Genomic DNA, 56347 nt, shown 5'->3' on the forward strand with positions numbered 1-56347 from the left:
TTGTTCAGACGGCCCTCGGAAGCCTTGATGATGTCGTCGTTGATGTCGCGGACGGTAACATCAAAATCCTTCTTGGCGAAGACCTGAGCGATGTCCAGGCCCATAGTGCCGCCGCCGATGACAACAATCTTTTTCATGACAAAAAACCTCTTTTCAATCTGTTTTTAATTTTAAAGAAAGGATGTATCGAACTGAAACAGAGGATGCTTCCTTACTTGTTCTGGAAATGCTTCTCAGCGCGCTTCTCCAGGAAGGCGCCCATGCCCCCGCCCCACCCGGTGCTGCACACCGTGCGGGACCCCCATGATTTCACTCAAATCGCCGGAAATGAATTCCGCCGATTTCAAGGTTTTGGCCACAGGCCAAAACGCTTGACGGCGCAAGCGCCGGGGACTCAGCCATGGGCCAGGTAAGTACTCACTTCCGGATAGTTTACTTGTTCTGGAAGTGCTTCTCAGCGCGCTTCTCCAGGAAGGCGCCCATGCCCTCGTCCTTGTCGGCAGTACCGCAGCAGACACCGAAAGCCTCGGCCTCGAACGCGGAGCCGGTGGCGATGTCGGTCTGCATACCCATACGGATGCAGCGCTTGGACTCCTGCACGGCGATCTGAGCGTTGGCACAGATGGCGTTGGCCAGCTCCATGGCCTTGTCCATCAGCTCCTCGGCGGGATAGACCTCGCTGACCAAGCCGATGGCCTTGGCCTCATCGGCCTTGATGGTCTTGGCGGTGAGGATCAGCTCCATGGCCTTGGAGATGCCCACGATGCGGGGCAGCCGCTGAGTGCCGGCGAAACCGGGGGTGATGCCCAGGCCCACCTCGGGCTGACCGAACCGGGCCTTCTCACTGGCCAGGCGGATGTCGCAGGCCATGCTCAGCTCGCAGCCGCCGCCCAGAGCGAACCCGTTGATGGCGGCGATGACCGGCTTGGCCATATTCTCCAGCTTCAGGAACACGCTGTTGCCGTGCACGCCAAACTTCTTGCCGTCGATGGAAGAGAAGTTCTTCATCTCGCCGATGTCAGCGCCCGCCACAAAGGAACGGCCCGCGCCGGTGAGGATCATCACATAGATCTCGTCGTCGGCAGCCACCTGATCAATGACCGCGTCCAGATCGCTCAGAACCTGGCTGTTCAGCGCGTTCAGCGCCTCCTGCCGGTCAATGGTGACCACGCCCACGTGGCCCTGCTTTTCCAGCTTCACAAAACCCATTATGTTCTGCCTCCTTGTCCTGTAACCTATCTAGAATTGTTATATTTTTAACAAGTCCTTACCTAATAAGTATAACGCACCGCCGCCCAACAGGCAAGTAAAATGCAAGAGAAATTCGTTATTTTTTTATCAATGATTATAGCCAATATGCACAACTCGGTTTCAGAAAGCCGCCTTAACTCTCGGCCGAATTGGCAAACCACATGGTTTTTGGCCCGGTTTTCCCTTTTTTCGCCCTGTTGGCAAGGCGCCGCATTTATGCAATATGTACAAGTGCCGGGGCGAACGCCCCGGCGGGGCTCACGGCACAAAGCGGATCTGCTGCTCCGTCACCAGGGGGTAGCAAAGCAGCGTTTCTCCCTCCCGCTTTGCCTCGTCCATGGACACCGCGGTGATCTGACTGTTATCATAGGTTTTATAATAATAGGTGCCCGTCCGGCCGTCGATGCAGCAGGAGTAATCCGTGAGGTCCCACTTCCCCTCCGGTGTCCGTACTGCCCCCCGGGGCATGGCTACCGCGTCAAGGATGTGAAAAACCTGGCTGACACTGGAGATCTCGTCCCGCTCACAGGCGCTGTTCCACTTAAGGAAGGCGGCCCGGACAAAGCGGGAGGCGGGTGACCAGTCTCCCGGCAGGCCCAACGTGCCCATTCCCTGACCAAAGGGACACAGCTCCACCCCACCGAAGCGGTTCTCCGGCTGGGCGGCGGACAGGCCCATATACTGGTTCAGGTTGGTCAGGTGGAAATCAAAGGTGGGGTTGTTTGTAAGCACCCCCACCGGGTCCTCAAACAGTCTCAGGCCGTCGGCCATAGGCTCCGCCACCAGGGCCCGCTTTCCGTCGGCCAGGTGCCAATGGAGGGGGGCGTTTGGCATATTGGGGGCAAAGGGGGTATCCAAAATACGGACAGAGCGCAGCTTTTCCTCCGCCTGGTCCACGCTGTCGCAGCTGCCCAGCAGCCAGGGGATCAGCTCATAGGGGGCGGCGGGGGTACCGTCCTCCGAACCGCAAGGATAACAGGCGTTACCCGGGAAGTTGAGGCCTGCCATATAGAGGCCCTTCTCGTTGACCCCCTCAGCATAGAGGGGGTAGCCCTCCGCCACTGTGGCCATGCCGATGATGGCATAGTGCTTCTTCAGGGTGGGCATGGCTTGAAAGGAAAATGGGTAATTACGTGGAGTAATGACCACCTGCTGGCCAAACTGGTATTCCAGATCCAGGTTCCGCCCAAAATAAGTGTGGTCGGTGGTAAAGGTCAGGCTGGTACACATGGCTGACGCCTCCTGTATTCAAATGAAATGCCTTCCGGCGCATCCCTTAGTGTGACTGTCCCCGCTCCAGGTTATCCGGACTCTGTTGCAAAAAGGGCCTGCCGGAGCAGGCCCTTTTCTGTTTTAGCCGCACTTGGAGTAGCCGCAGTCACGGCAAGTGACGCAGCCGCCTTCGTGCTCCAGCTTCGCCCCGCACTCAGGGCAGAACTTGGCCAGCTTGGCCTCGGCAGGAGTCATGCCGGGCCGAGGAATGGGAGCCGCAGCCTTGGTTGCCGCACTGATGGGAGCAGGAGCGGGCTCGTGGGTGCCCTTGGACACCTTAAGCACCTTCTCCAGAGCCTTGGCAATGGCGTCGGGGCAGGAGGTCACCGGTACGCCGGACTGCCGCAGGCAGGAGGGGCAGCGGATACCCTTGAGCTGCTGGATGATCTCCTTGGGGTCCATGCCGGAACGGATGCCCACGCTGACCAGCCGGGCCGTTGCCTCGCTCTGGCTGGGGCAGCCGCCGGCCCGACCGGTGTTGGTAAACACCTCACAGATGCCGTTCTCGTCGTAGTTGACGGTAATATAAAGGTTGCCGCAGCCGATGCGCACCTTCTCGGTGAAGCCGGTGGTCACCGCCGGGCGGGGCCGGGGCTGGATGTGGCCATAGGCCTCCTGAGGCACCTGGCACTCCTCACACACCCGGCCGGTGGGGGCGGGGGCAGCCTCCTTACCGTCGTTGACCTTGCCGATGTTGAGCACCTGCTCGTTGCGGCTGCCGTCCCGGTAGATTGTGGTGCCCTTGCAGCCCAGGGTGTAGGCCAGGCGGTAGACCTCAGCCACCTCGGCCTTGGTGGCGGAGTTGGGGAAGTTCACCGTCTTGCTGACGGCGTTGTCGGTGTACTGCTGGAAGGCGGCCTGCATCTTCACGTGCCAGATGGGGGACACGTCGTGGGCGCACACGAATACCCGCTTGATCTCCTCGGGGATACCGTCCACATGGGCCAGAGAGCCCTGCTCCACGATCTGCTTCATCAGAGTCTCGGAGTAGATCCCCGCCTCCACCAGCTTGTCCTTCAGGATCTGGTTGGTCTCAATGAGGTGGGTATTGTCCATGACATTGCGGATATATGCATAGGCAAACACCGGCTCCACACCGGAGGACACGCCGGCAATGATGGACAGGGTGCCGGTGGGAGCGATGGTGGTAACAGTGGCATTGCGGATGGGCTTGCCGTCCTTGTAGATACTCTGGTCAAAGAGGGGGAAGGCACCCCGGCTCTCGGCCAGCTTCTCGCTCTCCTGGTGGCCGATGGTGTTGATGGTATCCATGATCTCCTGGGCCAGGGCCACACCCTCCTCGCTGTTGTAGGGCACACCCATATAGAGGAGCATATCGGCAAAGCCCATGACGCCCAGGCCGATCTTCCGGGTGGAGCGGGTCATCTTGTCAATCTCGGGCAGGGGGTACTGGTTGACCTCAATGACGTTGTCCAGGAAGTGGACGGCGGTACGGATGGTCTTTTCCAGCTTGGCCCGGTCCAGCACCCAGCCCGCCACGGTCTTGGTGATGTGGTTGACCAGGTTGATAGAGCCCAGATTGCAGCTCTCATAGGGCAGCAGGGGCTGCTCACCGCAGGGGTTGGTGGACTCAATCTCGCCCTGGCTGGGCACCGCGTTGTCCCGGTTGAGCCGGTCCAGGAAGATGATGCCCGGCTCGCCGGTCTGCCAGGCGGAGGTGACGATGGTGTCAAAGACCTCCCGGGCCTTCAGCTGGCCCATCACCCGGCCGGTGGCCGGATCCACCAGATCGTACATCCCGTCCGCACTCACCGCCTCCATAAAGGCCTCGGTGATGCCCACGGAGATGTTGAAGTTGGTGATCTCGGAGGTATCGTTCTTGCAGGTAATAAAGTCCATAATGTCGGGGTGATCCACCCGGAGGATGCCCATGTTGGCCCCCCGGCGGGTGCCGCCCTGCTTCACCGCCTCGGTGGCGGCGTTGAACACCTTCATAAAGGAGATGGGGCCGCTGGCCACACCGCCGGTGGAGTTGACGGTGGAACCCTTGGGACGCAGCCGGGAGAAGGAAAATCCGGTGCCGCCGCCGCTCTTGTGGATGAGAGCTGCGTTCTTAATGGCGTCAAAGATGTCCTCCATGGAGTCGGCCACCGGCAGCACAAAGCAGGCGGACAGCTGCCCCAGAGGGCGGCCGGCGTTCATCAGGGTGGGGGAGTTGGGCAGGAAGTCCAGATTGGTCATCATCTCATAGAATTCCGCCGCCGTGGCCACCACATCGGCCTTGGGGTCAAAATGGCGGTCGCCTTCGGCCACCGCGTTGGCCACACGGTGGAACAGACCGTCCACTGTCTCGGTGGGATTCCCCCGCTCATCCCGGGCCAGATAACGCCGCTCCAGTACAGCCTTGGCGTTTTCAGAAATGGGCATATCGTATCTCTCCTCTGAGTGTATTTCAGTTCTAAGCACAAGATATTGTATCATGAAAAACGCCCATGTCAATATGTCCGATTTCTTGCCCTTTTCACCCGTTCTTGCTATAATGGAGCCCGGAAGCCCTTGTGCCTGAAGCAGGTGCGAATTTCGGGCCGTGCTTTGCCGGTCCGGCTGGGCTCAATTTGGATTTATTTTTGTGCGAGGTGACGGAATGGATCTCCATCAACCGGACCGGGCCCAGCTGCTGCGCCCCCACTGTCAATGGTTCTCCCGGCTGGGATGGGCCCTGTTTGCCCAGATGGCCGCCATGCTGGCGGTCCAGCTGTTGGTGGCCGGCATCGTCCCCAGCGTTTTGAATCACCCCATCTCCCGCTGGTGCCTCTCCGTGGGCTCAGCCTACGGCGCGGGTGTGCCCGCCTTCTGCCTGGTGCTGCGCGGCGTGCCCGCCCCGGGCCCCTCCGCACGCCGCCCCATGGGGCCGCTGAACCTGGGCAAAGCCCTGGTGACCACCCTTGGTCTGGTCTATTTGTCCAATCTGCTCACCCTGCTTCTCACCCAACTGATTGGGATTCTCCGGGGCCAGGCGGTCACCAATCCGGTGGACAGTCTGGCTGGCTACCCTACGGTACTCAACCTTCTGCTGGGCTGCGTCATTGCGCCCCTGTCAGAGGAATATCTCTTCCGCTATTTGCTGCTGAACCGTCTGCGGCCTTACGGGGATAAATTTTCCATCCTGGCCTCCGCCCTGTGCTTCGGCCTGTTTCACGGCAATCTGAATCAGCTGTTCTATGCCTTTGCCGTGGGGGCCCTCTTCGCCTATGTGGTGCTCCGGACCGGCTGCCTGTGGCAGTCCATCCTGCTCCACGCCCTGATCAACTTTACCTCGGTGGGTCTGGTACCCCTGCTGGAGCTGCTGGGCCAGACCGGAGAACTGCTGACCTCCCTGCTGGTGCTGGGGTCCATCGTGGTCGGCATGACCTTTCTGGTCACCAGCTGGCGGGAGATCAAACTGGAATCCGGCCTGGTCCCCTTCTCCGAGGGCATGAAATGGCGGCTCTTCTTTGAAAATCCTGGTGTCATCGCCTTCTGTCTGCTGGCGCTCATCCTGATGGCCAGCTATGTTCTGTAACCTACCTCAAGCGGAAAAGGCGATGCAGCCGCACCCCCTGAGCCTGGAGGGCCGCCAGGTAGAGCACCACACCGAAGAGGGTGCAGGCCCCCACCGCCGTCCACTCCCCTACTCCGCTGTCCAGCAGCACCCGAAAGAGCAGGTTGCCGGTGAGGCCGGTCAGCAGGGCCGCCAGGCCGGGGGCTACCCCCCAGCCAAAGAGCCGCAGCTTCAGTCCGGTAACCCGCCGCACCTGGAACCAGTTCAGGAGCGCTCCCAGGGCGGAGGAGGCCACCACCCCCACCCAGTAGCCGCCGATCCCCACACCGGGGAGTCCCAATAACAGATAGGTGCAGCCCAGCTGCAGCCCGCCGGACAGAATGGAACTGCGGGCTGCAGCTTTTTGTCTGCCCAGGCCGTTGAGGGCGCATCCCAGTACCGCCTGCCAACAGGACAGCAGTACCCCTACCGACAGGGGGAGCAGATATCGACCTACCCCCTCCTCCCGAAAGAGCAGCTGGCCCAGGGTGGGGCCCACCACTACCAGCAGAGCCATGGCAGGAAACATAAGCACCGAGGTGGCCAGCATAGACCGGTCGATCCGCCGCCGGATCAGCGGGGTGTTGCCCAGAGCTGCCCCCTGGGCCAGCTTGGGCATGAGCACCAGCCCCAGGGCGCCGATGAAGGCAGTGGGCAGGCAAAGCATGGGCATGGTCATGCCGCACAGCACACCGAACTCCTCCATGGCCCGGCTCACCTCCGCTCCGGCGGCCACCAGCCGCTGGGGGATGAGCACCGCGTTGGCCGAGCCCATCAGGTTGCCCAGCAGACTGGTGAACCCCACCGGCAGGGCGATGGCCAGGATCTGCCGGTTCATCCGCCGGGAGGCCCCCGGCTCTCCCAGCTTCTCCCCTGCCAGCCTGCGGCGGGCCAGCAGCATCAGCGTGATGGAGGAAAAGAGCTCGCACACGATCATGCCCACCACGATAATGGCCACGGTCCGCTCCGGATTCTGGGGCAGGAAGAGCACCAGCAGCCCGAGAACCGCCGCCGCCCGGATGACCTGCTCGCACAGCTCCACCGCCGCCGGGGGCCGGATGGCGCCGGTACCATAGAAGAAGTGTTTATGGAGGTTCTCCACACCGGTAAGCAGAATACAGGGCAGCAGCAGCAAAAGCCCCATCTGAGTGCGGGCGTCCCCCAGCAGGTACACCGAAATAGGGTCATACAGCAGGGCAGTGACCGTGGCCAGCACTCCAAACAGTCCCAGGAAGCACAGCAGGCACCGGCGGAGCACCTGGGCCGCCGCTCCCCGCTGTCCCCTGGCATAGTATCCGGCAGACAGGTTGGATACCGCTGCCGTCAGCCCCACCGCTGTCAGAGAGAGCAGCACGGAATAGACCGGCATAATGAGCTGGTAGAGGCCCATGATCTCCGCCCCGATGAGGCGGGAAAGTAAAATCCGGTAGACAAAGCCCAAAAACTGCCCGGCAATGCCGGTACCGGTGAGCAGCAGGGTGCCGTAGAGCATGGATGTCCGGTCGAGCTTCAATGGGCCCTCCCCCTTTCAATGGTCCACTTCCACTCTATTCCGCATGGTTGTCCGGCATACATCCAGAAACCTTTTGACAAATGACGGCAAAGGTTTTATCATAGAACCGTATATTTTAGTGAATTGCAGTATAAAAGTGAGGAATCCCTATGATCGCCACCGTCATCAATGTGGTCCTGATCCTGCTGGGCAGCATTCTGGGCCTTCTGTTCAAAAACCGCATCAGCGCCCGGTTTGCCTCGGGTATCACCTTCGCCCTGGGCCTGTGCGTGCTGGGTATTGGCACTACCAGTATGATTGGCACAGCCGACACTTTATGTGTCATCGTGTGTATGGTAATCGGTACCCTGTTGGGAGAGCTCATCAACATTGAGAAACGTATGGACTCGGTGGGAGACGTGCTTCGCCGCAAACTGATCCGCGGAGAGAGCAACAGCCGCTTTGTGGAAGCCTTTGTAAACTGCTCTGTCCTGTACTGCGTGGGGGCAATGGCCATCAACGGCGCCATGGAGGCCGGGATGAACGGCAATTATGATATCATCATCTCCAAGGCGGTGATCGACGGGGTCAGTTCCATTACCTTTGCAGCCGCCATGGGCATCGGGGTGGCCTTCGCTGCCCTGCCCACCTTCCTCTACCAGGGTGCACTCACTATTATTTTCAGCATCGTGGGACAAGGGATAGACCCGGCCATTGTCACCGAGATGAGCGCCGTGGGCGGCACCATCATCGTGGGTATCGGCGTGAATATGCTGGGTCTGCCCAAAGAAAAACTGCGGGTCGGCAATATGCTGCCCGCCATCTTCCTGCCCCTGGCCTACATTCCCATCCGGGACTGGCTGATGGCAACGCTGGGCTGAGCGGCATAAAAGGCAGACACATGGTAGTTTCCCACGTGTCTGCCTTTGTCTTGCCCACTTAACTTTATCAAAGATCTTGCCGTTTCCGCCGCTCGACAGGCCAAATATTTGGATAGGAAAAAGGGCTTCCCAGCGAAAACCATCGCTTGGGAAGCCCCTCTCGTTTTTTACCAAACGGGAACAGATGAAACCTTATTCATCAACAAGTCCTTCGCAAAACCGCATCAGGATCACAGCAACCTCGGCACGGGTAGCATCTCCTTCAGGGCTGAGGGTACGGTCACTGGTACCGTTGATGATTTCAGCGCCCACAGCCCACTGCATGGCGGGAATGGCATATTCGCCCACATCGGCAGCGTCCGTGTAGGAGAGAATGTTGGTGTTCTCTCCGATGCTCACATCGTAACCCTTGTACTGCGCATAGCGGTGGAGCATGGTAGCCATCTGCTCTCGGGTGATAAGATCGTCAGGCCCAAATTTGTTGTTTCCGTATCCGGTAATGATTCCTTCACTGGCGGCCCACCGGACTGCCTCGCCGTACCAGGAATCCAGATCCACATCATCGAACGGCACGGCGTAATCTACCACAGGGCTGCCCTCCAGCCGCCACAGAATGGTGGCAACCATGCTTCGGGTGGTGGTCATATCCGGGCTGAAGGTGATGCTGCTGGTACCGTCCATCAGGCCGTGTCTATAGACGTAATACACGCCGTCCTCATACCAGATATCCGCGGGCACATCCACGAAGGGCAGTTCAATCTGAGTCACCTCAGTAAAGGCGGCTTTCACCGTAACGGCACTGTCCGGCATGGTAAAGGTGTATGTACCATCCTTCTCTTCATCCAGCGTGATGGTTTTTCCATCCTGCTGCGTTACGGTAAGGCTGTCAAGCCGATAGCCGTCGTCCGGGGTGACGGTCAGAGTAACCGTCGTGTCGGCGTTGGCGCTGTTCCGGTCCGCGACGACGGTGCCGTGGTCGCTGTCCTCCACGGTGATCTTGTAGCTGGAGACACCGCCGCCTCCGCCACCGCCACCACCGCCGCTGGACTGCACTTCAAAGGTGGCCGCAACGGTCAAAGCGGTATCGGTTTCCGCAACCGTATAGGTACTGCCGCTGGTAAAGTTCTTGCCGTTCACCGTGAGGGTACTCAGGCGATAGCCGCTGTCGGGCTGTCCGGTAATCACCAGTTTGTCACCGGCAACCACCTTCACGCCGCTCTTCAGGGCAACGCCGTCACGGGTGACCGTCACAGTACCGTTTTCAGCGGTTTCGATGGTCAGAGGAATGCCAGCCAGAATATCCACTGTCAGGCCGATCTCCTCCTGCACATTGGGAATAAAAACGGTCACAGTGCCGTCGCCGTTGGGTGTGATGGTCGCATCCTCCCGGGCCACAGTCACGGTCTTGATGGCGCTGTCCGCAGCAGGCGCCACGGTGAAGGTCACGTCGCCGCCCCGGCGAATCTCATTTTCCGGCGCGCCGGGATAGGTATCTGCAGGGTTCCGCTGATCGATGGTAACGGTATAGCCTTCGCCGCCTGCGGGAACCACAAAGCCCTGGTACGTCTCAAACTCCACGGTAACGGTGGTATTTTCGCCGAGGGAGTCAATGGTCAGGGTGTTGGTGAGGTTGCCTTCCACCACTTCGCCGTTGATGGTCCACGCCTTTACCATGTAGTTGGCATCCGGGGTGGCGGTAATGGTGATGGTCTCACCATAGCGGGCGGGATCGGTAGCCGAGGCGGTGCCGCCGGTGCCGGTTTTCAGGGTCACCTGCTGCTCCATGCCCCAAAGCTCCACAGCCACGGTGCAGTCGTCGGTGGCCGCATAGGTAAAGGTGTTGCCGGTCTCACCGGGCTGCTCCACACCGTTCACTGTCCAGCACTTCACTTCGTAGTGCTCGTCAGGAACCACGGTAAAGGTAACAGGTCCGGACACGGCAGCGCCGCTCTCGATGGAATATTCGCCCATCTTGGCGGTCAGTGTGCCGTGGGCAGGATCGGCAAAGCTCACCTTGGGCAGGCCGGAGGTGTACTGAACCGTCACATTCAGGTCCTGCATCGGGGTAAGGGTAAGTGTGTTGCCGGTTTCCGGCTGTACCACACCGTTGACGATCCACTCCTTCACCCGGTAGCCCTCATCAGGCGCAGCGGTAAAGGTGATGGTGCCGTCCTCATAAACCACGCTGGGCTTGCTGTCATCATACAGCTCCATGCCCTTGCGCTCCGCCGCAGCGGAGATGGTGCCGTGGGTGCCGCTTCCGTCGGTCACTTTCCACTCCTTGAGGGCATAGCCGTCAGCGGGAGCGGCGGTAAAGATGATTTCATCGTCGCTGCCGAAGGTGGCGCCGGTGGAGGGGAATGCCTCCCCATTCACAGTCGCGCTCACGGTGCCATGGTCATCGTTCGCGGTATAAGAGACAATGCTCTCCTCCGCTACCACAGCGGCGGTCACGGTGATGGTGGTGGCCTCCTGGATGGCGAAGTTGAACTGGCCGTCCACCGGGGTAACGGTCTCGGTGCCCTCCTCTGTGGTCAGGGTCACTTCGGTGATGGCATAGCCGGGCTTAGGCACGGAGATGGCAAAACCTGTGCCCTCCTCTGTAGACTCCAGATCGTCCCACGACCATCCGCCCTTGCTCTTGTCATAGATCTCATAAGTATAGGTGATGACCGGGGTGCGCTGGAGCACCACGCTGTCGTAGGCCTTGGTGGCAAAGCTGTCGGTGGTTGAGGTAGTCAGGGTCTCCTCAAAAGTCTCCGTCCAGGTGTTGGAGGAGCCGACCTGCAGTTCCACTGTGACAAAGTTGGTCTCCACCTCTCCGGCAAAGCCCACACCGAAGGAGGTCTCGTCGCCGGTGCCCTTGGTGTATTCGTAGCTCTGGGTGAAAGAATAGGTGGTCTCGCCGGAGTCGCTGCCCAGGTCAATGCCGTCAAAATAAGGGGCCATCTGGAGCACGGCGGCAACCCGGGGATCGGTGTAGGTCCAGTTCTTACCCTTGTAGCGGGCCAGCACGCCGTCGTCATCCCGGTCCATGGAGACCAGCACAAAGTTGGTGTTATAGTTCCAGTTGCCCCCGGCGCCGGCGCCGCCCTGTCCTGTGCTGCCGCCCATGAAGAAGCCGCTGGATTTTTCATAGAACATACTGGTGTCGGTACCGCCGGCGCTGCCCACGCCGCCGCCGTTGCCGTCATAGTTCTTGCCGCCTACGGCGCCCAGACGATAGAAATAGTCGTCGTCTCCGCTCTCCCTATTGCTATAGACAAAGAAGATCTGCTCATAGCCGTAGTCGTTGCCGTCGAAATTGCCCACAGCCACGGAGGGGATGAAGGTCTGGTCGCAGATCGTGCTCTGGACGGAATCATCATTATCCTTGACGAAGGAGACGGTGTAGAGCTCATTGGCACCGCCGGTGGAGAAGTCGATGATCTTGCCGCCCATGAAGACGTATTCCGCGTTGATGCTGCCGTTGAAGGCCACGCAGGCCAGGCTCAGAGGCGAGCGGCCATACTTGCCGCCGGTACCGCCGGCAAACCAACCGGTGGCGTCGATGGAATGGAAGTGGGTCACACTGTCGTCCGTACCGGGGGAGGCAAAGCTGCCATCGGAACGGGCGTTGAAGACGGCAACATTCCAAATATTCCTATCCAAGGCGTAGGCAGTTTCGCAGTCGGCGGAGTTAGCTTTGGAGGTGACGGTATTCTTGGTGCCGCCCACCACGATTTCGTCGGTGCCGTCGCCGTCCACGTCGCCGGTGTCCAGTCCCACGGCAGTCATGGTATAATAGCTTTTCTTTCCACCGCTGATGCCGTTATCCATCGCCAGAAAAACGACCTGGCGGCCGCCGTCTGCCACAGGGCTGGAAGCGTTGCCCCCGTAGGACACGGCCATCATGGGGAGGTAGTATTCGCAATCGAAGTTTTGTTTGTCACCGCCTGCATCCATGAGATAGGAGACCGCCACCAGATCGTCCTTGCCGTCGCCGTCATAGTCGCCAGCAGTGATGGCAAAATAGTTGCCCGCCAGTTTTCCGGGTTACTCTTCTTGATCCAGGATGCATCGGTTGGGAACCAGTAGCCCTGCCAGTTCTCTCCGGTATCCGCGTCCTGGACGTAGAGGATGATTCTTTCATCATTCGGTTCAAAGCCGATGTAGGCGATGTGATCCTTCCGCCCCGAGCCGGCGGGGTCGAAGGCCACAGCCTCCACAAAGGAGAGGGCGTAGGTGGCGAACGGCGGCTCACCATGGATGTTTTGATAGCTGCCATAGTTGGCAAAGCTGCCGTTTACCCCACCCTCGCCGAAGCCGCCGCCGCGGCAGGCAGCGTCATGCCGGGCATCAGGGATACCAGCAGGCACAGGCTGACAAAAGCCGCAAGGATTCGTTTTTTCATTTGCTTTCCTCCTTTGCTTCTGAAGTGGTAGAAGTTTCCGTACCGGAGTGCATTTACCGGATTAACGTTGACTGTCTCAGCCGCTCGTCATCCTCCTTTCCCAAAATGGCGGGCTTTTGACGACACAAAAAGGGCGCGCCACGCCGCGAAAGAAACGCAAGCGCAACGCACTCTTTGGAAAAATCTAAAATTTGGAATTTCATAAAGGGGCAGACCTGTTCCGTCTGTCTGGCCATGGAAGTGGACATCCATTTGTCAAGATATTTGCCGTAACTCTTCACCCCATCGCCTCTCTCTCATTCCGGTAAGCACTGCCGTGTCTCTGCGCATTTCGTAAAATAGCGTATTCACATTATAGCGGAAAGAATCCAGGGTTACCATTACCCATTTTGACCCCTAAAATGGGTGAGGCATATGGGCATACCCCTTGTTGCTTTTCTACCGAAGCATATACTGCTTCAAGTCTTTTCGATTCTCCACGTTGAGCTTTTTCATCGCCTCGGAAATGTGGCTCTTAACGGTATTTATCGAAATATTCAGGTATTCCGCAATTTCCTGATTGGTCCAGCTCCGTGCGGCCAGCATGGCCATGGCAAATTCGGTGGTGGTCAGATCGTCCGCCACATCATGCCCGGTGATAGGGTTGTGAACTCTACGCCAGCCGGAAGAGAACCGATAGGTTATGTCAATAATCCGCTTGAAGTCTTCCGGCCAATTTGGTTTGATGGTCGCCTCCAACATCGCGCCCAAAAGCCCGTGGTGCTCGCCGAAGCCCTCAATGAGATCATCCGGGCGGGCAATCTCCCACGCCGTCAGAAGATGGGCCTGGGCACGATCCGGCTGTTTCATGCTCATGTAGTCCATCACCGCCACCAGATGGAGATAAATGGCGGAGATGGGGTAGGCACTGGCCCCCATGGCAAGGGTGGCCTCCACCACCCCGGCGCTGCGTGCGTATTCCTCTTTTAAATAGAGGTAGTGGGCCTGCACATACAGCGCAAATGCCCGCAGGCCAGGAGGCAGCAGCGGCAGGAATTCCTTCGTGGGCGGCATTTCCGCCGGCAAAGGCAGATGCAGCAGCACCGCCGCCGCAAAGGCCACAAAGACTTCCATGGCGCGGATGGGCGTGGCATTTTCTCCTCCGGCAGCCAGGGTGCTTTTGATTTCATTCAGAGCGTATCGGGCATGATCGATCCGCCCCATGGACAGGCAGGCATAGGCAAAAATCCAGCAGGCAGACAACTTGGTCGCCCCATCCTCCGCATTGAGGTAGGGTTCGGTCTCCTGCATGGCTTTTTCCGCCTGTCCGCTGAAATAGTGATACTCTGCCAGGGCAATGTCCTTTTGGGGTCCTGCTTTCATTTGATCGATGGTTTCCAGGCAATGACCCGGCTCAAAGGCTGTGTTCATCAGAGGCATAAAACCAGGAAAGAGTTCTTGGGGCCGCTGCATCTGGGCGGCTGCGGACTGCCTCTTTTGTTTGCGGGGATCACCTGGTTTTTCAGCGTCTTCCGGGATCGCCCAAGATCCGCCGAATCGTTCCGCACCGGGAATACGGCCTTCCGCACAATATTGATTGACCCGCCGTTCGGATATGCCCCATTTACAGGAAGCTTCTTTAATGGAAAGATACCCGTTCACTTCCGTACCGCCTTTCAAGAAAATCTGCTGTGTCTATGCTGTAATCACGGCAAGAGGGCACTCCTTGTCAAAATCTGGGAGTGCATACGTCTTTTTCAAGTATATTGTATACGAATATCAGTAGATTTTCAAGCAATCAGATCATAATCAACAATAGGAATCATCATATTATGGATGAAAAAAAGAGTGCTGATATTCCATATCAGCACTCTTTTTCTTATGATATTAACATTTCCCGATATTCTGGCTCTTCCGTCTGAACATATTGTTTTCCCTTTATTATAAGGAAAACACATTTTGCTTTTATGCTCAGTTGAACTTATAGATCTTTCGGGCCAGCCGGTACAGCTTCACCGACAGCTTCCGGCCCTGATATCCGGGGATGTTGCCCACAAAGGACAGGGAGCGGTACTTGTACTTGTGATAAAGCCCCACGTCCTTGCTGCGCAGATACTCCCACAGTTCGGTCTTTTTGCCCAGGGCCTCGGGAGAGCCGTCCAGAATGAGGAAGATGGAGGAGATGGTCATCATCATGGACAGGTAGCTGCTCATATACCGGGCCAGCCGGGGCTGCTGAGCGTGGAGTTTGCGGAGATCGTGGCTGTCGATCATGATCTTGTTGACCCGCAGCTGCTGGTCCACCCGGCCCACCATCACCTGCTCGTTGACGCTCTGGTCAGCCCGGCCGATAAAGTAGCGGTACAGATCAATGTCCATGTAATAGATCCGCTTCACATAGGGCAGAGGCTGGTAGACAAAGATGTTGTCCACATAGAAGGTGTGCTTAGGCAGCTCCAGGCCGCAGTCCCGCAACAGCTGGGTGCGGTAGATCACGCTGTGCATCAGCAGGAACTGGGAGGGGCGGAACCGGCCCACCTTGCTCCAAGAAAAGATCTTGTTCTGGGGGAACACATTGGTGTACCGGACCACCTTCTGGGTGTTGTCCTCCACGTGCTCGTAGACGTAGTTGGCCACGAACATATCCACCGGCTTCTCCATTTTGGCAAACTTCCGCAGTTTCTCCAGAGCCTTCTGGAGGGCGGCCTCATCCAGCCAGTCGTCGGAATCCACCACCTTGAAATAAAAACCGGTGGCGTTTCGGATGCCCTGGTTGACGCCCTCACCGTGGCCGCCGTTCTCCTGATGGATGGCCTTCACGATGTTGGGATACTGCGCGGCGTAGCGGTCACAGATGGCGGGGGTGTCATCCTTGGTGGAGCCGTCGTCCACCAGGATGATCTCGATATCCTCACCGCCGGTGAGCAGGGTCTCCACACAGTGCTCCATATAGGCTGCGGAGTTGTAGCAGGGCACTGCGAACGTAATGAGCTTTGACATATGTAGCTTTCCTCACTTCAACAGATCGTCACACAGCGCCAGAGCCCGGGCGGCAATGGCATCCATGTTGTAGTACTTGTACTCCGCCAACCGGCCCAGCAGATGGAACCGGGGGAACTGGTCGGCCTCCGCCTTGTACTTGGCGTAGAGGGCGTTGTTGGCCTCGTTGATGATGGCGTAGTAGGGGATCTCCCCCGCCCCGCCGGTATAGGCGCTGGAGTACTCCTTCATGATGGTGGTCACACCGGGCAGCTCCTGACCGGTGAGATACTTGAACTCGGTGATGCGGGTATAATCCTGGTCCATGGTGTAGTTCACCGTGCCGTGGCTCTGCCAGAAGTCCACGGGGTGGGTCTCAAACTGGAAGGTCAGGGTGCGGTAGGGCAGCCGGCCGTAGCAGCAGCCGAACAGCTCATCTGCCGCGCCGGTGTAGATCACCGTGCCGTCAAAAGGCACGCCGTCCAGCAGCACCTGCCCGTCCGCCAGGGTCAGGCGGGCGGCGGCGTCGGTGTTCAGCTCCACGGTGATATCGGGGTGATCCAGCATCCGCTCAAACATGGGGGTATAGCCCTCCTTGGGCATCCCCTGGTAGAGATCCTGGAAGTAACGGCAGTCCTCGGACAGGAACACCGGCACCCGGGCGGTGGTGTTGGGATCAATCTCCTCCGGGCGCTGTCCCCACTGCTTCATGGTGTAGTAGACAAAGACGTGCTCGTACACATAGTCGGCCAGGGCGGCGATCTCAGGATCGGGATTCTGCCGCAGTTCCAGAATGGTGACCTTCTTCTCCATGCCGTAGGCAGCGATGAGCCGCTTGGCCAGACTGTCGGCCTTCTCCGCTCCGAAGGCCGCCCGCATGGACACCAGATTGAATGGCACCGGCATTTCCATCCGGCCCTCTTCCGCCGGAATGTTGGCCACCACCTGATGCTGATAGTTCAGCCAGGGGGTGAAGCGGGACAGATAGTCAAAGACCCGCTTATCGTTGGTGTGAAAGATATGGGGACCGTACCGGTGGATGAGCACACCGGCCTGGTCAAAGCAGTCGTAGGCGTTGCCGCCCACATGGTCCCGGCGCTCCAGCACCAGCACCTTTTTCCCGCCCCGCTCGGCCAGCTCCCGGGCGCAGATGGCACCCGCCATACCGGCGCCGATGACCAGGCAGTCAAATGGATGACCCATGGTATCCGTCCTCTCTCATTGGAATGATCGCAGCGATTGGATGCGGCCATATGCCCAGTCCAGGCATATAACGGATTCATTTTAACACAGAATCAAAGAAATGGGGGAAAAGAATCCATTAAGTTTTCCTTAACGGTGTTATCGGTCCGAAGCCCGGTGATCCACCCGGGGGGCAGCTCCGCCCAGGAAGCACTCGGCATAGTGATCCATGGCCCGCTGGATGACCTGAATGGCGGCCTGCCGGTCGTTCACGTCGCCGGCCACGGCCTCCTTGCCCTCCAGAGCCTTGTAGACCGTGAAGAAGTGGGCCATCTCATCAAAGATGTGGCCGGGCAGATCCATCAGATCCTGATAGGTATTATAGGTAGGATCGGAGAAGGGGATGGCAATGATCTTTTCGTCGTTCTTGCCGCCGTCCAGCATGGAGATATAGCCCACCGGATAGCAGCGCACCAGAGTCAGGGGGTCCATGGCCTCGGAGCAGAGCACCAGCACGTCCAGGGGGTCGCCGTCATCGCCGTAGGTCCGGGGAATGAACCCGTAGTTGGCGGGATAGTGGGTAGAGGTGTGGAGCACCCGGTCCAGAATGATGAGACCGGTCTCCTTGTCCAGCTCATACTTCTTCTTGCTGCCCTTTGGAATCTCAATGACCGCCACAAAGTCCTCAGGCTGGATGCGGCTGGGGCTGATATCATGCCAAATATTAGACATCTCTGTATCTCCTTTTATTTTATGATCTGCTTATGTCCGTTCTGGATCGTCAGACGGACACAGAATAAGCTGATTCAGTAATCATTATTATATCTTTCCTCCCGAAAGAATACAATACCTTGCCCCGTTCATTTTTCCACGTTTTGTCTTTTTCTGCCCACTGCTCCAAATTGGCCGGTATTCCTTTTGTAAAATGGGACATCCTACAATGTAAAGTCCGGAAACCACTGGGAGAGAGCAGCTTTACTCATTCTTTACAATTCGTTGAAGGACAACTTTACAATGGGCCGTTATACTGTAGCTTGTTCCGAGACACCAAAAGACACCAAGAATACATTGCATGATTGGAGATTGAACACCATGAAAAAGAGAACTCTTGCGCTGATGCTTTCCGCCGCTCTGTGCGTGGGTATGCTGGCCGGCTGCGGCGGCGGCGATGCCGGCAGCGCCAACAGCCCCGCCGGCAACACCAACAGCCCCGCTGTGACTGAGTCCGAGACTCCCGACAACACCACCGAGCTGACCGGCACCGTGGTCACCAACGGCTCCACCTCCATGGAGAGCGTGATGGGCTCCCTGACCGAGGCCTTCCGTGAGGTCCAGCCCGGCATCCAGGTTCAGTACACCGGTTCCGGTTCCGGCGCCGGCATCACCTCCGCTCAGGACGGCACCGCCGACATCGGTCTGGCCAGCCGCGACCTGAAGGATGATGAGACCGGCGTGAAGGCCATCACCGTGGCCAAGGACGGCATCGCCATCATCATCAACCCCGAGAACCCCGTGGCTGACCTGAGCGTGGAGCAGATCGCTCAGCTGGCCACCGGTGAGATCACCAACTGGTCCGAGGTTGGCGGCAACGACGCTCAGGTCGTGTTCATCGGCCGTGAGGCCGGCTCCGGCACCCGCGACGGCTTCGAGTCCATCACCGGCACCGAGGACGCCTGCAAGTACCAGAACGAGCTGACCTCCACCGGCGAAGTGATCGCCAACGTGGCTTCCAACCCCAACGCCATCGGCTACGCCTCCCTGTCCGCTGTGGATGACACCGTGAAGGCCATCACCGTGGGCGGTGTGGCTCCCACCGAGGAGACCGTTCTGGACGGCACCTACGCCATTCAGCGTAACTTCAACTTCATCGTCAGCGACAGCGCCGAGCTCTCCGACGCGGCTCAGGCCTTCATCGAGTGGGCTACCTCCGCTGATGCCGCCGATCTGATCGCCGGCGCCGGCGCGGTGCCCGTGGCCGAGTAAATCCATCCGCCGTTTTGATTGCCCCCTCGGTCACGAGGGGGCAATCTCTATGATTTCAACTTTTTACGAAAGGCCGGTCATCAACCATGAAACAAAAGCTCCGACCGTTGGAAGTGACCATGAACCTGCTGTTCTTCCTCTGCGGTTTCATTGCGGTCGTCTTCGTCCTGTTCATCAGCATCTACCTGATCATCTCCGGCCTGCCCGCCATTAAGGAGATCGGGCTGGTGGAATTTCTGTTCGGGACCAAGTGGGCCTCCACCGCAGCAGAGCCCTCCTTCGGTATCCTTCCTTTTATTCTGACCTCCATCTACGGCACTGCCGGCGCCATTGTGCTGGGCGTTCCGGTGGGCTTTATGACGGCGGTGTTCCTGGCCAAGATCGCCCCGCCCAGAGTCGCCTCCGCCGTGCGCACCGCCGTGGACCTGCTGGCAGGCATTCCCTCGGTAGTCTACGGTCTCATCGGCATGATGGTGCTGGTTCCCGCCGTCCGGGAACTGTTCAACCTGCCTGACGGCGCCAGCCTGTTCTGCGCCATCATCGTGCTGGCCGTCATGATCCTGCCCTCCATCATCTCCGTGTCCGAGACCGCCCTGAAGGCGGTCCCCAAGGAGTATGAGGAGGCCTCCCTGGCCCTGGGCGCCACCCACATTGAGACAGTGTTCCGGGTAAGCGTTCCCGCCGCCTCCAGCGGTATCGCCGCCTCTATCGTGCTGGGCATCGGCCGTGCCATCGGCGAGGCCATGGCCGTCATCATGGTGGCCGGCAACGTGGCCAATATGCCCTCCCTCTTCTCCTCCGTCCGCTTCCTGACCACCGCTGTGGCCAGCGAAATGTCCTACGCCTCCGGCCTCCAGCGTCAGGCTCTGTTTTCCATCGCGCTGGTGCTCTTCCTCTTTATCATGCTTATCAATGTGATCCTCAACACGCTTCTCAAACGGAAGAAGGGGTGATATACTGTGATCGAAATGAAACCTCTTTCCGGAAAGCGGAAGGCCTATGACCGTACCCTCCGTTTCCTGCTCTACTTCTGCGCCGCTCTGACCTGCGCACTGCTGGTGTTCGTCATTGGCTATATTTTTATCAATGGCCTGCCCCACATCTCCTGGGAGTTCCTGACCACGGAGACCAGCTATATTAAAGATACCATCGGCATTCTGCCCAACATCCTCAACACGGTCTATATTGTGGTGGTCACCCTGATCTTTATCCTGCCTCTGGGCGTGGGCGCCGCCATCTACCTCACCGAGTACGCCCGCAACCGGCGGCTGGTAAGCATTCTGGAGTTTGCCACCGAGACCCTCACCGGCATCCCCTCCATTATTTTCGGTCTGGTGGGTATGCTGTTCTTCTGTCAGTTTCTGGGCCTGAAGGCCTCCCTGCTGGCCGGCTCCCTCACCCTGGTCATCATGACCCTGCCCACCATCGTCCGCACCACCCAGGAGGCCCTCAAGACCGTTCCCCAGTCCTACCGGGAGGCCGCCCTGGGCCTGGGCGCCGGCAAGTGGCGGATGATCCGCACGGTGGTGCTTCCCTCCTCGGTGGACGGCATCGTCACCGGCTGCATCCTGTCCATCGGCCGCATTGTGGGCGAGTCCGCCGCCCTGCTCTTTACCGCCGGTATGGGCATGGCGCTCAACGACTTCTTCGGCTCCTTTGACCAGTTTATCCACTCCTCCGGTGCTTCCCTCACCGTGGCTCTGTATGTGTATGCCAAGGAGCGGGCCGAGTTTGACGTGGCCTTTGCCATCGCCGCCATCCTGATGCTGCTCACCCTGGTCATCAACTTGACCGCCAAGCTGGTGGGCAAGAAATTAAAGAAGAAATAAGGAGTTCCAACCATGGATGAAAATACGATTCTGTCTGTAAAGGGGCTGGACCTCTGGTACGGCCAGACCCAGGCCCTGAAGGATGTCAGCGTGGATATTCCCGAAAAGCAGGTCACCGCCCTCATCGGTCCCTCCGGCTGCGGCAAGTCCACCTTCCTGAAAACCCTGGACCGGATGAACGACCTGGTCCCCGGCATCAAGATCACCGGCTCCATCCAGTACCGGGGTCAGGAGATCTATGACTCCAAAGTGGACGTGACCTGGCTGCGCAAGCAGATCGGCATGGTGTTCCAGAAGCCCAATCCCTTCCCCATGTCCATCTACGACAACATCGCCTACGGTCCCCGTACCCACGGCATCAAGAACAAGAGCCGTCTGGACGACATCGTGGAAAAGTCCCTCCAGGGCGCCGCCATCTGGGACGAGGTGAAGGACCGCCTGAAAAAGTCGGCTCTGGGCCTGTCCGGCGGCCAGCAGCAGCGTATCTGCATCGCCCGTGCTCTGGCCGTGGAGCCTGACATTCTGCTGATGGACGAGGCCACCTCCGCTCTGGACCCCATCTCCACCTCCAAGATCGAGGACCTGATCGCCGATCTGAAGAAAGATTACACCATTGTCATCGTCACCCACAATATGCAGCAGGCCACCCGTGTGTCCGACAAATGCGCCTTCTTCCTGCTGGGCCAGCTCATCGAGTTCGGGGATACCACCCAGCTCTTCTCCGTGCCCAAGGATAAGCGCACCGAGGACTACATCACCGGCCGCTTCGGTTAACAGGAGGCTCTCATGAGAAAAACCTTTGACGCCGAGCTCCAGGAGCTCAATTATGAAATGATCGACATGGCCGCCGCCGCTGAGGACGCCATCGACGTGGTGGTGGAGTCTCTGGCCTCCAGCGACGATGCCGCCGCCAAATCCGCGGTGGAAATGACCAAGCACATGGACGAGATGGAGCGGGACATCGAAAACCGCTGCCTGCGTCTCCTCCTCCAGCAGCAGCCCGTGGCCCGGGACCTGCGCACCATCTCCGCCGCCCTGAAGATGGTCACCGACCTGCAGCGCATCGGCGACCAGTGCTCCAACATCGCTGAGATTTCCCTGCTGCTGAAGGAGCAGCAGCAGACCCAGACTCTGGCAGACATCCGCACCATGAGCCAGAAGGCCGGTGTCATGGTGAAGCGGGCCATTTTCGCCTACGTCAACCGGGATACCGATGCGGCCAATGCCGTGGTCAGCCTGGACGACGAGATCGACCAGCTCTTCCGTACCATCAAGAGCGAGCTGGTGGAGCTCATCGTGGAGAACCGGGAGACGGCTGACCAGGCCATCGACCTGATTATCATCGCCAAGTATCTGGAGCGCATCGCGGACCACGCGGTGAACATCGCCCAGTGGGCTATTTTCTGTGTCACCGGAGAGATCCAGCTCCAGGCCTGAGCCCCCAATACGAAATGGAAGGTGATCCCATGTCCAGAGCCATCGTGGTGGTGGAGGACGACGAGAGCATCCGCGAGATGCTCCGGTACTATTTTCAATCCGTAGGTTATACCGTTCGCCCCTATGAATCCGGCGAGGCCATGTTCGAGGGCGAGACGGCCCATAGCCTTCCCGTGCTGTTTATTCTGGACATCATGCTGCCCGGCATGGATGGTCTGGAGATCCTCCGCCGCCTGCGGGAGGGCCGGGACACCGCCGAGGTGCCGGTCATCATGCTCACCGCCCGCAGCGCTGAGATGGACCGGGTATCCGGCCTGGAAAACGGGGCCGACGACTATGTGGTCAAGCCCTTCGGCATCATGGAGCTCCAGGCCCGGGTGAAGGCGGTGCTTCGCCGCACCGAGCGCCGGGGCGACCAGGTGCTGACCTGCGGAGATCTGGAGATCGATCCCGCTGCCCGGGAGGTCCGCAAGGGCGGTAAGCTGGTGGACCTTACCTTCAAGGAGTTTGAGCTGCTCAAGCTGCTGTGTGCCCGCCGGGGCGTGGCCCTCACCCGGGACGAGATCCTCCAGACGGTTTGGGATTACGACTATACCGGCGAGACCCGCACTGTGGATATGCACGTCAAGGCCCTGCGCCAGAAGCTGGGCGACGACGTGGTCACCACGGTCCGGGGCGTGGGCTATAAAATGTCCTGACGGCCTGCCGCCCTGCCGGGGCGGCTGCCGTCACACCACGGGCGGCCTCCATCCGCCCGTTTTCCCATTATCTGCGAGAGGAGCCTATTATGAAGAAACGAATCATCGGCGCAACACTGCTCACCGTGGTGTTCGCCCTGCTGATCTCCAATGTCGTGGGGGTCCTGATGTTCCGCAGCCGGGAGATGGACGCCGCCCGCTCCACCCTGCAGGAGCTGCTGGAGCTGATGGACGCCCAGAGCGCCATCACCGAGCCGGAGGCTTTGATGGAGCAGTTCCATGCCGCCGCCCCCGACAAGCGGCTCACCATCATCGACACCGACGGCACCGTGTTGGCCGATACCGACGCGGACGCCTCCCAGCTGGAGGATCACAACAGCCGTCCCGAGGTGATTGACGCCGAGCGCTCCGGCTGGGGCGAGGCGGCACGCCATTCTGATACCCTTGGAACCTCCATGTTCTATGTTGCCAAGCGCTTTGCCGACGGCATGATCGGCCGTGCTGCCATGCCCCTGTCCTCCATCAACTCTCTGGTGATGAGCGGCGTCTGGGGTTTCCTGATCGCCTCCATTGCCGCCCTGCTGCTGGCCTTCCTGCTGTCCCACCGCACCGCCAACCGTATCATAACCCCTCTCAACTCGGTAGGCGGCGCTCTCCAGGGCGTATTGGACGGCAAAAAGACACCCGGACTGGAGGATCTTCAGGCCGACGACGAGCTGCGTCCCATCCTGCGCTACATTGACAAGCTGATGGATCAGCTGGGCGGCTACATTCAGTCCATTACCGCCGAGCGGGACAAGGTCAGCCTGATCTTGGACTGTATGGACGAGGGCCTGATCCTGCTGGATGAGGAAGGCAAGGTGCTGGCCATCAACCGGGCTGCCCGTACCCTGTTCGGCTTCCCCGAGGGAGAGCAGGAGGACGGCGCTCTGCTGCTCACCCGCAGCCGCCGGCTCCGGGAGGCCATCCATGACTGCCAGGAAAAACATTCCTCCATTATGCTGGATGTGGATGCTCTCACCGAGGATGCCCGCTCCCTGCGGCTCTTCGTCTCCCCCGTCTCCGGCCGCCAGTATGAGGGCCAGCCGGTGGGTACCTCCATCCTGGTGTCCGACGTCACTGAGCTGAAGAAGGCGGAGGGTATCCGCAGTGAATTCACCGCCAACGTGTCCCATGAGTTGAAAACTCCTCTGACCAGCATCAAGGGCTTTACCGATATGCTGTCCAGCGGCATGGTAACCTCTCCCGCCGATCAGAAGCGGTTTATCACCATGATCGGTGTGGAAGTGGACCGGCTCATTGATCTCATCAACGACATTCTCAAGCTGTCCGAGCTGGAGTCGGTGGCCATCGACCAGACCGAGGAGCGCTCCGCGGTGCTGGACGCGGCCCATGACACCGCCTCCCTGCTGGAGCCCTCCGCCAAGGCCGCCGGTGTGACCCTGGCCGTAGAGGGCGAGAGCGTCACCGTAGGCGTCCCCATGAGCCGGCTGAAAGAGCTGCTCTTCAATCTGATGGGCAACGGCATCAAGTACAGCGAAAACGGCGGCACGGTGACCACCCGTGTCCATGTACAGGACGGCAAGGCTGTGATCTCGGTGGAGGACCACGGCATCGGCATCCCCGAGGAGGACCAGAGCCGGGTATTTGAGCGGTTCTATCGGGTGGAAAAGGGCCGGGCCCGCAAGAACGGCGGCACCGGCCTGGGGCTGGCCATCGTCAAGCACATCACCCAGCTTTACGGCGGCACCGTCAGCCTGGAGAGCCAGGTAGGCAAAGGTTCCACCTTCACTGTGATCCTTCCCATTCCCAACAACTAAGACAAATCCCCTGCCGGTTCTCCGGCAGGGGATTTTTTATGCCATAAACGTGCCCGCCCCGGAGCCTTCCGGAGCGGGCACGTTTTGCTTTGTTCGTTTGGAGTTTGCTTGGATTACTGATGGATAGCGGTACCAGTCTTGCCGGCCACGCCGTCCTTGGCCTTCTCCAGCAGGGTGATGAGGGCGGAGCGGCCGGGAGCGCTCTCAGCGAACTCCACAGCGGCCTGCACCTTAGGCAGCATGGAGCCGGGAGCGAAGTGACCCTCAGCGATGTACTTGCGAGCCTCGTCGGGAGTGAGGGAGTCCAGCCACTGCTCGTTGGGCTTGCCAAAGTTGATGGCCACCTTCTCCACGGCGGTGAGGATGATAAGGGTGTCGGCCTCCACCTGCTGAGCCAGCACGCAGGAGGCGAAGTCCTTGTCGATAACGGCAGCAGCACCCTTCAGGTGATGACCCTCGGTCTTGTAGACGGGGATACCGCCGCCGCCGCAGGCCACTACCACCAGGCCGGCAGCCACCATGTCACGGATGGACTGGATCTCAATGATGGACTGGGGCTTGGGAGAAGCCACCACACGGCGATAGCCACGGCCGGCGTCCTCGATGACGTTGTAGCCGCGCTCGGCCACCATCTTGTCGGCCTCTTCCTTGGTCATGAAGGCGCCGATGGGCTTGGTGGGATTCTGGAAAGCCTTGTCCTCGGGGTCCACCTCCACCTGGGTGAGCACGGTGGCCACGCCCTTGTTGATGCCCCGATCCAGCAGCTCCTCCCGGAGGGCGTTCTGCAGGTCGTAGCCGATGTAGCCCTGGCTCATGGCCACGCACACGGACAGGGGGCAGGGGATGTACTTCTCCGGCTCGGAGCGGGTCAGCTCGGCCATGGCTTTCTGGATCATGCCCACCTGGGGACCGTTGCCGTGGGCGATGATGACCTCGTGGCCCTCTTCAATCAGATCCACGATGGCCCTGGCGGTCTGCTTCACGGCGATCATCTGCTCAGGAAGATTGTTGCCCAGAGCATTGCCGCCCAGGGCGATCACAATACGCTTGCCCATGTTAAAACACCTCATAATCAAAAATTTATGCTAGGGTCCAGGCGGCGGCAATGCTCACCGCGCCTCTGGCGCGCACAAGCGTTTTGCCCCAAGCAAAACCTTGGCGCAGGCGGAATTCATTTCCGCCGAGCAAGTTAAAGTCTTGAGGGGTCCCCAGGGCAGCTCGCTGCTCTGGGGAAATTGCCGCCCAGGGCGATCACGATACGCTTGCCCATGTTAAACACCTCAATATTCGTAAAATAGTGGGGCCCGTCCGCACAGATACAGGCAGGTTGACCTATGCGGACGGGCCTTTAAAAGGAAGGGGAAGGAAAAATGGAAGTCAGATATGGATCAGAATCTTACTTCTGGAACCAACGGGCCATGCCGCGCTCCTCCAGGGCCTTCAGAGTGGCCTGGGGATCCTTAACCTTAGCCAGGAAGATCATAGCGGCGATGATGTAGGGCTTGTAGGAAGCCTCCTTGTACAGAGGATCACGATAGCGATCGAACACGGAAGCCTCGACCTCGCCGTCCTTGCAGGACACGTCGTTGATGTCGGCGGGCAGGCAGTGCATATACAGAGCCTTGCCGTCCTTGGTGGTCTTCATCAGCTCCTCGGTGCAGCACCAATCCTTGTGGTTGGCGTTCTGAGCCAGCAGCTCCTTCTCCAGAGCCTTGATGCCGTCGGTGTCGCCCTCGGCGTACAGGTTGGTGCGCTTCTCCATGGCGGCGAAGGGAGCCCAGCTCTTGGGATACACGATGTCGGCATCCTTGAAGGCCTCAGCCATGCTGTTGGTCTTGGTGAAGGTGCCGCCGGACTTCTCGGCGTTCTTCTTGGCGACCTCCTCGACCTCGGGCATAACCTCGTATCCCTCGGGGTGAGCCAGGACGACGTCCATGCCGAAGCGGCTCATCAGGCCGATGATGCCCTGGGGCACGGAGAGGGGCTTGCCGTAAGAGGGGCTGTAAGCCCAGGTCATGGCGATCTTCTTGCCCTTCAGGTTCTCAACGCCGCCGAAGTGATGGATGATGTGCAGCATATCGGCCATAGCCTGGGTGGGGTGGTCGATGTCGCACTGCAGGTTGACCAGGGTAGGCTTCTGCTCCAGAACGCCGTCCTTGTGGCCCTGGGTCACGGCCTCAACCACTTCCTTCTGATAGGTATGGCCCTTGCCGATGTACATATCGTCGCGGATGCCGATGACGTCGGCCATGAAGGAGATCATGTTAGCGGTCTCGCGGACGGTCTCGCCGTGAGCGATCTGGCTCTTGCCCTCGTCCAGGTCCTGAACCTCCAGGCCCAGCAGGTTACAAGCGGAAGCGAAGGAGAAACGGGTACGGGTGGAGTTGTCGCGGAACAGGGAGATGCCCAGGCCGGACTCGAAGATCTTGGTGGAGATGTTGTTCTCACGCATATAGCGCAGAGCGTCGGCCACGGTGAAGACGGCCTCGATCTCGTCGTCGGTCTTGTCCCAGGTCAGGAAGAAATCGCCCTCGTACATCTCCTTGAAGTTCAGGGCATTCAGCTTGTCGATATACATCTGCAGAGTCTTGTCCATTGCAATCGATCTCCTTTTCAATATTTAGTCGGTTGGTGGATGGATACGGGTCTCATATCCGCAGGGGCGGCTTGCGCCGCCCCATATGGCCTATGTCAGCGCTTCTTACTTAATGTCGTTGTTGGTCTTGCCGGCGCGGAACTGGGTCACGTCAGCGGTCTTGTTCTCCTCCTTGTACAGGCCGGGCACGGCAGCGTACAGGGCGGCGCAGGAAACCAGGTCCTGCTTCCAGGTGATCTCGTTGGGGGCGTGAGCCTGAGACTCAGCACCGGGGCCGAAGCCCACGCAGGGGATGCCGTAGCGGCCCTGGATGGCAACGCCGTTGGTGGAGAAGGTCCACTTGTCGATCAGAGGACGGTGACGCAGGTGCATGGCGCCGTCGGGCCCGATGCGCTCCTCGCCGAACAGGGCGTGGTGAGCGTCGGCCAGAGCCTGAACGTGAGCGGCGTTCTCCTTGTTGATCCAGGTGGGGAAGTAAGCCTCGGTCTCGTACACCTCGCCGGTCCAGGAGGGACGGTCATACATATACATGGAGACCTTCACGTCGTCGCCGTACTTCTTCACGCTGGGCAGGTTGCGGATCTCATCCAGGCAGGAATCCCAGGTCTCGCCGGCGGTCATACGGCGGTCGATGGAGATGGAGCAGGAGTCAGCCACAGCGCAGCGGCTGGGAGAGGTGTAGAAGATCTGGGAGGTGGTGCAGGTGCCGCGGCCCAGGAAGCGGGCGTCCTCGTAGTGATCGGGGTTGTACTTGGGGTTGAGCATCTTCACGAGGCCCTTGATCTCGGTGGAGTCGGCATCGTCGTTCTCGTTGAGGGCGCGCACATCCTGGAGAATGTCAGCCATCTTGTAGATAGCGTTGTCGCCGCGCTCGGGAGCGGAGCCGTGGCAGGAAACACCCTTCACGTCCACGCGGATCTCCATACGGCCGCGGTGACCACGGTAGATGCCGCCGTCGGTGGGCTCGGTGGAAACCACGAACTCAACCTGCTCCTTCTTGATGCCCTTGGCGGGGAAGAACTTGTTGACGATGTACTGCCAGCACATACCGTCGCAGTCCTCTTCCTGCACGGAGCCCACAACCATGATCTTGTAGCCGTCGGGGATCAGGCCCAGATCCTTCATGATCTTGGCGCCGTAGGTAGCGGAAGCCATGCCGCCCTCCTGGTCGGAACCGCCGCGGCCATAGATGACCTCGTCATCCTCGTAGCCCTCGTAGGGATCGTGGGTCCAGTTGTTGATGTTGCCGATGCCCACGGTGTCGATGTGGGAGTCGAAGGCGATGATCTTGTCGCCCTTGCCCATCCAGCCAATGATGTTGCCCAGGCCGTCCACCTCGACCTCATCGTAGCCCAGCTTCTCCATCTCGGCCTTGATGCAGGCGACAACTTCCTTCTCCTCGCAGCTCTCGCTGGGGTGGGAGATCATGGCCCGCAGGAAGCGGGTCATATCAGCCTTATAACCTTCGGCAGCAGCTTTGATCTTCTCAAAATCCATGGTAATGACCTCCATTTTCAATTTATTTCACGGTTTCATCGGGACATTTCCCGGTCAGCACAAACTTAGTAAGGCTTCTGGGGGGTGTCGACGGTGGGATACTCGCCGTCCCAGATCACCCGACGGAACTTCAGGGGATCGGTGTTGCCCTCGGTGGAGAACATGAGCACCTGGCTGAAGCGGTTGAGCTCCAGAGCGTCACGCAGCTCCTTGTAAGTGTCGTCGCACATGATGGCGTCCAGCACGCCCATACCCACGGCACCGGACTCGCCGGAGATCACAGTGGGATCGCCCTTGACAGGCACGCCCAGCATACGCATACCCTTGGCGCTCACCCAGTCGGGGCAGGAAATGAAGGCGGAAACATGGTTGCGGAGGATGTCCCAGGAGATGGTGTTGGGCTCGCCGCAGGCCAGACCGGCCATGATGGTCTGGAGGTCGCCGGTGACGATGCGGGGCTTGCCGTCGTTGGCCAGAGCACCCTGATAGAGGCAGTCAGCAGCGCGGGCTTCCATCACCACGAACTTGGGAGGATCGTTGGGGAACAGGTTGGTGAAGTAACCCACCACAGCGCCGGCCAGAGAGCCCACGCCGGCCTGCACGAACACGTGAGTGGGGCGGTTCACGCCGCACTGACGGAGCTGATCGGCAGCCTCGTTGGCCATGGTGCCGTAGCCCTGCATGATCCAGGAGGGGATCTCCTCGTAGCCGTCCCAAGCGGTGTCCTGCACGATGACGCCGTGCTCGGTCTGCTCAGCCTCGGCGGCGGCCATACGCACGCAGTCGTCGTAGTTGACTTCCTCGATGGTGACCTTGGCACCCTCCTTGGCGATGTTGTCAAAGCGGGACTTGGCGCTGCCCTTGGGCATATGTACCACAGCCTTCTGGCCCAGCTTGTTGGCAGCCCAGGCCACGCCGCGGCCGTGGTTGCCGTCGGTGGCGGTGAAGAAGGTGGCCTGGCCGAACTCCTTGCGGAAGGCCTCGCTGGTCAGGTAGTCGTAGGTCATCTCGGAAACGTCCCGGCCCATCTCCTTGGCAATGTACTTAGCCATGGCGAAGGAGCCGCCCAGCACCTTAAAGGCGTTGAGGCCGAAGCGGTAGGACTCATCCTTCACATACACGCCGCCCAGGCCCAGGTACTTGGCCATGCCCTCCAGCTGAGCCAGAGGGGTGATGGAGTACTGGGGGAAGGAGCTGTGGAAGAAGCGGGCCTTGGCCACGTTGGACAGGGACATGACGTCCAGCTGCTTGTCGTCGCTCTTCGGCATTTTGTTGAGGACCCATTTGAGCTGGTCTTTCATCGAACACTCGCCTCCAAATTTTCTTTGCGCACTCGCAAACTTTCTTTTGTTTTCTGAGACCATCATACCACTTGTTTTCCAGTTGTCAAGAGGAAATCAGAAAAAAATATTGAGATACTAAAAATTTTTTTGGTGACGTCTCAAACCCTCTGGTTTCAGTGGGTTTTCCCCCCTCCCCTCTTCCCGGTCAGCGCAAAAAAGGAGGCCTCAGAGCGGTGGTTTTTCCACCGCTGATCTGAGGCCCCCTGGAAGGTCTTTGGGCGGCCTCCGTGACTGGGTAACTGGGTATGAGCGTTGCTTACTTTTTGTAGTAGGTCTTTTCCATGGGCAGGCTGGTACGCAGGATGTAATCCTTGGCGTAATAGGCGCCCTGGACAGCCGGTGCAGTGGGGATGGTGGCGATCTCACCGATGCCCTTGGCGCCGTAGGCGAAGGGCAGCAGCTCGTCCTTCTCCACATAGATGGCGTGGATATCGGGGATCTGGTTGGACCGCATCAGGCCCAGAGTGCCGTACTTGGCCTGGGGCACGCAGTCCTTCAGGGGGAAGTCCTCGGTGAGGGCGTATCCCAGACCCATGAGCACGCCGCCCTCAATCTGACCCTGGATGGAGGTGGGGTTGACCACCTTGCCGGAGTCGTGAGCTGCGTAGACTTCCTTGACCTGGCCCTCGTCGTCCAGGATGACCACATGGGTGGCAAAGCCGTAGGCCACATGGCTCTTGGGATTGGGCTTGTCGGAGCCCAGCTTGTCGGTGGGATCGAAGAACTCGGCGAAGTACTCCTTCCCTTCCAGCTTGGACAGGTCGCCGTTCACCTCGTCCATATCCTTCTTCAGATCCACGGCGGCCATACGCACGGCCTCGCCGGTAATCAGGGTCTGACGGGAGCCGGAGGTAGTGCCGGAGTCGGGAGCCACTTCAGAGTTGGCACCCATGTTCCGCAGCAGCAGCCGGGGCAGCCCGGTGGTCTGGGAGAGGACCTGGAGGAAGACGGTGGCGCAGCCCTGACCGATGTCGGAGGCAGCGGCATACAGCTCCACCATGCCGTCACGCACCACCAGCTTGCAGCGGCCCTTGTCGGGCAGGCCCACGCCCACGCCGGCGTTCTTCATGGCGCAGGCGATGCCCGCGTGATCCATGTTGGCCTCGTACACGTCCTTGACGGCCAGCAGGGTCTCCTTCAGAGCGGTGGAGCAGTCGGCGATCTGGCCATTGGGCAGCACCTTGCCGGGCTCAATGGCGTTGCGGTAGCGGATCTCCCAGGGAGAGATGCCCACCTTCTCGGCCAGCAGGTTGATGTTGGACTCCAGGGCAAACTCGCTCTGGCACACGCCGAAGCCACGGAAGGCACCGGCGGGAGGATTGTTGGTGTAGTAGCCGAAGCCGCGGATGTCGGTATTCTGATAGCAGTAGGGGCCCACGGAGTGGGTGCAGGCACGCTCCAGCACGGGGCCGCACAGGGAGGCATAGGCGCCGGTATCGAAGTAGATCTCGCAGTCCAGACCGGTGAAGATGCCGTTCTCATCGCAGCCCAGGGTGAAGGTACCCTCCATGTAGTGGCGCTTGGGGTGGAAGTTGATGGACTCCTGCCGGGTGAGCTTACACTTCACCGGCTTCTGGACCTTCAGGGCCGCCAGCACCGCCAAGTGCTGTACGGACACGTCCTCCTTGCCGCCGAAGCCGCCGCCCACGAACTTGTTCTCCACCACGATGCGGTCGGGCTCCCAGCCCAGCATGATGGAGATCTCCTTCCGGGTGTCGTACACACCCTGGTCGGAGGTGTACACCTTCACGCCGTCCTTGTAGGGGAAGGCCACGGCGCACTCGGGCTCCAGGAAGGCGTGCTCGGTGAAGGGAGTCTTGTAGCTCTGGGTCACCACATACTTGGAGTTGGCCAGAGCGGTCTTGGCGTCGCCCCGGGTCACATGGCGCTGCTGGCACAGGTTGCCGTTGGGGTGGAGCTTGGGCGCATTCTCGGCCATGGCCTCCTGGATGGAGCGCACCGGCTCCAGCTGCTCGTAGCTGATCTTCACCAGCTTCTTGGCCTGGGCCAGCACCTTCTCGTTCTCAGCAACCACCAGGCAGATGGCGTCGCCCACGCAGCGGGTGATATCGCCCTTGGCGATGAACACATCCCAGTCCTGCTGGATGTGGCCCACCTTGTTGTTGGGCACGTCCTCAGCGGTGAGGACAGCCAGCACGCCGGGCAGCTCCAGGGCCTTGGAGGCGTCAATGTCCAGCACCTTTGCTCTGGGATACTGGGAGCGGACGGCGGAGGCGTGAACCATGCCCTCCATCTCGATGTCGTCACAGTAGGCGCCGCTGCCCAGCACCTTGCCCCGCACGTCAGTGCGGAAGGCCCGGTCGCCCACGCCGTATACGTCGCCCTTCTCCAGCTCGGGGTCGATCTTCTCCTCTCCCCGGAGGATGGCGGCGGTGAGGGAAATGCCCTCGATGATCTTCTTGTAGCCGGTGCACCGGCAGATGTTGCCCCGGATGGCCTTCTTGATGTCGGCCTCGGAGGGATTGGGGTTCTGGTCAATGAGGGCCTTGCCCGCCATCACCATGCCGGGGATACAGAAGCCGCACTGGACGGCGCCCACCTTGCCGAAGGCGTACACAAAGGCCTCCTGCTCGTCGTGGGACAGGCCCTCTACGGTAAGGATGGTCTTACCCACCGCCTTCTTGGTGGTGAGGACACAGGACTTGACGGCCTTGCCGTCCACCACGATGGTACAGGTGCCGCAGGCGCCTTCGCTGCACCCGTCCTTGACGGAATAGAGGTGCAGATCGTCGCGCAGATAGCGCAGCAGGGGCTTATCCTCCTCGGTGGTACGGAGGAGGCCGTTTACGGTAAAAGAATAGCTCATCTGTGGTCCCTCTTTCCTATGCAAAGTCAGCCACGGTAAAGACGCCGTCAGCGTCCACAATCACGCCCCGGGGGCACTTTACCGCGCACATTCCGCAGGAGATGCAGCGCTCCGGATCGATGACCGCGTGGTTGTCCACCATGGTAATGGCGGCCGCCGGACAGTTGCGCTCGCACATACGGCAGGTGATGCAGCTGACGTCGCAGGCATTCCGGGCCACGGGGCCGGCATCCTGATTGGAGCAGCGGGGCACGATGGTGGTGTCCGCGTCCACCAGACGGATCAGGCCCTGGGGGCAGGCCTCCACGCACAGGCCGCAGCCCACGCAGGCCTCCCGGTCCACCACGGCAGCGCCGTGGACACCGATGTGGATGGCGTCCAGACGGCAGGCCTCCACGCAGCTGCCCAGGCCCAGGCACCCCTGAGCGCACTCCAGCACTCCGTCGGCAAAGGCCTGCTTTGCCATGCTGCAATCCAGGTAGGACAGGTCCGCCTCTCCCCGGCGCTTGGCCCGGCTGCCGCCGGCGCAGTACACCATGGCGATACGGTTGTTTTGGGTCGGTGCCATGTTGGGTTCCTCCTTACACAGGGCGGGCTCCAGGGATTCCCGCCCGGTCAGTATTCCATCGTCCAATCCACCTATCCCCCACGCGCACGCAAAGCCTCAGTCAACACTGAGGCGATGCGCGCTGCCGTGGGGGGTGGCAGTGGAACCGATTTACACTTTTACTTCAGCAGATAGCTGTAGCTGTCATACACAGCGCAGATCAGCTTGCGCAGGGGCTCGTACAGACCGCAGCCGGCGTCGGCCACATCGTACTCCTTGACCTGGCCGCCCAGACGGACCCGGGTCTTGGTGCCCTCCAGCTTCAGGAAGCCCTCGTTCTCGCTGTTGACGAAATCCTCCTCACTCCAGAACAGGGTGAACTTATCCTTGTAAGGACGGCTGTCGTAGGGGCAGAAGGTGCCGCAGTTGCCGCACTCGTTACACATACCATCCACGTGGATGATCTGGCGCATCCGCATACCGGGCACAGCGATGGCCACGTTGGCACGGTTGGGGCACACCTCGGTGCAGGTCTCGCACACGGTGGCGCAGCCCAGGCAGCGGCTGTCATCGCAGCTGCTGCAATCGGTGCAGATGTCGCCCCGCTTGTCCAGAGGCTTCTGATAGTCGGGGTTGACGTTCTTGTCCACATAGACGTTCACGTCGAAGTCCTGAATGGCGCGGGCAGCCTTGGTAGCGCCGGCAATGGCCTCCACCACGGTGCCGGGGCCCTTCTGGCCGTCTCCGATGACGTAGACGTTCTTCACGGAGGACTCCAGGGTATCGGCGTTGACCGCAGCCTTGCCGCGGTTATCCACTTCCAGGCCGTTGGCGGTGTACAGCTCGGTGTCCACCTTCTCGCCCACGGCGGTGATGACGGTGCAGGCGGGGACCTCAACCACCTTGCCGGTGTCCACGGGGGACCGGCGGCCGGAGGCGTCGGGAGCGCCCAGCTCCATCTGGTGGCAGGTCAGCACGCCGTCCTTCACGCCCACGGGAGCCAGCAGCTCGCAGAACTCCACGCCGTCCTCCAGAGCCAGCTCCAGCTCCTCCTGATCGGCGGGCATATAGCGCTTGGTGCGGCGGTAGACCAGGGAGACCTTCTCCACGCCGGGGATACGCTTGGCGGCCCGGGCGGCGTCCATGGCGGTGTTGCCGCCGCCGATGACCACCACGTTCTTGCCCAGATCCAGGCTCTCGGGGGCCTTCTTGGCCTTCTCCAGGAACTCGATGACGTTCATTTCCTCGCCGTACTCCATGCCGGCGCTGCCCTTGTGCCAGGCGCCGGTGGCCAGGATGACCTGGGTGTAACCCTTGTCGAAGAGGTCCTGCACGCTCTTGACCTCGGTATTCAGCTCCACCTTCACGCCCATGGCGTTCATCAGCTTGACATCGTTGTCGATGGCTTCGTCGCTGATACGGAAGGCGGGGATCACGTGACGGACGATGCCGCCCAGAGAGTCCTTGCGCTCAAAGATGGTCACGTCCACACCGGCGCGGCCCAGGAAGTAGGCGGCGGACATACCGGCGGGGCCGCCGCCGATGACGGCAACCTTCTTGCCGGCCACGGGAGCAGCGGGCTTCAGCTTGGGCAGCAGGGCCTCAAAGCCGCCCTCGGCAGCCTTCAGCTTCTGGGTGCGGATGTACACGCTCTCGTCGTAGGCGTTGCGCATACACTTGTCCTGGCAGCGGTGAGAGCAGATGGTGCCGGTGATGAAGGGCAGGGCGTTGCGGTGGGTGATGATCTGGAGGGCCTCCTCGTACTTGCCCTCGTTGACCTTCATCAGGTAGGCGGGGATGTCCTGCTCAATGGGGCAGCCGTTGCGGCAGGGGGCCTCGAAGCAGTCGATGAGAGGCACCTTCTTGTCCATCTTGCGGCTGGGGATGGGCTTCATGGGCTTCTGGTAGTGGACGTCGGTGACAAACTCCTGCACCAGAGCGTCGGCCTTGGCCACGTCCACGCCGGTCCAGGGCTCATAGCTGATGTCCATCAGTTCCTTGCCGATCTGGCTGAAGCGCTGATAGCCGCCGGGCTTCAGGACGGTGGTAGCCATGGTGACGGGCCAGATACCGGCCTCAAACAGCTTCTTGATGGAGTGGATGTCGGCGCCGCCGGAGTAGGAAATGCGCAGCTTGCCCTTGAACTCCTTGGACAGCATCCCGGCCAGAGACAGGGACAGGGGGTACAGGGAGCGGCCGGACATATACATCTCCCCGCTGGGCAGCTCGCCGGCCTTCACGTCCACGGGGAAGGTGTTGGTGATCTTCACGCCGAACTCCAGGCCCCGCTCGCCGGTGAGCTTCATCAGGCGGTGGAACATGGGGATGGCGTCCTCCCACTGCAGGTCCTCCAGGAAGTGGTGGTCGTCAAAGGCGATGTAGTCGAAGCCCAGACCGTCCAGGGTCTTGCGGGCGAACTCATAGCCCAGCAGAGTGGGGTTGCACTTGATATAGGTGTTCAGGTTCTTCTCGGTGATGAGGTAGGTGGCAATGCGCTCGATCTCATCGGGGGGGCAGCCGTGGAGGGTGGACTCGGTGATGGAGTCGGACACCTTGGGGGAGATGGCCTTCACATAGGCCTCATCCACGTTCTGGAACTTATCCAGGTTAGCCAGAGCCCAGTCCATGCATTCCTTCCAAACCTCGGTCTGGGAGGCGTCCATCATGCCGTTGATGTACTTGTCCACTTTCTCGCTCTTGATGCCGGCCAGGTCGTAGCCCACGCTCATGTTGAACACGAAGCCGTTGGGATCGCCCAGCTCCAGCTCCTTGGCCAGCAGCTTGCAGGCGAACCAGGCCTTGACGTACTCGGCGAAAGCCTGGGGCACATACAGCTCGGTGGACCACTCGCAGTTGTAGCACTCGTCGGCGGCGGTGATGCAGGGCTTGTTGACACACTTGCTCAGCTCGTCGCCGTCCATGACCTGAACGGTCTTGACCTCAAAGAAGCGGCTGCCGGCAGCGTAGGCGGCGATGATGTTCTGGGCCAGCTGAGTGTGGGGGCCGGCGGCGGGGCCGTAGGGAGACTCGATCTTTTCCTCAAAGATGGGCAGGGTCTTGCCGTTGGTGTGCTTGACCAGCTTGGACACGCCGAAGATGGAACCCTGGCTCTTATACTCGCTGAGGATCCAGTTCATCAGGTGGGCAAAAGGCATGGGACGCATAATATCGCTCATAATCAAAACCTCCAGTTATTATTATAACTCGGAATTACATTTTGTTTTCAGTTTTGGGGCTTTTCTCAGTAAGTGCAGTGGTTCAGCTCGCCCCACAGCTTCTTGGACTGCTCCATGCACCAGGCGTTGATCTTGTCTTCATCGATACCCACGAACTCGCGGTCCTTGTACAGCACCTTGCCGTTGATAATGGTGGTGCGGCAGTTCTTGCCCATCATGCCGAAGAGCATATGGCCGTCGATGTTGGCGTCGGAGAAGGGAGTGAAGGGCTTGTAGTCCATCACGATCACGTCGGCAGCGGCGCCGGGCTTGAGCACGCCCAGAGGCTTCTTGAAGTAGCGGGAGCAGATCTTGGCGTTGTTCTGGAAGAGCATCCCGGTGGCCTCGCACCAACCCACGTTGGGCTGACAGACGTTGTGGCGCTGCATGGGCAGCAGGACCTTCAGGCTCTCCAGCATATCGTGGGTGTAGGCGTCGGTGCCCAGACCGATGAGGATGCCCCGGTTGTACAGCTGCAGCACGGGAGAGCAGCCCACGGCGTTGCCCATGTTGGACTCGGGGTTGTGGCAGACCATGGTGTTGGTCTCCTTGATGATGTCCATCTCGGCGGGAGAGACGTGGATGCAATGGCCCAGCATGGTCTTCTCGCCCAGGATGCCGTTGTACAGCAGGCGGTTGATGGGGCGGCAGCCGTAGTTCTGCAGGGAGTCGTACACGTCGTTCATGCCCTCGGCCACGTGGATGTGGAAGCCGGTCATGCCGTCGTTGGCCTTGACCATCTTCTCAAAGGTCTTGTCGGAGATGGTGAACAGGGCGTGGCCGCCGAACATGGCCTTGATCATGTCGTCGTCCTGCTCCTTGGCCCACTTAGCGAAGTCGGCGTTCTCCTGAATGGACTGATCGCACTTCTCCTGGCCGTCACGCTCGGACACCTCGTAGCAGAGGTTGGCGCGCATACCCAACTCCTTGCACACATCCTTAATGGCAAAGAGGGAGCCGGGGATCTCGCAGAAGGAGGCGTGGTGATCAAAGATGGTGGTCACACCGTCCCGGATGCAGTCCAGGATGGTGGCGTAGGCACAGGCGCGGGTGCCATCCAGGGTCAGGTGGCGGTCGATGTACCACCACTGGCCGTCCAGCACCTCAAAGAAGTTGGTGGGATTGAAGCCGTTGATGGACAGGCCCCGGGCCAGACCGGAATAGATGTGAGTATGGACGTTGATAAGGCCGGGCATGATGACGCCGCCCTTGGCATCCACGAACTCGGCATCGGGATACTTGGCCTTCATGTCGGCCAGGGAGCCGACCTCCTTGACCACCTCGCCGTCCAGAACAACGGCGCCGTCTTCCAGATAAGGGAGCTCCTCGCTCCGGGTGATGAGTCTGCCATTACCGACCAGCAGCATAGTAAGTTCCTCCTTTAAATTTCGTTCTTTTTCTCCGTAAAAAAATTGCCCATTCCTGGTGGAATGGACAGTACAAATTCGTTCTTCTCTAGGTTGCATCCGCAACCCAGCCGAATTCCATGTCCATCCAGCCCGTGCGCGAAAGCACTCCGTTGCAGCTACAACTTTTTATATGGAAATTTGTGCATCTTGCATAGTTTCATTCTCTCGTTATTTTTATGTTACCACACTTCGCACGGATATGCAATACTTTTGTTAGAAAAACAAAAAATTTTTTAGGTCCACAAAATGAGTTGAATCTGAGCTGAAATGTGGTAAAATGATAGAGATATATTTTACCGTCTGCCGCTGAATCGGTGACCTTTGGTGCCCATTCCTCCGGGGGTGCCTGCCGCTCTGGCGCAGACTCTGAAAGGAGGAAATCTACGTGCCAGAAGCATCTACCCTGCAATTCCTCTTCAAACTGGCCAAAGGGATCGCCAGCCAGTTTGGTCCCAACTGCGAGGTGGTGGTTCATGACCTGGCCACCAACGATCCGGAAAGTTCCATCGTCGCCATTGAAAACGGGCAGGTTACGGGACGGAAGGTGGGCGATGGACCGTCTCATGTGGTCCTGGAGGCCCTGCGGGGCAATCAGGACCAGCTGCAGGATCACCTGTGCTACCTAACCCGCACCAAGGACGGCAAGATCCTCAAGTCCACCACCATCTACATCCGGGATGACGACGGCACCCCCATCGGGATCTTCGGCATCAACTACGATATCACCCTGATGCTGGCCATGGAGACTGCGCTCAAGCAGTTCACCGCCACTGAGCGGGAGGAGAAGGAGCCCGAGCCCATCTCCCGCAATGTCTCCGATCTGCTGGATGAGCTGATGGAGCAGAGTGTAAAGATCGTAGGCAAGCCGGTGGCGCTGATGAATAAGGAAGACAAGGTGAAGGCCATTCAGTTCCTGAACGACACCGGCGCCTTCCTTATTACCAAAAGCGGCGACAAAGTATGCAAGTTCTTCGGAATCTCCAAGTATACGCTGTACAGCTACATTGACGAAGCTAAGGAATGATCCCAGGAAAGGGCCCGGCTCCCCAAGGAGCCGGGCCTTTTGCCGTCTTCAGTTTATTTGCTTTCCTTTTCCTTAGGCAATACCAGATTAAGGATGATAGCCACGATGGTGGCGACCACTACAGAGGAGGAACCAAACACAGTGTTGACCCACTCGGGAAAGCCCTCGCCAGCCAGGCAGCCGGATACCTGAGTGATGCCCACGCCCAGCGCCACGGACAGGCCGACCACAGAGCTCTTGCGTGCAGTAAAGCCGCCCTCGGTGATCATACGGATGCCGGTCATCGTGATAGTGGCAAACACAGAGATGGTAGCGCCGCCGATGACGCACTGGGGAATGGTGGTGAGCAGGGAGGCAAACTTGGGCATCAGGCCAGCCACCAGCAGGATGCCGGCAGCCAGGGTAAAGACGGCACGGTTGATAACCTTGTTGACCGTAACGATACCCACGTTCTGGCTGTAGGAAGCGGTGGGCAGGCCGCCGAAGAAGGCGCCCAGGATGCTCATGACGCCCTGTCCGATGATACCGCCGGACAGCTCACGGTCAGTAGGCATCCGGTCCATGCCGCCCATGGTGGTAGAGGACAGGTCGCCGATGGTCTGTACCGCGTTGACCACATACACGATGGCCAGGGAGACGCAGGCAGAGGGCACGAACTTGATCTCAAAGGGCATGACCTCGGGCAGAGCAAACCAGCTGGAGGTACCCACACTGGTGAAGTCCACCATGCCCGTGAAGTAGGCCACGATGTAACCCACGATCATACCAATCAGAATGGCACCCAGCTTGAAGATACCCTTGGTAAAGTTGGACAGGACGACCACCACTACCAGGGTAATGAGGGCCACGACCCAGCTCTTCACATTGCCGAACCACTCGGTGCCGGCGCCGCCGGCCATATACTTGACAGCGGTGGGATAGAGGGACAGGCCGATGGTGAAGATCACGGTGCCGGTGACCAGGGGCGGGAACAGAGGACGGATCCACTTAACGAACACGCCGAAGACGATGGCCACGATACCGCCGATGATCTCAGCGCCCAGAATCGTTGCGATGTCAAACTGTGCGCCGATGGCCTGGAGGGTGGGGATGTACGCAAAGCTGATGCCCATGATGACGGGCAGACCGGAGCCGATGCGCCGGAAGATGGGGAAAAGCTGGAGCAGAGTGGCAAGGGCGGTCAGGATCAGGGAGACCTGAATCATCAGGGTCTTCTCTGCTTCGCTCAGACCACAGGTGTTGGCAACCAGAATAGCAGGCGTAATGATACCCACTACCGCGGCCACCACGTGCTGGAGGCCCAGGGGGATCAGCTGCCCCGGCTGGGGGATACCGTTCCATTGAAATACGGTATCAGAGTTCTTTGTTTTTGGTGTACCCATTCCAATCACCTCACAAAAATTTTTTTGCCCAAATAGTTTTTTTGCTCAACCAAACTATAACCCATTTAAACTTCAGATGCAAGTGAAAAATGGAGCACGCCCCCCAAAATTCTTTCCCTTTTTTTGTGCAAATCATGAAATTATATCCAGAATATTAGGGCAGATCTTATAACTTTAGTATCCTTCACAAACTAAATAGTTTTAAAAATGCGAGTTGACTTTCACTTATTGACCGCTGTCGTTCAGGGGTGGACTTTCCATAGGAGATATGCTAGAATGGCCCTGCTGCCTGTTTCCGCGTTTTTTCTCACATTTTATGGTTCAGAAAGGATGTACTTCTATGGGCACTACACTCAGCACCCTGAGCAATCTGGCGATCTACATCGCGCTGGTAATTCTGGGCGCACTGATCGGCTCCCGGCCCGGGGTACGCAGTCGTCCCCTGGTATGGGTGGGCAAGCTGCAATTTGTAGCTCTGATGATTCTGATTGTTACCCTGGGCGTCAATCTGGGCGCCAATGATGAGGTCATTGCCTCTCTGGGCCAGATCGGTCTGGCCGCGCTGCTCATTACCGTGTTGGCTATGTTTGGCTCCATCCTCTTTCTTACCCTACTGCGCCGGTTCGTCCTCAAGCTGAACCATGTGGGTCTGCCCCGGGGCAGCAACCAGACCGGTGAAGATACTGCCCACTCCGCAGGCAAGGCGGACAACTCCCTCACCAAATGGATCGTCATTGCGGTAGTGCTGGGTATGCTGGCCGGCCGCTTTGTATTTCCCCCCGCCGTCACCGCCCACTGCGGTACCGTCATCAACTTCGGCCTCTACCTGCTTCTGTTTATGGTAGGTATGGATATGGGCAAGCAGGGCACCTTTGTCAGCGACATCAAGACCGCCGGTTTCCAGGTGCTGCTGGTTCCGGTGGCGGTGTGCGCCGGTACTCTGGTCTTTGCCGCTTTGGCTGGTCTTTTTCTCCCTCTCGGCATCAAGGACTCTATGGCCGCCTCCGCCGGCATGGGCTGGTACTCCCTGGCCCCCACTCTGCTGGCCCCCTATTCCCTGTCGGTATCGGCAGTAGCCTTTCTGTCCAATGTGATGCGGGAGATCTTCTCCATCCTGGCCATTCCCTTTGTGGCCCGGTATGTGGGCTATGTGGAGTGTGCCGCCCTGCCCGGCGCCGCCGCCATGGACACAGTGCTGCCGGTGGTGGTGGGAGCTACCCATGAGCGTATCACCATCTATTCCTTTACTTCCGGCGTGGTACTCTCCCTGGCGGTACCCGTTCTGGTACCTGCCATCATCGCTCTGCCCATCTGAGGAGGCGCTGCTATGGAAATTGAACGCCGCTGGCTGGTGCAGGACTGGCCCAACCTGTCCCCCGCCGCTACCTTTTATATGGAACAGGGCTATTTTTCTACCCGTCCCGCGATCCGCATCCGGGAGGAGGCCCTTGAAGGGGGCGCTACCGCCTATGTCCTCTGTTTCAAAGGAGGGGCCGGTCTGGTGCGGGAGGAGATCGAGATTTCAGTAGATCAGGATCGCTACCAGCGTCTGAAGGCCATGCTTGGCAAGCCCATGATCCAGAAGGAGCAGCACCGCTATCCCCTGCCCGGCGGATTTACGCTGGAGGTCAACTCGGTAGACCCCCACCTGGAAACCGGCTTCTTCTACGCTGAAGTGGAGTTTCCCGACGAGGCCTCCGCTCTGGCCTGGACGCCACCCGAGGAGCTGAAAGCCTATCTCTCCCAGGAGGTCACCGGACAGCCCGGTGAGAGTATGGCAGCCTACTGGGCACGAACCCGAACGGAATAACAAAAGCCCTGCGGCAATGCCGCAGGGCTTTTTTCAGATCAGTTTTTGGAACAGAGCGCAAGCCGTTCCCAGCAGCGCATCCGGGAAATCGAAATCCGTTCTGTGGAGCGGCGGATGGTCCTCCCCGTCCCCCAGCAGGAACATGGCCCCCTCCGCCTGGCGGAGATACCATCCAAAATCCTCCGAGCCCCGCATGGGCTCGGCCATCTCCACCACCGGCAGGCCCAGGGCCTGGGCGGCCTTTTCCACCCGTTCCACCCCGGCGGGGTGATTAGCAGTCTCAGGGAACACATCCTGCTCCTCTATGGTCAGGGTCAGGCCGTCCTCCTCCGCCGCCTGGCGGGCCAGATCGGTCACCTGTTGGGACAGGGCGTCCAGCTCCTCCTGGTACTGGGCCCGCAGGGTGAGCAGAAGCGCCCCCCGGTAAGCTGAGATGCCAAAGGCCGGCTCTCCCACAGCTATCTGGACCACAGTGGCCATTACAAGGCCCCGGTGGTCCTCCTGCCGGGTCAGTCCCGGCAGGGCGCCTACGATCCGAGCCACCGCCTGGGCGGGGTTGCGGCCCAGCTCCGGGGTGCTGGCGTGGGTGGACACCCCTTCAAAGCGGTAGGTCACGCCTTTGGAGGCACAGTTCATGGTACCCTTCCGCAGGGCTACTGTATGCAGAGGATAGCCGGGCATATTGTGGAAGGCGTATACCTCCCCGATGTGCTCCTCCTTCAGCAGAGCAGCGCAGGCTTCGCCTCCCCCGCCCACCTCTTCGGCAGGCTGGAAGATCAGGTACACGTCCCGGTCCGCCCCGGTGCGCTCCAGGGTCAGCCCCAGCAGAGCCAGGGCAGCGCTGTGGCCGTCGTGCCCGCACTTGTGGGCCACGCCGGGGCACTGGGAGCGGTAGGGCAGCTCACAGGTCTCCTCCATGGGCAGGGCGTCAAAGTCCGCCCGGAAGGCGATCTTCCCCACTCCCATGCCTCGATACAGGGCGTAAAACCAGTTTCCCCGGTCATGCAGCTCCAACTTGGTATGTTCCTGTAAAAAATCCATCAGCCGTGCCTTGGTCCATGTCTCCTGTCCGGACAACTCCGGATGGGCGTGGAGTTCATGGCGCAGGGTAACCGCCAAATTCAAATCTGCCTGATTCACTGGTCCTTCGCCTTCTCTTTTTTATCCTCTTCCGGCTGGGGGAGCACTTCCACCCGAATCTCCAGCACCCGCCGGTGATCCACCTTGGTTACGGTGACATCCAGCCCGTCGGAGACAAAGTGGTCTCCCTCCTCGGGAATACGGCCGATCTGCTCCATCACCCAGCCGGAGATGGTGTTGGCGTCGCACTCGCCCTTGATGGAGAACAGGTCAAACAGATCAGTCAGGTCGGCAGAGCAGGAGATCAGATAGCTGCCGTCCTCCTGCTTCTTGAATTCCTCAATGACCTCGTCGTGTTCGTCCCAGATCTCGCCTACCAGCTCCTCCACGATGTCCTCCAGGGTCACAAGGCCTTCGGTGCCGCCGTATTCGTCCACAACGATGACCATATGGGCCTTCTCCCGCTGGAGAATACGCAGCAGCTCGGAGATCTTGGTATTGCCGGTGGTGTACAGCATGGGGCCGGTGATGGCCTTTACGTCGGTCTGGCCACGATAGCGGGCGGCGTGGAAGTCCTTCTCATGGATCACACCGATGATGTCGTCAATGTCCTCATGGTACACCGGCAGACGGGAGTAGCCGCTCTCAGCAAAGGCCTGAGCAATATCGTCCATGGAGTCGGTGTCCTCCACCGCCACAATATCCACACGGGGGGTGAGGATCTCATCCACTTCCATGTCATTGAACTCAATGGCAGAGCGGATGAGCTTACTCTCGTGCTGGTCCAGACCACCCTCGCTCTCAGCCTGGTCCACCATGGTCACCAGCTCCTCCTCGGTGATGCCGCTGTCGCCTTGTTTATGGAACACCTTGGACAGCAGCTTTTTCAGCAGGCTGAACAGGAAGTTCACCGGGGTGAGGATCACCATCAGGATGCGCATAATGGGAGCGGAGAACATGGCAAAGCTCTCCGGGTACTCCTTGGCCAGGCTCTTGGGGGAAACCTCGCCGAAAATGAGCACAACAATGGTGATAACCACAGTGGAAATCACGGCGCCATTCTGCAGCCGCAGGCCCTCGGTGAAGAACACGGTGGCCAGAGAGGAGGCGGACAGGTTGACAATGTTGTTGCCCACCAGGATGGTAGACAGCAGGTTGTTGTACTGGTCCACCAGCTTGAGAGCCAACGCGGCCCTGCGATTGCCGGCGTCCGCCTTGCTTTTCAGGCGAATGCGGTTCAACGAGGTGAAGGCAGTCTCGGTTGCAGAAAAATAAGCGGACAGGATCACCAGGACAATCAAAATTACAATCATGGTTAAACTGGAACTGTCAGGCATAGGAAAATCATCAACTCCATTGTTCAAAATGTGTGGAACGCGCAAAAGGACAACCCTATCCCCTGCTCAGGGGTAAGGCTGTCCTGTTCCACATAGTCTTTGTTACGGTTGTTACTGGGCGGAGGTTCGTCCACGAGGGCTCACCGTCTTCTTTATAGTTTATTGTTGCATAGTATACCATAGCATCCCGCAAATTGCAAGAATCTGCACAAAGAAAAAGCGCCCTGCCAAAAGCAGAGCGCTTTCTAAGATGCACTTACACCAACTGCACGATGGCCATTTCGGCGGCATCGCCGCGGCGGGGGCCGATCTTGACCACGCGGGTATAACCACCGTTACGGCTGGCATACTTGGGGCCCAGCTCGTCGAAGGTCTTCTTGGCCACGTCCTCCTTGGTCAGGTAGGACAGGGCCTTGCGGTAATTGGCCAGGTTGGGGTTCTTGGCCAGGGTGATCATCTTCTCGGCCATGGGAGCAACTTCCTTGGCACGGGCATAGGTGGTCTTGATCTGACCATTCTCCAGCAGGTAGGTGGTCATGGCGCGCAGCATGGCGATGCGCTGATCAGTAGGCTTGCCCAGCTTACGGTTGTGAGACATGAAATCCAACTCCTATCGGATGTTCGCCAAGGCGAACTCCACAATTTAAATTCGTCCGGGGGGATGAAATCCCCTGAAGAGAGCGCCTTGCGGCCTGCGGGTCCGGGAGGGGACGTTACGTGCCCCCGGGCCGCCCTCTTCCCTGGCCTCAGTTTTCCTCGTCGGCCAGGTGCAGGCCCATCATGGCCAGCTTGTTGATGACCTCTTCCAGGGACTTGCGGCCCAGGTTGCGCACCTTCATCATCTCGTCCTCGGTCTTGGAGATCAGATCCTCCACCGTATTGATGTTGGCGCGCTTGAGGCAGTTGAAGGAACGGACAGACAGGTCCAGTTCCTCGATGGTCAGCTCCAGCACCTTGTCCCGCTGGGCTTCGGCCTTCTCCACCACCGTGGACTTGGAGCCCATGGTCTCAGAGAGATCGGTGAAGAGGACGAAGTGGTCGCAGAGGATGCGGGCGCCCAGGCTGACGGCGTCCCGGGCGGTGATGGTCCCGTTGGTCCATACCTCCAGGGTCAGCTTGTCGAAGTCGGTCAGGTCGCGGACACGGGTGTTTTCCACCGTGTAATTGACCTTCCGCACCGGCGTGTAAATGGAGTCCACCGGGATCAGACCGATGATGGTCTGGGCCGGCTTGTTCCGGTCGGCGGGGACATAGCCCCGGCCATGAGACAGGGTCAGCTCCATGTTGAGGCTGGCGTCCGGTCCCAGGGTGGCAATGTGGAGGTCCGGATTGAGGATCTCCACCTCGCCGTCGGCCTTAATGTCGCCGGCGGTGACTTCGCACTCACCGCTGGCTTCAATATAGACCGTTTTCACGCCCTCGGAGTGGAGCTTGGCAATGATGCTCTTCACGTTGAGGACGATCTCGGTGACGTCCTCCTTCACTCCGGGAATGGTGGAAAACTCGTGCTGCACGCCGGCGATCTTAATGGAGGTAACCGCCGTGCCGGGCAGGGACGAGAGCAGGATGCGGCGCAGGGAGTTACCCAGCGTGGTACCATAGCCACGCTCCAGGGGCTCCACGACGTATTTGCCGTAGGAGCCGTCGCCGGGGTTCTCCACACATTCGATGCGGGGCTTCTCGATTTCTACCATGTGTTACCCTCCTTTTCGCGGCGGCGGACTCTGTCCGCCGCCTTATACAGCTCACCAATAATCGAGGGTACAAGCACGATTACTTGGAGTACAGCTCGACGATGAGGTGCTCCTCGATGGGCAGGTCCACGTCCTCGCGGGCGGGGAGCGCAACCACCTTGGCCACCAGGTTGTTCTGGTCAAAGTCCAGCCACTTGGGGGCGGGACGAGAGCCGTTGGCCTCCAGAGAAGCCTTGAACTTCTCCTTGCTCCGGCTGGTCTCCTTCAGGGCGATGACCTCGCCGGGCTTGACCAGGTAGGAGGGGATGTCCACGCGATGGCCGTTGATGGTGAAGTGGCCGTGACGGACCAGCTGACGAGCCTCAGGACGGCTCATGGCGAAGCCCAGACGATAGATCACGTTGTCCAGGCGGGTCTCCAGGATGCTCAGCAGGTTGTCGCCGGTCACGCCCTTGCGGGCAGCGGCCATCTCGTAATACTTGTGGAACTGGCTCTCCAGCACGCCGTAGTAACGGCGGGCCTTCTGCTTCTCACGCAGCTGCATACCGTACTCGGACAGCTTCTTGGTGCGGCCCTGGTTGTGCATACCAGGGGCAAAGGGACGGCGCTCCATGGCGCACTTGTCGGTGTAGCAGCGGTCGCCCTTCAGGAAGAGCTTCTGGCCCTCTCTGCGGCACTGGCGGCAGACTGCTCCGGTATATCTAGCCATAATTCGTACTCCTCCTTCTCTTACACGCGGCGGCGCTTGGGCGGACGGCAGCCGTTGTGGGGAATGGGGGTCACGTCCTTGATCAGGGTGACCTCCAGGCCCACGGCCTGCAGGGCGCGGATGGCAGCCTCACGGCCGGCGCCGGGGCCCTTCACGTACACCTCCACGGTCTTCAGGCCGTGCTCCATGGCAGCCTTAGCGGCGGTCTCGGCAGCGGTCTGAGCGGCGAAGGGGGTGGACTTACGGGAGCCACGGAAGCCCAGGCCGCCGGAAGAGGCCCAGGACAGGGCGTTGCCCCCCATATCGGTCACGGTGACCATGGTGTTGTTGAAGGAAGAGCGGATATGCACCTGGCCCTTTTCAACGTTCTTGCGCTCGCGGCGCTTACGGATAACTTTCTTACCCTTGGTAGCGGTAGCCATGTGTTTCTCCCTCCCTTACTTCTTCTTGTTAGCGACGGTGCGCTTGGGACCCTTGCGGGTACGAGCGTTGGTCTTGGAACGCTGACCGCGGACGGGCAGGCCCTTGCGGTGACGCAGGCCGCGGTAGCAGCCGATCTCGGTCAGACGCTTGATGTCCATCGCCACGTCACGACGGAGGTCGCCCTCCACAGTGTAGCTGTGGCTGATGATCTCGCGCAGCTTAGCCTCATCGGCCTCAGTCAGATCCTTCACGCGGGTGTCGGGGTTGATACCGGCCTCAGCCAGGATCTTGTTGGCGCTGGTGCGCCCGATACCAAAGATATAGGTAAGGCCGATCTCGACCCGCTTATCCTTGGGCAAATCAATGCCAGCAATACGTGCCATACTGTTTCAGCACCTCCTATTAACCTTGTCTCTGCTTATGCTTGGGGTTTTCGCAAATAACCATGACCTTGCCCTTGCGCTTGATGATCTTACACTTCTCGCACATGGGCTTCACGGACGGTCTAACTTTCATGTCATTAACCTCCTGTAGAGCCTGATGGCCCCGGTACGGCGGAGGCAAGGCCCCGCTGACCCGCACCGGTCATTGATAGGGTCGGCAGGCCTGCGCCCGCCGGAATGAGCCGGATTACTTGCTTCGCCAAGTGATCCGGCCCCGGGTTACGTCGTAGGGGGACATCTGGACGGTGACCTTATCGCCGGGCAGAATGCGGATGAAGTTCATCCGCAGCTTGCCGGAGATGTGGGCCAGAATGATGTGGCCGTTTCCGATGTCCACATGGAACGTGGTATTGGGAAGGGACTCGGTGACGACGCCCTCCACTTCGATCATATCGTCTTTTGCCAAAGCGTCATACCCTCCTTGACTCCTCAGCTCGGAAAGCGGCCAGCGCCCTCCGCACCTCTCGGTTTGTGATGGGTTCCCCTGTCCGGATCTTCTCCAGAACGGGGTGTTGGAAGTCCCCGGCGTCGGCCGTGTGTACGGTTTTCTTCCGCTTGGGGGACCCTGCCTTTCGCCGTCTGCCGTCGCAGAGCAGCAGATAGGGGCCGTCTTGATCCAATACGCAGAACAGCTGCCCCTTGTCATGCCCTGCCAGTGAGCGGACGATCCGCGGATGCTCCGCCGCCATACTCAGTCCTCCGCCACGGTAAGCACTTCGGGCTCGCCGTCGGTGATGAGGATGGTATTTTCATAGTGGGCGGTCATGCTGCCGTCGGCGGACACGGTGGTCCAGCCGTCCTTGAGCACCTTCACCCGCCAGTCACCGGCACACACCATGGGCTCCACGGCGATGGTCATGCCCGGCTGGAGCCGGGGACCGTGTCCGGCAGGCCCGTAGTTGGGTACCTCCGGAGCCTCGTGGAGCTTGGCGCCCACACCGTGACCCACAAAGTCCCGCACCACGGAGAAGCCGTTGGCCTCCACATACTGCTGAACGGCGTGGGAGATGTCGTACACCCGCTTGCCCGGCCGGGCCAGACGGATGCCCTCCCAGAAGCTCTGCTCGGTGACCTGAATGAGCCGCATGGCCTCGTCGCTCACCTCTCCGCAGGGGAAGGTGGCAGCACAGTCACCATGAAAGCCGTTGAGGTAAGCGCCCACGTCAATGGAGACGATGTCGCCTTCCTGCAGCTTCCGGGGGCCGGGGATGCCGTGGATAACCTGCTCATTGATGGAGATGCAGGCGGAGCCGGAAAAGCCGCCATATCCCAGGAAGGAGGGCTTGGCTCCGTGACTTTCGATAAATTTGCGTACCGCGGTGTCAATCTCATGGGTGGTGACACCGGGCCGCACCATGGAACCGGCCAGCGCCCGGGCCTGGGCGGTCAACCGCCCGGCCCGGCGCATCAGCTCGATTTCACGGGGAGATTTCAGTGAGATCATTTCCATCTCAAATCACTTCTCCAGCAGTTCCATGATCTTGTTGTTGGTCTCTTCGATCCCGCCCAGATCAGGCACGCTCATCAGCACGCCGTGAGCCTGGTAATAGTCCTTGAGGGGCTCGGTCTCGTTGTGATAGACCTCCAGCCGGTGCTTAACGGTCTCAGGCTGGTCGTCCTTGCGCTGCTCCAGCTCGCCGCCGCACTTGTCGCAGATCCCCTCCTGCTTGGGAGGAGCGGCCACAATGTGGTAGGTGGCGCCGCAGGTGTGGCAGGTCCGGCGGCCCGTCATACGGGCCTCGATGACGCTGTCGGCGATCTCCAGGGAGAGCACCGCGTCAAAGTGGATGCCGTGGGCATCCAGAGCCTCAGCCTGGGCGATGGTGCGGGGCACGCCGTCCAGGATAAAACCGTTGGCACAATCGGACTCGGCCAGCCGCTCCTGAATGATGCCGATGATGACCTCATCAGGGACCAGCTTGCCGGCGTCCATATAGCTCTTAGCCTCCAGCCCGATGGGGGTGCCGGCCTTGACGGCGGCCCGGAGGATGTTGCCGGTGGAGATGGTGGGGATACCCAGCTTCTTGCTGATGATCTCAGCCTGAGTACCCTTTCCGGCGCCGGGGGCGCCCAGAAGAATGATTTTCATTTTCCTCGCCCCTTACTCCAGGAAGCCCTTGTAGTGGCGCATCATCATCTGAGCCTCCATCGCCTTGGTAGTCTCCAGAGCAACGCCCACCACGATGATGACGGAAGTACCGCCGATGGCCAGGCTGCTGACGCCGATGATGGCGCCGGTGACGATGGGGGCGATGGCAATAATGGCCAGATAGAGAGCACCAAACATGGTGATCTTACCCAGAACCTTGTGGATAAAGTCGGCGGTGGGCTTGCCGGGACGGAAGCCGGGGATAAAGCCGCCGTTCTTCTTGAGATTGTTGGCCACTTCCACCGGGTTGAACTGCATGGTGGAATAGAAGTAGCTGAAGCCCACAATCAGCAGGAAGTAAACGATGATATAAACAATGCTGGTGGTGTTGAACACACTGAGGAACACGCCCCAGCCACCCTCGCTGTTGGCGCTCTTGCCGAAGAACATACCGATGGTAGACGGCAGGGAGGCAATGGCCTGGGCGAAGATGATGGGCATAACGCCGCTCATGTTCACCTTCAGGGGGATGTGGCTGGACTGGCCGCCGTACATCTTGCGGCCCACCACCCGCTTGGCGTACTGGACGGGGATGCGGCGCTCGGAGTTCTGGATGAACACGATGAGCACCACGATGGCCAGCATACCAATGACGATGAGGATGGCGCCCCACCAGGGAAGGTTAAAGACACCCTCGCCGGTGACGCCGTTGAGGTTGTTGCGGATACCGGTGTAGATGGACTCCACCATACCGGGCACCCGGGACAGGATGCCGGCGAACAGGATGATGGAGATGCCGTTGCCGATGCCGAACTCGGTGATCTGCTCACCCAGCCACATGACAAAGGCGGAGCCGGCGGTGAAGCACAGGATGATCACAACAGCCACCCACCAGCCGGGCAGGCCGGCGGTGTCGATCAGGTTGTAGCTGCTGATGAGGGTGTAGTAACCCAGGCCCTGCAGGATAGCGATAGCCACGGTCACGTAACGGGTGATGGCCGCGATCTTCTTCCGGCCCTCCTCGCCGCCGTCCCGCTGGAGACGCTCCAGAGCGGGGATAGCGACGGTGAGCAGCTGGATGATGATGGAGCTGTTGATATACGGCTGTACGCCCAGGGCGAAAACGGCGGCCATGGAGAAGGCGGTGCCGTTCATGGTGCCCAGCAGGGAGAAGATACCACCCATGCTGTTGAGCGTATTGCCCAGCAGGTCGCTGTTGATAAAGGGAACAGGAACCACCGAGCCCAGCCGGAAGATGAGCAGCGCGAAGATGGTAAAGAGGATCTTCTTGCGCAGCTCGGGGATCTTCCACGCGTTACGGATGGTCTCGATCACTTAGACCACCTCGTACTTTCCACCTGCCGCCACGATCTTCTCCTTGGCGGAGGCGGAGAAAGCGGAGGCACGGACGGTCAGCTTCTTGGTCAGGGTGCCGTTGCCCAGCACCTTGTAGCCATACTCACACTTGGAGAGGATACCCTTCTCCAGCAGGTCGCACACATTGACCACAGCGCCATCCTCGAACTTGTTCAGGACGGACACATTGATGGCCTCCAGGGGCTTGGCAAAGATGTTGTTGAAGCCCCGCTTGGGGATACGGCGGGTCAGAGGCATCTGGCCGCCCTCAAAACCCACGCGGACGCCGCCGCCGGAACGGGACCACTGGCCCTTCTGGCCGCGGCCGGCAGTCTTGCCGTTGCCGGAACCGTTGCCGCGGCCCTTGCGGTAAGCCTTGGGGTTGGAACCGGCAGCGGGGGAAAGATCATGCAGATTCATTTCGCGCACCTCCTTACTTTTCCTCGGTCACCTGCAGCAGATAGCCGATGTGGGCAATCTTGCCGCGGGTAGCCTCGTTGTCGGGCTGTACGGTGGTGTCGCCGATGTGGCGCAGCCCCAGAGCCTCGGCGGTGGCCTTATGCTTGGCGATGCGGCCGTTCAGGCTCTTGACCAGCTTGATGTTCAGATTAGCCATGTTCACGGCCCTCCTTAACCTACGATCTCGCTGACGCTCTTGCCGCGGATGCGGGCGACCTCCTCAGGGCCACGGAGAGCCTTCAGGCCCTCGAAGGTGGCGGAGACCACGTTCTGCGGGTTGTTGGAGCGCAGGCACTTGGCGCGGATGTCACGGATGCCGGCGGCCTCCATGACGGCGCGGACGGGGCCGCCGGCGATGATGCCGGTACCGGGGGCAGCGGGCTTCAGGAGCACGCGGCCGGCGCCGAACTCACCGATGACCTCGTGGGGAATGGTAGTGCCGGACAGAGTCACGTTGCACATATGCTTCTTGGCATCCTCGATGCCCTTGCGGATGGCCTCGGGCACCTCAGCGGCCTTGCCCAGGCCGAAGCCCACGCGGCCCTTCTCGTCGCCCACCACCATCAGGGCGGCGAACTTGAAGATACGACCGCCCTTGACGGTCTTGGACACGCGGTTCAGGGCAACCAGCTTCTCGGTGAACTCGCTGGGTTCTCTTTCAAAACGAGCCATTTAATCTTCCTCCTCCCTTAGAACTGCAGGCCGCCCTCACGGGCGCCTTCGGCCAGGGCCTGCACGCGGCCGTGGTAGACGTAACCGCCGCGGTCGAACACGACGTTCTCGATGCCGGCGGCCTTGGCGCGCTCGGCGACAGCCAGGCCAACCTTCTTGGCAGCCTCGCAGTCGGAGCCCTTGCCCTCAAAGCCCTTTTCCATGGAGGAAGCGGACACCAGAGTCTTGCCGTTCACATCGTCGATGATCTGGGCATAGATGTTGGTGTTGCTGCGGAACACGTTGAGACGGGGACGCTCGGGCGTGCCGGAAATCTTGCCGCGCACTCTCTTGTGGCGCTTAAGCCGCTGAGCGTTGGTATCGGGTCTGTTGATCATAGTGGCACACCTCCTTATTTCTTCTTGACGCCGGTCTTGCCTTCCTTGCGGCGGATGACCTCGTCGGTGTATTTGATGCCCTTGCCCTTATAAGGCTCGGGGGGACGCTTCTCGCGCACTTCGGCGGCGAACTGGCCGACCTTCTGCTTGTCGACGCCGCTGATGACGATCTTGTTGGCGCTGGGCACTTCGATGGAGATGCCGTCGATCTCCTCGACGACCACCTGATGAGAGAAGCCCAGGTTCATGACCAGCTTGTTGCCTTCCTTGGCCACACGGTAGCCGACGCCGTTGACGTCCAGCTCCTTCTTGTAGCCCTCGGTCACGCCCACCACCATGTTGTGCAGCAGGGTGCGGGTCAGGCCGTGGAGGCTGCGGTTCTCCTTCTCGTCATTGGGGCGGGTGACATGGATGACATCGCCCTCCTGGGCAATGTTCATGTTGGGGTGCAGCTGCTGGGTCAGGGTGCCCTTGGGACCCTTCACGGTAACCAGGTTACCGGCTTCGATCTTCACGTCCACACCGGCGGGGATGGAGATCGGCATTCTTCCGATACGAGACATTTTCTACTCTCCCTCCTTACCAGACAAACGCCAGGACCTCGCCGCCGACATGGGCTGCGCGGGCAGCCTTGTCAGTCATGACGCCCTTGGACGTGGACACGATGGCAATACCCAGGCCGTGGAGGACCCGGGGCAGCTCGTCAGCACCGGCATAGACACGCAGGCCGGGCTTGGAAACGCGGCGAAGACCAGTGATGACCTTCTCCTTGCCGGGGTTGTACTTCAGAGTAACGCGGATGACGCCCTGAGTGCCGTCGTCGATCAGCTGGAAGTTCTTGATATAGCCCTCATCCAGCAGGATCTGCGCGATGGACTTCTTCATGTTGGACGCGGGGACGTCCACGGTGTCATGCTTGGCGTTGTTCGCGTTGCGGATGCGGGTCAGCATATCCGCAATGGGGTCTGTGATGTGCATGAGTTTACCCTCCTTTTTGAATGACGGGCCGTGAGAAGACCCGTTAAGGCGGTAAGGTATCGGAGTTCGCGGGGCTCCGACCTTTTAACCGTCTGCCAAGGAATTATTATATCGTGAAAACCCTTGTGTGAAAAGGAAAAAGTGACTTTCCGCCAAACTTTTGTAGGAATGCCCTGCCCTACCCCGTGGAGAGGGCGTCACTTATTCATTTTTCACAGTCGGATTGACACAATCTCAGGGTTTTTCTCCTAAACGGAGAATTTTATTTTTTGGACTGCAAGGCAAATCCAAAAACCTCATCACGCAACGCAAGCGCCTGACGTGCTTTCGCACGCCGGGCGCGGGCGTTTGCGTCATTCAGGCTGTCCTGATTACCAGGAGGCCTTCTTCACACCGGGGATCTGGCCCTTGTAAGCCAGCTCGCGGAAGCAGATACGGCAGATGCCGTAGTCCCGCAGGTAGGCGTGGGGACGGCCGCAGATCTTGCAGCGATTGTAGCGGCGGGTGGAGAACTTGGGCTCCGCCTGCTGCTTCAGGATCATAGACTTCTTAGCCATTACGTTCTCCTCCTTTAGCGGGCAAAGGGAGCGCCGATCAGGGTCAGCAGCTCTTTGGCCTCTTCATCGGTCTTGGCGGTGGTGCAGATGACCACGTCCAGGCCGCGGATCTTGTCGATCTTATCGTACTCGATCTCGGGGAAGATCAGCTGCTCCTTGATGCCCAGGGCGTAGTTGCCGCGGCCATCGAAAGAGTTGCCGTTGATGCCCCGGAAGTCACGCACGCGGGGCAGGGCCACGTTGAACAGGCGGTCCAGGAACTCCCACATACGGTCGGCACGCAGGGTGACCTTGGCGCCGATGGGCATACCCTCACGCAGCTTAAAGTTAGCCACGGACTTCTTAGCCTTGGTGATGATGGCCTTCTGGCCGGTGATCTTGGTCAGATCGCCCACAACAGCCTCCAGAACCTTGGCATTGTCGCGGGCCTCGCCGCAGCCGCAGTTGACCACGATCTTGTCGATCTTGGGGATCTGCATGGTGGACTTGTAGCCGAACTTCTGCATCAGAGCAGGAGCGACCTCGGCCTGGTACTTCGCCTTCAGGTTGGGCACTTTCTTATCAGCCATTGTCTATACTCCTCCTCTCTCAGATCTCGGCGCCGCACTTCTTGCAGATGCGGACCTTCTTGCCGTCGGCCAGCAGCTTGTGAGCGGGCCGGGTGGGCTTGTTGCACTTGGGGCAGACGCGCTGCACCTTGCAGGCGTAGATGGGGGCTTCCTTCTTGATGATGCCGCCCTGCTCGCCCTGCTTGCGGGGCTTGGTGTGACGGGAGACCACGTTGATCTTCTCGACGACGACCTTGCCCTCCTTGGGCATGACCTCCAGGACCTTGCCCTGCTTGCCCTTGTCCTTACCGGACAGGACGATGACGGTATCGTCCTTGCGAATGCTCATCTTATTCATGTCTTCTCCTACCCCCTTACAGCACTTCGGGAGCCAGGGACAGGATCTTCATATAATCCTTGTCGCGCAGCTCGCGGGCCACGGGCCCAAAGATACGGGTACCGCGGGGATTCTTGTCGTCCTTGATGAGGACGGCGGCGTTCTCGTCAAAGCGGACGTAGCTGCCGTCGGCGCGGCGAACGCCCTTAGCGGAACGGACGATAACGGCCTTCACGACCTCGCCCTTCTTCACGGTGCCGCCGGGCTGAGCCTTGCGGACGGAAGCCACGATCACGTCGCCGATGTTGCCAAACTTGCGGCTGGAGCCGCCCAGCACGCGGATGGTCTTAATTTCCTTGGCGCCGGTGTTGTCGGCCACCTTCAGATAAGTTTCCTGCTGAATCATACCGGCACCTCCTTACTTCGCCTTCTCGATGATCTCGACGACGCGCCAGCGCTTGTCCTTGGACAGGGGCCGGGTCTCCATGACCCGCACGCGGTCGCCGATGCCACACTCGTTGTTCTCGTCGTGGGCCTTCAGCTTGTAAGTGCTCTTGACGATCTTCTTGTACAGGGGGTGGGCCACACGGTCGGCGATGGCCACCACCACGGTCTTGTCCATCTTATCGGAAACCACCAGGCCGACTCTGGTCTTGCGGGAAGAAGTTCTGTTTTCCATGATCTAGTTCCTCCTTCTTATCGGCCTGCGAGCTCGAGCTCACGGATGATGGTCTTGACGCGGGCGATATCCCGCTTGACCTCAGCGATCTTCACCGGGTTGTCCAGCTGATTGGTGGCGTGCTGAAGACGGAGCTGGAAGAGATCCTTCTTCAGGTCGCCCAGCTTGCTGGTCAGCTCCTCGGCGCTCATCTTACGGATTTCAGTAGCCTTCATCTTCATT

At 59.8% G+C, this 56347-nt stretch carries 58 protein-coding genes and 1 pseudogene (1 of these 59 cut by a window edge); 12 read left to right on the forward strand and 47 right to left on the reverse strand.

The features are described 5' to 3' along the window. From B5G42_RS18870 to B5G42_RS08520, 4 genes are all read right to left on the reverse strand, one after another. Nucleotides 1-137 (reverse strand): 3-hydroxyacyl-CoA dehydrogenase NAD-binding domain-containing protein (locus B5G42_RS18870; protein WP_162611069.1); only part of this gene is annotated, 137 nt, incomplete at its 3' end. Between the two features lie 295 nt (nt 138-432). After that, entirely contained in the window at nt 433-1209 is a 777-nt protein-coding gene (locus B5G42_RS08510; protein WP_087269079.1) for an enoyl-CoA hydratase-related protein, read from the reverse strand. A 300-nt stretch (nt 1210-1509) separates the two neighbouring features. Next, a complete protein-coding gene (gene bsh, locus B5G42_RS08515) occupies nt 1510-2481 on the reverse strand; it encodes a choloylglycine hydrolase (RefSeq protein WP_087269082.1) in 972 nt (323 codons plus the stop codon). A 123-nt stretch (nt 2482-2604) separates the two neighbouring features. Beyond that, complete coding sequence (locus B5G42_RS08520; RefSeq protein ID WP_275532441.1) at nt 2605-4965, reverse strand: vitamin B12-dependent ribonucleotide reductase; 2361 nt, start codon at nt 4963-4965, stop codon at nt 2605-2607. A 163-nt stretch (nt 4966-5128) separates the two neighbouring features. Here B5G42_RS08520 and B5G42_RS08525 point away from each other — a divergent pair, with 163 nt between their 5' ends. Further along, nucleotides 5129-6046: a CPBP family intramembrane glutamic endopeptidase gene (locus tag B5G42_RS08525; protein ID WP_087269088.1), complete on the forward strand. Its 918-nt coding sequence runs from the start codon at nt 5129-5131 to the stop codon at nt 6044-6046. Between the two features lies 1 nt (nt 6047). Here B5G42_RS08525 and B5G42_RS08530 read toward each other — a convergent pair whose 3' ends face one another. Further along, a complete protein-coding gene (locus tag B5G42_RS08530; RefSeq protein ID WP_242961179.1) occupies nt 6048-7577 on the reverse strand; it encodes a putative polysaccharide biosynthesis protein in 1530 nt (509 codons plus the stop codon). Between the two features lie 149 nt (nt 7578-7726). Between B5G42_RS08530 and B5G42_RS08535 the strand changes: the two genes are divergently transcribed. Next, on the forward strand, nt 7727-8437 hold the full coding sequence (locus tag B5G42_RS08535) for a DUF554 domain-containing protein (protein WP_087269091.1): 711 nt from the start codon (nt 7727-7729) through the stop codon (nt 8435-8437). Between the two features lie 192 nt (nt 8438-8629). On the opposite strand, the gene B5G42_RS08540 is transcribed toward B5G42_RS08535, so the two are convergent. From B5G42_RS08540 to B5G42_RS08570, 7 genes and pseudogenes are all read right to left on the reverse strand, one after another. Continuing rightward, entirely contained in the window at nt 8630-12382 is a 3753-nt protein-coding gene (locus B5G42_RS08540; protein WP_140399831.1) for an InlB B-repeat-containing protein, read from the reverse strand. Continuing rightward, nucleotides 12328-12795 carry a hypothetical protein gene (locus B5G42_RS08545; protein ID WP_140399832.1) on the reverse strand — a complete coding sequence of 156 codons (468 nt, stop codon included), beginning with the start codon at nt 12793-12795 and terminating at the stop codon, nt 12328-12330. The genes B5G42_RS08540 and B5G42_RS08545 overlap by 55 nt, the downstream gene beginning before the upstream one ends. Before the next feature lie 473 nt (nt 12796-13268). Further along, complete coding sequence (locus B5G42_RS08555; RefSeq protein WP_162611070.1) at nt 13269-14192, reverse strand: helix-turn-helix domain-containing protein; 924 nt, start codon at nt 14190-14192, stop codon at nt 13269-13271. Between the two features lie 108 nt (nt 14193-14300). After that, a pseudogene (locus tag B5G42_RS18675) lies at nt 14301-14471 on the reverse strand (helix-turn-helix domain-containing protein); the annotation flags it as partial. A gap of 309 nt (nt 14472-14780) precedes the next feature. Then, nucleotides 14781-15809, reverse strand: a complete 1029-nt coding sequence (locus tag B5G42_RS08560; RefSeq protein ID WP_087269105.1) for a glycosyltransferase family 2 protein — start codon at nt 15807-15809, stop codon at nt 14781-14783. 12 nt (nt 15810-15821) lie between these two features. Continuing rightward, nucleotides 15822-16991 carry a UDP-galactopyranose mutase gene (glf, locus tag B5G42_RS08565; protein WP_087269108.1) on the reverse strand — a complete coding sequence of 390 codons (1170 nt, stop codon included), beginning with the start codon at nt 16989-16991 and terminating at the stop codon, nt 15822-15824. Between the two features lie 138 nt (nt 16992-17129). After that, nucleotides 17130-17702 (reverse strand): inorganic diphosphatase, encoded by a 573-nt coding sequence (locus B5G42_RS08570; protein ID WP_087187824.1) that lies wholly within the window; start codon nt 17700-17702, stop codon nt 17130-17132. Between the two features lie 360 nt (nt 17703-18062). On the opposite strand from B5G42_RS08570, the gene B5G42_RS08575 reads away from it, so the two are divergent. From B5G42_RS08575 to B5G42_RS08605, 7 genes are all read left to right on the forward strand, one after another. Next, complete coding sequence (locus B5G42_RS08575; protein ID WP_087269111.1) at nt 18063-18953, forward strand: phosphate ABC transporter substrate-binding protein; 891 nt, start codon at nt 18063-18065, stop codon at nt 18951-18953. An 86-nt stretch (nt 18954-19039) separates the two neighbouring features. Beyond that, nucleotides 19040-19906 carry a phosphate ABC transporter permease subunit PstC gene (gene pstC, locus B5G42_RS08580; protein ID WP_087187822.1) on the forward strand — a complete coding sequence of 289 codons (867 nt, stop codon included), beginning with the start codon at nt 19040-19042 and terminating at the stop codon, nt 19904-19906. A gap of 9 nt (nt 19907-19915) precedes the next feature. After that, the gene (gene pstA / locus B5G42_RS08585) at nt 19916-20782 is read left to right on the forward strand and encodes a phosphate ABC transporter permease PstA (protein WP_087269240.1); all 867 of its coding nucleotides are present in this window, start codon (nt 19916-19918) and stop codon (nt 20780-20782) included. Nucleotides 20783-20794: 12 nt separating this feature from the next. Next, nucleotides 20795-21556 carry a phosphate ABC transporter ATP-binding protein PstB gene (gene pstB / locus B5G42_RS08590; RefSeq protein WP_087187821.1) on the forward strand — a complete coding sequence of 254 codons (762 nt, stop codon included), beginning with the start codon at nt 20795-20797 and terminating at the stop codon, nt 21554-21556. Nucleotides 21557-21568: 12 nt separating this feature from the next. Further along, nucleotides 21569-22219, forward strand: coding sequence for a phosphate signaling complex protein PhoU (gene phoU / locus B5G42_RS08595; RefSeq protein ID WP_087269114.1), 651 nt, complete (start codon nt 21569-21571; stop codon nt 22217-22219). A gap of 29 nt (nt 22220-22248) precedes the next feature. Then, on the forward strand, nt 22249-22917 hold the full coding sequence (locus B5G42_RS08600; RefSeq protein WP_087269117.1) for a response regulator transcription factor: 669 nt from the start codon (nt 22249-22251) through the stop codon (nt 22915-22917). Between the two features lie 89 nt (nt 22918-23006). After that, on the forward strand, nt 23007-24737 hold the full coding sequence (locus B5G42_RS08605; RefSeq protein ID WP_087187818.1) for a sensor histidine kinase: 1731 nt from the start codon (nt 23007-23009) through the stop codon (nt 24735-24737). Between the two features lie 113 nt (nt 24738-24850). On the opposite strand, the gene arcC is transcribed toward B5G42_RS08605, so the two are convergent. From arcC to ssnA, 8 genes are all read right to left on the reverse strand, one after another. Beyond that, on the reverse strand, nt 24851-25792 hold the full coding sequence (gene arcC, locus B5G42_RS08610; protein WP_087269120.1) for a carbamate kinase: 942 nt from the start codon (nt 25790-25792) through the stop codon (nt 24851-24853). A gap of 341 nt (nt 25793-26133) precedes the next feature. Beyond that, nucleotides 26134-27333 carry a knotted carbamoyltransferase YgeW gene (gene ygeW, locus B5G42_RS08615; protein ID WP_087269123.1) on the reverse strand — a complete coding sequence of 400 codons (1200 nt, stop codon included), beginning with the start codon at nt 27331-27333 and terminating at the stop codon, nt 26134-26136. Nucleotides 27334-27438: 105 nt separating this feature from the next. Then, nucleotides 27439-28830: a YgeY family selenium metabolism-linked hydrolase gene (locus B5G42_RS08620; RefSeq protein WP_087269126.1), complete on the reverse strand. Its 1392-nt coding sequence runs from the start codon at nt 28828-28830 to the stop codon at nt 27439-27441. 65 nt (nt 28831-28895) lie between these two features. Then, nucleotides 28896-30131 (reverse strand): diaminopropionate ammonia-lyase, encoded by a 1236-nt coding sequence (dpaL, locus tag B5G42_RS08625; protein WP_087269129.1) that lies wholly within the window; start codon nt 30129-30131, stop codon nt 28896-28898. Nucleotides 30132-30429: 298 nt separating this feature from the next. Then, complete coding sequence (gene xdh / locus B5G42_RS08630; protein ID WP_087269132.1) at nt 30430-33000, reverse strand: selenium-dependent xanthine dehydrogenase; 2571 nt, start codon at nt 32998-33000, stop codon at nt 30430-30432. Nucleotides 33001-33016: 16 nt separating this feature from the next. Then, nucleotides 33017-33568, reverse strand: a complete 552-nt coding sequence (locus B5G42_RS08635; RefSeq protein WP_087187866.1) for a 4Fe-4S binding protein — start codon at nt 33566-33568, stop codon at nt 33017-33019. Between the two features lie 158 nt (nt 33569-33726). Continuing rightward, on the reverse strand, nt 33727-36723 hold the full coding sequence (gene ygfK / locus B5G42_RS08640; RefSeq protein ID WP_087269135.1) for a putative selenate reductase subunit YgfK: 2997 nt from the start codon (nt 36721-36723) through the stop codon (nt 33727-33729). Nucleotides 36724-36788: 65 nt separating this feature from the next. Next, a complete protein-coding gene (gene ssnA / locus B5G42_RS08645; protein ID WP_087269138.1) occupies nt 36789-38129 on the reverse strand; it encodes a putative aminohydrolase SsnA in 1341 nt (446 codons plus the stop codon). Between the two features lie 427 nt (nt 38130-38556). Between ssnA and B5G42_RS08650 the strand changes: the two genes are divergently transcribed. Then, entirely contained in the window at nt 38557-39195 is a 639-nt protein-coding gene (locus tag B5G42_RS08650; RefSeq protein ID WP_087187810.1) for a helix-turn-helix transcriptional regulator, read from the forward strand. Nucleotides 39196-39248: 53 nt separating this feature from the next. Here B5G42_RS08650 and B5G42_RS08655 read toward each other — a convergent pair whose 3' ends face one another. Further along, nucleotides 39249-40577, reverse strand: a complete 1329-nt coding sequence (locus tag B5G42_RS08655) for a uracil-xanthine permease family protein (RefSeq protein WP_087187809.1) — start codon at nt 40575-40577, stop codon at nt 39249-39251. A 340-nt stretch (nt 40578-40917) separates the two neighbouring features. Here B5G42_RS08655 and B5G42_RS08660 point away from each other — a divergent pair, with 340 nt between their 5' ends. Beyond that, entirely contained in the window at nt 40918-41892 is a 975-nt protein-coding gene (locus B5G42_RS08660) for a lysine exporter LysO family protein (RefSeq protein WP_087269141.1), read from the forward strand. Nucleotides 41893-41904: 12 nt separating this feature from the next. Next, nucleotides 41905-42387, forward strand: coding sequence for a hypothetical protein (locus B5G42_RS08665; protein ID WP_087269144.1), 483 nt, complete (start codon nt 41905-41907; stop codon nt 42385-42387). A gap of 33 nt (nt 42388-42420) precedes the next feature. On the opposite strand, the gene B5G42_RS08670 is transcribed toward B5G42_RS08665, so the two are convergent. The 26 genes from B5G42_RS08670 to rplP all read right to left on the reverse strand — a co-directional run. Next, nucleotides 42421-43527, reverse strand: a complete 1107-nt coding sequence (locus tag B5G42_RS08670; RefSeq protein ID WP_087269147.1) for a M20 metallopeptidase family protein — start codon at nt 43525-43527, stop codon at nt 42421-42423. Further along, complete coding sequence (locus tag B5G42_RS08675) at nt 43524-44780, reverse strand: HlyC/CorC family transporter (protein WP_343286696.1); 1257 nt, start codon at nt 44778-44780, stop codon at nt 43524-43526. The genes B5G42_RS08670 and B5G42_RS08675 overlap by 4 nt, the downstream gene beginning before the upstream one ends. 280 nt (nt 44781-45060) lie before the next feature. Further along, the gene (gene rplQ, locus B5G42_RS08680) at nt 45061-45402 is read right to left on the reverse strand and encodes a 50S ribosomal protein L17 (protein ID WP_087269154.1); all 342 of its coding nucleotides are present in this window, start codon (nt 45400-45402) and stop codon (nt 45061-45063) included. Between the two features lie 148 nt (nt 45403-45550). Next, on the reverse strand, nt 45551-46498 hold the full coding sequence (locus tag B5G42_RS08685) for a DNA-directed RNA polymerase subunit alpha (RefSeq protein WP_087187803.1): 948 nt from the start codon (nt 46496-46498) through the stop codon (nt 45551-45553). 79 nt (nt 46499-46577) lie between these two features. Then, a complete protein-coding gene (rpsD, locus tag B5G42_RS08690; RefSeq protein ID WP_087187802.1) occupies nt 46578-47207 on the reverse strand; it encodes a 30S ribosomal protein S4 in 630 nt (209 codons plus the stop codon). Between the two features lie 20 nt (nt 47208-47227). Further along, complete coding sequence (gene rpsK, locus B5G42_RS08695; RefSeq protein ID WP_007494608.1) at nt 47228-47629, reverse strand: 30S ribosomal protein S11; 402 nt, start codon at nt 47627-47629, stop codon at nt 47228-47230. 15 nt (nt 47630-47644) lie between these two features. Then, the gene (rpsM, locus tag B5G42_RS08700) at nt 47645-48013 is read right to left on the reverse strand and encodes a 30S ribosomal protein S13 (RefSeq protein WP_087187801.1); all 369 of its coding nucleotides are present in this window, start codon (nt 48011-48013) and stop codon (nt 47645-47647) included. A gap of 19 nt (nt 48014-48032) precedes the next feature. Further along, nucleotides 48033-48146, reverse strand: coding sequence for a 50S ribosomal protein L36 (rpmJ, locus tag B5G42_RS08705; RefSeq protein WP_006573428.1), 114 nt, complete (start codon nt 48144-48146; stop codon nt 48033-48035). A 114-nt stretch (nt 48147-48260) separates the two neighbouring features. Beyond that, nucleotides 48261-48479, reverse strand: coding sequence for a translation initiation factor IF-1 (gene infA, locus B5G42_RS08710; RefSeq protein ID WP_009258089.1), 219 nt, complete (start codon nt 48477-48479; stop codon nt 48261-48263). A 4-nt stretch (nt 48480-48483) separates the two neighbouring features. Continuing rightward, nucleotides 48484-48762, reverse strand: coding sequence for a KOW domain-containing RNA-binding protein (locus B5G42_RS08715; protein ID WP_087269156.1), 279 nt, complete (start codon nt 48760-48762; stop codon nt 48484-48486). Nucleotides 48763-48764: 2 nt separating this feature from the next. Next, a complete protein-coding gene (gene map / locus B5G42_RS08720) occupies nt 48765-49517 on the reverse strand; it encodes a type I methionyl aminopeptidase (RefSeq protein ID WP_087187865.1) in 753 nt (250 codons plus the stop codon). Between the two features lie 12 nt (nt 49518-49529). Then, nucleotides 49530-50162 carry an adenylate kinase gene (locus tag B5G42_RS08725; protein ID WP_087269159.1) on the reverse strand — a complete coding sequence of 211 codons (633 nt, stop codon included), beginning with the start codon at nt 50160-50162 and terminating at the stop codon, nt 49530-49532. Nucleotides 50163-50174: 12 nt separating this feature from the next. Then, nucleotides 50175-51497, reverse strand: coding sequence for a preprotein translocase subunit SecY (gene secY / locus B5G42_RS08730; RefSeq protein ID WP_087269162.1), 1323 nt, complete (start codon nt 51495-51497; stop codon nt 50175-50177). Next, on the reverse strand, nt 51498-51938 hold the full coding sequence (gene rplO, locus B5G42_RS08735; RefSeq protein ID WP_087187797.1) for a 50S ribosomal protein L15: 441 nt from the start codon (nt 51936-51938) through the stop codon (nt 51498-51500). 13 nt (nt 51939-51951) lie between these two features. After that, nucleotides 51952-52134, reverse strand: coding sequence for a 50S ribosomal protein L30 (rpmD, locus tag B5G42_RS08740; protein WP_087187796.1), 183 nt, complete (start codon nt 52132-52134; stop codon nt 51952-51954). Between the two features lie 14 nt (nt 52135-52148). Continuing rightward, on the reverse strand, nt 52149-52649 hold the full coding sequence (rpsE, locus tag B5G42_RS08745) for a 30S ribosomal protein S5 (protein ID WP_087187795.1): 501 nt from the start codon (nt 52647-52649) through the stop codon (nt 52149-52151). A 17-nt stretch (nt 52650-52666) separates the two neighbouring features. Next, the gene (rplR, locus tag B5G42_RS08750; RefSeq protein ID WP_087187794.1) at nt 52667-53026 is read right to left on the reverse strand and encodes a 50S ribosomal protein L18; all 360 of its coding nucleotides are present in this window, start codon (nt 53024-53026) and stop codon (nt 52667-52669) included. A gap of 14 nt (nt 53027-53040) precedes the next feature. Then, on the reverse strand, nt 53041-53589 hold the full coding sequence (gene rplF / locus B5G42_RS08755; protein ID WP_087269164.1) for a 50S ribosomal protein L6: 549 nt from the start codon (nt 53587-53589) through the stop codon (nt 53041-53043). Nucleotides 53590-53605: 16 nt separating this feature from the next. Beyond that, complete coding sequence (gene rpsH, locus B5G42_RS08760) at nt 53606-54004, reverse strand: 30S ribosomal protein S8 (protein ID WP_007494638.1); 399 nt, start codon at nt 54002-54004, stop codon at nt 53606-53608. Nucleotides 54005-54375: 371 nt separating this feature from the next. After that, entirely contained in the window at nt 54376-54561 is a 186-nt protein-coding gene (locus B5G42_RS08765; RefSeq protein ID WP_006573415.1) for a type Z 30S ribosomal protein S14, read from the reverse strand. Nucleotides 54562-54575: 14 nt separating this feature from the next. Beyond that, nucleotides 54576-55130, reverse strand: coding sequence for a 50S ribosomal protein L5 (gene rplE, locus B5G42_RS08770; RefSeq protein WP_087187792.1), 555 nt, complete (start codon nt 55128-55130; stop codon nt 54576-54578). A gap of 19 nt (nt 55131-55149) precedes the next feature. Next, the gene (gene rplX, locus B5G42_RS08775; protein WP_087187791.1) at nt 55150-55467 is read right to left on the reverse strand and encodes a 50S ribosomal protein L24; all 318 of its coding nucleotides are present in this window, start codon (nt 55465-55467) and stop codon (nt 55150-55152) included. 16 nt (nt 55468-55483) lie between these two features. Further along, a complete protein-coding gene (gene rplN, locus B5G42_RS08780; RefSeq protein ID WP_087187790.1) occupies nt 55484-55852 on the reverse strand; it encodes a 50S ribosomal protein L14 in 369 nt (122 codons plus the stop codon). A gap of 12 nt (nt 55853-55864) precedes the next feature. Further along, on the reverse strand, nt 55865-56125 hold the full coding sequence (rpsQ, locus tag B5G42_RS08785; RefSeq protein WP_050617190.1) for a 30S ribosomal protein S17: 261 nt from the start codon (nt 56123-56125) through the stop codon (nt 55865-55867). Between the two features lie 17 nt (nt 56126-56142). Next, the gene (rpmC, locus tag B5G42_RS08790; protein WP_204220740.1) at nt 56143-56340 is read right to left on the reverse strand and encodes a 50S ribosomal protein L29; all 198 of its coding nucleotides are present in this window, start codon (nt 56338-56340) and stop codon (nt 56143-56145) included. Between the two features lie 2 nt (nt 56341-56342). Then, nucleotides 56343-56347: the 3' end of a 50S ribosomal protein L16 gene (gene rplP / locus B5G42_RS08795; protein ID WP_087269167.1), read on the reverse strand. Its footprint extends 430 nt past the window's final position; the window shows 5 of its 435 coding nt (coding positions 431-435); the start codon falls outside the window, past its right edge; its stop codon occupies nt 56343-56345.

Origin of the sequence: Flavonifractor sp. An91 (assembly GCF_002159225.1) — a bacterium.
Taxonomy (GTDB): domain Bacteria; phylum Bacillota; class Clostridia; order Oscillospirales; family Oscillospiraceae; genus Flavonifractor; species Flavonifractor avicola.

Bases quoted from the DNA above. Each gene is read 5' to 3' on its own strand.
- B5G42_RS08510 (WP_087269079.1), bottom strand. From the start codon at position 1,209: ATGGGTTTTGTGAAGCTGGAAAAGCAGGGCCACGTGGGCGTGGTCACC.
- bsh (WP_087269082.1), bottom strand. From the start codon at position 2,481: ATGTGTACCAGCCTGACCTTTACCACCGACCACACTTATTTTGGGCGG.
- B5G42_RS08520 (WP_275532441.1), bottom strand. From the start codon at position 4,965: ATGATACAATATCTTGTGCTTAGAACTGAAATACACTCAGAGGAGAGA.
- B5G42_RS08525 (WP_087269088.1), top strand. From the start codon at position 5,129: ATGGATCTCCATCAACCGGACCGGGCCCAGCTGCTGCGCCCCCACTGT.
- B5G42_RS08535 (WP_087269091.1), top strand. From the start codon at position 7,727: ATGATCGCCACCGTCATCAATGTGGTCCTGATCCTGCTGGGCAGCATT.
- B5G42_RS08540 (WP_140399831.1), bottom strand. From the start codon at position 12,382: ATGGATGCAGGCGGTGACAAACAAAACTTCGATTGCGAATACTACCTC.
- B5G42_RS08555 (WP_162611070.1), bottom strand. From the start codon at position 14,192: ATGAAAGCAGGACCCCAAAAGGACATTGCCCTGGCAGAGTATCACTAT.
- B5G42_RS08560 (WP_087269105.1), bottom strand. From the start codon at position 15,809: ATGTCAAAGCTCATTACGTTCGCAGTGCCCTGCTACAACTCCGCAGCC.
- glf (WP_087269108.1), bottom strand. From the start codon at position 16,991: ATGGGTCATCCATTTGACTGCCTGGTCATCGGCGCCGGTATGGCGGGT.
- B5G42_RS08570 (WP_087187824.1), bottom strand. From the start codon at position 17,702: ATGTCTAATATTTGGCATGATATCAGCCCCAGCCGCATCCAGCCTGAG.
- B5G42_RS08575 (WP_087269111.1), top strand. From the start codon at position 18,063: ATGAAAAAGAGAACTCTTGCGCTGATGCTTTCCGCCGCTCTGTGCGTG.
- pstC (WP_087187822.1), top strand. From the start codon at position 19,040: ATGAAACAAAAGCTCCGACCGTTGGAAGTGACCATGAACCTGCTGTTC.
- pstB (WP_087187821.1), top strand. From the start codon at position 20,795: ATGGATGAAAATACGATTCTGTCTGTAAAGGGGCTGGACCTCTGGTAC.
- phoU (WP_087269114.1), top strand. From the start codon at position 21,569: ATGAGAAAAACCTTTGACGCCGAGCTCCAGGAGCTCAATTATGAAATG.
- B5G42_RS08600 (WP_087269117.1), top strand. From the start codon at position 22,249: ATGTCCAGAGCCATCGTGGTGGTGGAGGACGACGAGAGCATCCGCGAG.
- B5G42_RS08605 (WP_087187818.1), top strand. From the start codon at position 23,007: ATGAAGAAACGAATCATCGGCGCAACACTGCTCACCGTGGTGTTCGCC.
- arcC (WP_087269120.1), bottom strand. From the start codon at position 25,792: ATGGGCAAGCGTATTGTGATCGCCCTGGGCGGCAATGCTCTGGGCAAC.
- ygeW (WP_087269123.1), bottom strand. From the start codon at position 27,333: ATGGACAAGACTCTGCAGATGTATATCGACAAGCTGAATGCCCTGAAC.
- B5G42_RS08620 (WP_087269126.1), bottom strand. From the start codon at position 28,830: ATGGATTTTGAGAAGATCAAAGCTGCTGCCGAAGGTTATAAGGCTGAT.
- dpaL (WP_087269129.1), bottom strand. From the start codon at position 30,131: ATGAAAGACCAGCTCAAATGGGTCCTCAACAAAATGCCGAAGAGCGAC.
- xdh (WP_087269132.1), bottom strand. From the start codon at position 33,000: ATGAGCTATTCTTTTACCGTAAACGGCCTCCTCCGTACCACCGAGGAG.
- B5G42_RS08635 (WP_087187866.1), bottom strand. From the start codon at position 33,568: ATGGCACCGACCCAAAACAACCGTATCGCCATGGTGTACTGCGCCGGC.
- ygfK (WP_087269135.1), bottom strand. From the start codon at position 36,723: ATGAGCGATATTATGCGTCCCATGCCTTTTGCCCACCTGATGAACTGG.
- ssnA (WP_087269138.1), bottom strand. From the start codon at position 38,129: ATGCTGCTGGTCGGTAATGGCAGACTCATCACCCGGAGCGAGGAGCTC.
- B5G42_RS08655 (WP_087187809.1), bottom strand. From the start codon at position 40,577: ATGGGTACACCAAAAACAAAGAACTCTGATACCGTATTTCAATGGAAC.
- B5G42_RS08660 (WP_087269141.1), top strand. From the start codon at position 40,918: ATGGGCACTACACTCAGCACCCTGAGCAATCTGGCGATCTACATCGCG.
- B5G42_RS08665 (WP_087269144.1), top strand. From the start codon at position 41,905: ATGGAAATTGAACGCCGCTGGCTGGTGCAGGACTGGCCCAACCTGTCC.
- B5G42_RS08675 (WP_343286696.1), bottom strand. From the start codon at position 44,780: ATGATTGTAATTTTGATTGTCCTGGTGATCCTGTCCGCTTATTTTTCT.
- rplQ (WP_087269154.1), bottom strand. From the start codon at position 45,402: ATGTCTCACAACCGTAAGCTGGGCAAGCCTACTGATCAGCGCATCGCC.
- B5G42_RS08685 (WP_087187803.1), bottom strand. From the start codon at position 46,498: ATGGTAGAAATCGAGAAGCCCCGCATCGAATGTGTGGAGAACCCCGGC.
- rpsD (WP_087187802.1), bottom strand. From the start codon at position 47,207: ATGGCTAGATATACCGGAGCAGTCTGCCGCCAGTGCCGCAGAGAGGGC.
- rpsK (WP_007494608.1), bottom strand. From the start codon at position 47,629: ATGGCTACCGCTACCAAGGGTAAGAAAGTTATCCGTAAGCGCCGCGAG.
- rpsM (WP_087187801.1), bottom strand. From the start codon at position 48,013: ATGGCACGTATTGCTGGCATTGATTTGCCCAAGGATAAGCGGGTCGAG.
- rpmJ (WP_006573428.1), bottom strand. From the start codon at position 48,146: ATGAAAGTTAGACCGTCCGTGAAGCCCATGTGCGAGAAGTGTAAGATC.
- B5G42_RS08715 (WP_087269156.1), bottom strand. From the start codon at position 48,762: ATGGCGGCGGAGCATCCGCGGATCGTCCGCTCACTGGCAGGGCATGAC.
- map (WP_087187865.1), bottom strand. From the start codon at position 49,517: ATGATCTCACTGAAATCTCCCCGTGAAATCGAGCTGATGCGCCGGGCC.
- B5G42_RS08725 (WP_087269159.1), bottom strand. From the start codon at position 50,162: ATGAAAATCATTCTTCTGGGCGCCCCCGGCGCCGGAAAGGGTACTCAG.
- rplO (WP_087187797.1), bottom strand. From the start codon at position 51,938: ATGAATCTGCATGATCTTTCCCCCGCTGCCGGTTCCAACCCCAAGGCT.
- rpmD (WP_087187796.1), bottom strand. From the start codon at position 52,134: ATGGCTAATCTGAACATCAAGCTGGTCAAGAGCCTGAACGGCCGCATC.
- rpsE (WP_087187795.1), bottom strand. From the start codon at position 52,649: ATGGCTCGTTTTGAAAGAGAACCCAGCGAGTTCACCGAGAAGCTGGTT.
- rplR (WP_087187794.1), bottom strand. From the start codon at position 53,026: ATGATCAACAGACCCGATACCAACGCTCAGCGGCTTAAGCGCCACAAG.
- rplF (WP_087269164.1), bottom strand. From the start codon at position 53,589: ATGTCTCGTATCGGAAGAATGCCGATCTCCATCCCCGCCGGTGTGGAC.
- rpsH (WP_007494638.1), bottom strand. From the start codon at position 54,004: ATGCACATCACAGACCCCATTGCGGATATGCTGACCCGCATCCGCAAC.
- B5G42_RS08765 (WP_006573415.1), bottom strand. From the start codon at position 54,561: ATGGCTAAGAAGTCTATGATCCTGAAGCAGCAGGCGGAGCCCAAGTTC.
- rplE (WP_087187792.1), bottom strand. From the start codon at position 55,130: ATGGCTGATAAGAAAGTGCCCAACCTGAAGGCGAAGTACCAGGCCGAG.
- rplX (WP_087187791.1), bottom strand. From the start codon at position 55,467: ATGAATAAGATGAGCATTCGCAAGGACGATACCGTCATCGTCCTGTCC.
- rplN (WP_087187790.1), bottom strand. From the start codon at position 55,852: ATGATTCAGCAGGAAACTTATCTGAAGGTGGCCGACAACACCGGCGCC.
- rpsQ (WP_050617190.1), bottom strand. From the start codon at position 56,125: ATGGAAAACAGAACTTCTTCCCGCAAGACCAGAGTCGGCCTGGTGGTT.
- rpmC (WP_204220740.1), bottom strand. From the start codon at position 56,340: ATGAAGGCTACTGAAATCCGTAAGATGAGCGCCGAGGAGCTGACCAGC.